45 protein-coding genes and 1 pseudogene (1 of these 46 running past the window's edge) are annotated in these 57671 nt (G+C 73.2%); 28 read left to right on the forward strand and 18 right to left on the reverse strand.

Going from position 1 to position 57671, the window contains the following annotated elements; genetic code table 11:
* The coding region (locus G6R24_RS01270; RefSeq protein WP_163547322.1) for a polyprenyl synthetase family protein at positions 1-1077 on the reverse strand (1077 nt) is incomplete at its 3' end.
* Between the two features lie 29 nt (positions 1078-1106).
* Here G6R24_RS01270 and G6R24_RS01275 point away from each other — a divergent pair.
* Positions 1107-1793, forward strand: a complete 687-nt coding sequence (locus G6R24_RS01275; protein WP_175084649.1) for a DUF4097 family beta strand repeat-containing protein — start codon at positions 1107-1109, stop codon at positions 1791-1793.
* Between the two features lie 123 nt (positions 1794-1916).
* A complete protein-coding gene (gene metF / locus G6R24_RS01280; RefSeq protein ID WP_163547324.1) occupies positions 1917-2813 on the forward strand; it encodes a methylenetetrahydrofolate reductase [NAD(P)H] in 897 nt (298 codons plus the stop codon).
* Positions 2814-2820: 7 nt separating this feature from the next.
* Here the strand turns inward: metF and G6R24_RS01285 are convergent, their stop codons facing one another.
* The gene (locus G6R24_RS01285; protein WP_175084645.1) at positions 2821-3111 is read right to left on the reverse strand and encodes a hypothetical protein; all 291 of its coding nucleotides are present in this window, start codon (positions 3109-3111) and stop codon (positions 2821-2823) included.
* A 63-nt stretch (positions 3112-3174) separates the two neighbouring features.
* Between G6R24_RS01285 and G6R24_RS01290 the strand changes: the two genes are divergently transcribed.
* Both G6R24_RS01290 and G6R24_RS01295 read left to right on the forward strand, forming a co-directional pair.
* Positions 3175-4017, forward strand: coding sequence for a CDP-alcohol phosphatidyltransferase family protein (locus G6R24_RS01290; protein ID WP_163547326.1), 843 nt, complete (start codon positions 3175-3177; stop codon positions 4015-4017).
* Positions 4018-4595: 578 nt separating this feature from the next.
* Entirely contained in the window at positions 4596-5018 is a 423-nt protein-coding gene (locus G6R24_RS01295) for a hypothetical protein (RefSeq protein ID WP_163547327.1), read from the forward strand.
* Positions 5019-5053: 35 nt separating this feature from the next.
* Here G6R24_RS01295 and G6R24_RS01300 read toward each other — a convergent pair whose 3' ends face one another.
* The 11 genes from G6R24_RS01300 to G6R24_RS01350 all read right to left on the reverse strand — a co-directional run bounded on the left by G6R24_RS01300 (position 5054) and on the right by G6R24_RS01350 (position 20967).
* Positions 5054-6556, reverse strand: coding sequence for a phytoene desaturase family protein (locus G6R24_RS01300; RefSeq protein ID WP_163547328.1), 1503 nt, complete (start codon positions 6554-6556; stop codon positions 5054-5056).
* 139 nt (positions 6557-6695) lie between these two features.
* The gene (locus tag G6R24_RS01305; RefSeq protein WP_225437976.1) at positions 6696-7340 is read right to left on the reverse strand and encodes a response regulator; all 645 of its coding nucleotides are present in this window, start codon (positions 7338-7340) and stop codon (positions 6696-6698) included.
* On the reverse strand, positions 7337-8776 hold the full coding sequence (locus G6R24_RS01310) for a sensor histidine kinase (protein ID WP_163547329.1): 1440 nt from the start codon (positions 8774-8776) through the stop codon (positions 7337-7339). The genes G6R24_RS01305 and G6R24_RS01310 overlap by 4 nt, the downstream gene beginning before the upstream one ends.
* Positions 8773-9540 (reverse strand): ABC transporter permease, encoded by a 768-nt coding sequence (locus G6R24_RS01315; protein WP_163547330.1) that lies wholly within the window; start codon positions 9538-9540, stop codon positions 8773-8775. The genes G6R24_RS01310 and G6R24_RS01315 overlap by 4 nt, the downstream gene beginning before the upstream one ends.
* Entirely contained in the window at positions 9537-10454 is a 918-nt protein-coding gene (locus tag G6R24_RS01320) for an ABC transporter ATP-binding protein (RefSeq protein ID WP_163547331.1), read from the reverse strand. Before G6R24_RS01320 ends, G6R24_RS01315 begins: the two co-directional genes overlap by 4 nt.
* An 82-nt stretch (positions 10455-10536) precedes the next feature.
* Positions 10537-11682 carry a glycosyltransferase family 2 protein gene (locus G6R24_RS01325; RefSeq protein WP_163547332.1) on the reverse strand — a complete coding sequence of 382 codons (1146 nt, stop codon included), beginning with the start codon at positions 11680-11682 and terminating at the stop codon, positions 10537-10539.
* 86 nt (positions 11683-11768) lie between these two features.
* A complete protein-coding gene (cruF, locus tag G6R24_RS01330) occupies positions 11769-12575 on the reverse strand; it encodes a bisanhydrobacterioruberin hydratase CruF (RefSeq protein WP_225437978.1) in 807 nt (268 codons plus the stop codon).
* A gap of 14 nt (positions 12576-12589) precedes the next feature.
* Positions 12590-13237, reverse strand: coding sequence for a GNAT family N-acetyltransferase (locus tag G6R24_RS01335; RefSeq protein ID WP_175084648.1), 648 nt, complete (start codon positions 13235-13237; stop codon positions 12590-12592).
* Positions 13238-13455: 218 nt separating this feature from the next.
* Positions 13456-15999, reverse strand: a complete 2544-nt coding sequence (locus tag G6R24_RS01340) for an FAD-dependent oxidoreductase (RefSeq protein WP_163547335.1) — start codon at positions 15997-15999, stop codon at positions 13456-13458.
* Positions 16000-16191: 192 nt separating this feature from the next.
* Complete coding sequence (locus G6R24_RS01345; RefSeq protein WP_163547336.1) at positions 16192-16965, reverse strand: spheroidene monooxygenase; 774 nt, start codon at positions 16963-16965, stop codon at positions 16192-16194.
* A gap of 42 nt (positions 16966-17007) precedes the next feature.
* Positions 17008-20967 carry an AfsR/SARP family transcriptional regulator gene (locus G6R24_RS01350; protein ID WP_163547337.1) on the reverse strand — a complete coding sequence of 1320 codons (3960 nt, stop codon included), beginning with the start codon at positions 20965-20967 and terminating at the stop codon, positions 17008-17010.
* A gap of 430 nt (positions 20968-21397) precedes the next feature.
* On the opposite strand from G6R24_RS01350, the gene G6R24_RS01355 reads away from it, so the two are divergent.
* The 8 genes from G6R24_RS01355 (at position 21398) to G6R24_RS01395 (ending at position 30386) form a co-directional block, all read left to right on the forward strand.
* Complete coding sequence (locus G6R24_RS01355; RefSeq protein ID WP_225437980.1) at positions 21398-22054, forward strand: hypothetical protein; 657 nt, start codon at positions 21398-21400, stop codon at positions 22052-22054.
* Between the two features lie 108 nt (positions 22055-22162).
* Entirely contained in the window at positions 22163-22696 is a 534-nt protein-coding gene (locus tag G6R24_RS01360) for an SAV_6107 family HEPN domain-containing protein (protein ID WP_225437981.1), read from the forward strand.
* Positions 22697-22702: 6 nt separating this feature from the next.
* Complete coding sequence (locus G6R24_RS01365) at positions 22703-23398, forward strand: hypothetical protein (protein WP_163547338.1); 696 nt, start codon at positions 22703-22705, stop codon at positions 23396-23398.
* Entirely contained in the window at positions 23398-25032 is a 1635-nt protein-coding gene (locus G6R24_RS01370; protein ID WP_217451618.1) for a Y-family DNA polymerase, read from the forward strand. The genes G6R24_RS01365 and G6R24_RS01370 overlap by 1 nt, the downstream gene beginning before the upstream one ends.
* Positions 25025-28669: an error-prone DNA polymerase gene (locus G6R24_RS01375; RefSeq protein ID WP_476695815.1), complete on the forward strand. Its 3645-nt coding sequence runs from the start codon at positions 25025-25027 to the stop codon at positions 28667-28669. The genes G6R24_RS01370 and G6R24_RS01375 overlap by 8 nt, the downstream gene beginning before the upstream one ends.
* On the forward strand, positions 28626-29414 hold the full coding sequence (locus G6R24_RS01385) for a methyltransferase domain-containing protein (RefSeq protein WP_163547340.1): 789 nt from the start codon (positions 28626-28628) through the stop codon (positions 29412-29414). The genes G6R24_RS01375 and G6R24_RS01385 overlap by 44 nt, the downstream gene beginning before the upstream one ends.
* Positions 29411-29827: a DinB/UmuC family translesion DNA polymerase gene (locus G6R24_RS01390; RefSeq protein ID WP_225437983.1), complete on the forward strand. Its 417-nt coding sequence runs from the start codon at positions 29411-29413 to the stop codon at positions 29825-29827. The genes G6R24_RS01385 and G6R24_RS01390 overlap by 4 nt, the downstream gene beginning before the upstream one ends.
* 148 nt (positions 29828-29975) lie before the next feature.
* On the forward strand, positions 29976-30386 hold the full coding sequence (locus G6R24_RS01395; protein WP_163547342.1) for a DUF3040 domain-containing protein: 411 nt from the start codon (positions 29976-29978) through the stop codon (positions 30384-30386).
* 173 nt (positions 30387-30559) lie between these two features.
* On the opposite strand, the gene G6R24_RS01400 is transcribed toward G6R24_RS01395, so the two are convergent.
* Genes G6R24_RS01400 through G6R24_RS01410 form a run of 3 tightly spaced genes read right to left on the reverse strand, consistent with a single transcriptional unit; the run spans position 30560 to position 35678 of the window.
* Entirely contained in the window at positions 30560-33166 is a 2607-nt protein-coding gene (locus G6R24_RS01400) for a transglutaminase TgpA family protein (protein WP_163547343.1), read from the reverse strand.
* Positions 33163-34641, reverse strand: a complete 1479-nt coding sequence (locus G6R24_RS01405) for a DUF58 domain-containing protein (RefSeq protein WP_163547344.1) — start codon at positions 34639-34641, stop codon at positions 33163-33165. Before G6R24_RS01405 ends, G6R24_RS01400 begins: the two co-directional genes overlap by 4 nt.
* A gap of 8 nt (positions 34642-34649) precedes the next feature.
* Entirely contained in the window at positions 34650-35678 is a 1029-nt protein-coding gene (locus G6R24_RS01410) for an AAA family ATPase (RefSeq protein ID WP_163547345.1), read from the reverse strand.
* 727 nt (positions 35679-36405) lie between these two features.
* Here G6R24_RS01410 and mraZ point away from each other — a divergent pair.
* From mraZ to murG, 10 genes and pseudogenes are all read left to right on the forward strand, one after another.
* Positions 36406-36837: a division/cell wall cluster transcriptional repressor MraZ gene (gene mraZ / locus G6R24_RS01415; protein WP_163547346.1), complete on the forward strand. Its 432-nt coding sequence runs from the start codon at positions 36406-36408 to the stop codon at positions 36835-36837.
* 166 nt (positions 36838-37003) lie between these two features.
* Entirely contained in the window at positions 37004-37987 is a 984-nt protein-coding gene (gene rsmH, locus G6R24_RS01420) for a 16S rRNA (cytosine(1402)-N(4))-methyltransferase RsmH (RefSeq protein WP_163547347.1), read from the forward strand.
* Entirely contained in the window at positions 37984-38973 is a 990-nt protein-coding gene (gene ftsL, locus G6R24_RS21555; RefSeq protein ID WP_192029081.1) for a cell division protein FtsL, read from the forward strand. The genes rsmH and ftsL overlap by 4 nt, the downstream gene beginning before the upstream one ends.
* A gap of 332 nt (positions 38974-39305) precedes the next feature.
* The gene (locus tag G6R24_RS01430) at positions 39306-41165 is read left to right on the forward strand and encodes a peptidoglycan D,D-transpeptidase FtsI family protein (RefSeq protein WP_225437985.1); all 1860 of its coding nucleotides are present in this window, start codon (positions 39306-39308) and stop codon (positions 41163-41165) included.
* A 131-nt stretch (positions 41166-41296) separates the two neighbouring features.
* Positions 41297-42907: a UDP-N-acetylmuramoyl-L-alanyl-D-glutamate--2,6-diaminopimelate ligase gene (locus G6R24_RS01435; RefSeq protein WP_225437986.1), complete on the forward strand. Its 1611-nt coding sequence runs from the start codon at positions 41297-41299 to the stop codon at positions 42905-42907.
* Positions 42904-44487: a UDP-N-acetylmuramoyl-tripeptide--D-alanyl-D-alanine ligase gene (locus tag G6R24_RS01440; protein WP_163547349.1), complete on the forward strand. Its 1584-nt coding sequence runs from the start codon at positions 42904-42906 to the stop codon at positions 44485-44487. Before G6R24_RS01435 ends, G6R24_RS01440 begins: the two co-directional genes overlap by 4 nt.
* 49 nt (positions 44488-44536) lie before the next feature.
* Positions 44537-45604, forward strand: coding sequence for a phospho-N-acetylmuramoyl-pentapeptide-transferase (gene mraY, locus G6R24_RS01445; RefSeq protein ID WP_163547350.1), 1068 nt, complete (start codon positions 44537-44539; stop codon positions 45602-45604).
* Positions 45605-45608: 4 nt separating this feature from the next.
* Positions 45609-47078, forward strand: coding sequence for a UDP-N-acetylmuramoyl-L-alanine--D-glutamate ligase (gene murD, locus G6R24_RS01450; RefSeq protein ID WP_163547351.1), 1470 nt, complete (start codon positions 45609-45611; stop codon positions 47076-47078).
* Positions 47079-47081: 3 nt separating this feature from the next.
* Positions 47082-48467, forward strand: a pseudogene (ftsW, locus tag G6R24_RS01455) (putative lipid II flippase FtsW); the annotation flags it as partial.
* A 531-nt stretch (positions 48468-48998) separates the two neighbouring features.
* On the forward strand, positions 48999-50138 hold the full coding sequence (gene murG, locus G6R24_RS01460; RefSeq protein ID WP_163547352.1) for an undecaprenyldiphospho-muramoylpentapeptide beta-N-acetylglucosaminyltransferase: 1140 nt from the start codon (positions 48999-49001) through the stop codon (positions 50136-50138).
* A 134-nt stretch (positions 50139-50272) separates the two neighbouring features.
* On the opposite strand, the gene G6R24_RS01465 is transcribed toward murG, so the two are convergent.
* Both G6R24_RS01465 and G6R24_RS01470 read right to left on the reverse strand, forming a co-directional pair.
* The gene (locus G6R24_RS01465) at positions 50273-50821 is read right to left on the reverse strand and encodes a nitroreductase/quinone reductase family protein (RefSeq protein WP_163547353.1); all 549 of its coding nucleotides are present in this window, start codon (positions 50819-50821) and stop codon (positions 50273-50275) included.
* A gap of 137 nt (positions 50822-50958) precedes the next feature.
* The gene (locus G6R24_RS01470) at positions 50959-52626 is read right to left on the reverse strand and encodes a UDP-N-acetylmuramate--L-alanine ligase (RefSeq protein WP_163547354.1); all 1668 of its coding nucleotides are present in this window, start codon (positions 52624-52626) and stop codon (positions 50959-50961) included.
* Positions 52627-53013: 387 nt separating this feature from the next.
* Here G6R24_RS01470 and ftsZ point away from each other — a divergent pair, with 387 nt between their 5' ends.
* The 6 genes from ftsZ to G6R24_RS01500 form a co-directional block, all read left to right on the forward strand.
* The gene (gene ftsZ, locus G6R24_RS01475) at positions 53014-54567 is read left to right on the forward strand and encodes a cell division protein FtsZ (protein WP_163547355.1); all 1554 of its coding nucleotides are present in this window, start codon (positions 53014-53016) and stop codon (positions 54565-54567) included.
* A 23-nt stretch (positions 54568-54590) separates the two neighbouring features.
* Positions 54591-55322, forward strand: a complete 732-nt coding sequence (gene pgeF, locus G6R24_RS01480) for a peptidoglycan editing factor PgeF (RefSeq protein ID WP_163547356.1) — start codon at positions 54591-54593, stop codon at positions 55320-55322.
* Entirely contained in the window at positions 55319-56215 is an 897-nt protein-coding gene (locus G6R24_RS01485) for a YggS family pyridoxal phosphate enzyme (RefSeq protein ID WP_163547357.1), read from the forward strand. The genes pgeF and G6R24_RS01485 overlap by 4 nt, the downstream gene beginning before the upstream one ends.
* A gap of 10 nt (positions 56216-56225) precedes the next feature.
* Positions 56226-56786 carry a cell division protein SepF gene (locus G6R24_RS01490; RefSeq protein ID WP_163547358.1) on the forward strand — a complete coding sequence of 187 codons (561 nt, stop codon included), beginning with the start codon at positions 56226-56228 and terminating at the stop codon, positions 56784-56786.
* 79 nt (positions 56787-56865) lie between these two features.
* The gene (locus G6R24_RS01495; RefSeq protein ID WP_163547364.1) at positions 56866-57120 is read left to right on the forward strand and encodes a YggT family protein; all 255 of its coding nucleotides are present in this window, start codon (positions 56866-56868) and stop codon (positions 57118-57120) included.
* A 93-nt stretch (positions 57121-57213) separates the two neighbouring features.
* Positions 57214-57671 carry part of the coding region annotated (locus G6R24_RS01500; protein WP_163547359.1) for a DivIVA domain-containing protein on the forward strand (this coding region is incomplete at its 3' end). 243 nt of the annotated region lie beyond the right edge of the window, so 458 of the 701 annotated nt are shown.

Below are 57671 nucleotides of genomic sequence, written 5' to 3' on the forward strand. Positions count from 1 at the left end.
CGCGGGGGAGGCCGTGGCCGCGGTCAGGGCGGCGAGGGCCTCGGCGGCGCAGGCCGCGATCCGCTGTTCGGCCAGCTCCAGCGCACCACAGCTGACGACGAACGCCCGTGCCTGGTCGAGTGCCGCGGGAAGATCGGGCCGATCCACCAGGGCCCGCAGCCCGGTCGCGTCCGGCTGACGGGCGGCGAGCGCCAGCAACGCGTTCGGCCGGCCGTTGCGCAGGTCCTCGCCGGCGGGTTTGCCGGTCACCGCCGGATCGCCGAACAGATCCAGGATGTCGTCGCGTAGCTGGAACGCCTCGCCGAGCGGCGCGCCGAAGGCGGCGTACGTCGCCAGCAACTCCGACGGCGCCCCGGCCAGCAGCGCGCCGAGCTGCAACGGGCGGATCACGGTGTACCCGGCCGTCTTGTACCGGGCGATCCGTCCGATCCGCACCGACGGTCGGCCATCCGGACCGGACGCCCCGCCGCCCTGGCGTGGGGACGGGCCATCCGGAGCCGACGACTCGTCGTCCTGGCGCGCGGGCGGGTCACCGTCGAGGTCCAGGGGATGGCCGCTGAGGTCGAGGTACTGGCCGGCGACGAGCTCGGTGCGCATCCGGGAGTAGATCGGCCAGGCGCGCAGCAGCGCCGCCGGTTCCAGGCCGCTGGCCATCAGCAGATCGTCCGCCCAGCTCAGGAACAGATCGCCGAGCAGGATGGCGGCCGACTGCCCGAACCGGTCGCTGTCCCCGGGCAGCCCGCGGGCGCGATGGCGCAGCGCCAGGTCACGGTGCGCGCTCGCCCGGCCGCGGCGCAGCTCGGAGGCGTCCATAAGGTCGTCATGCACCAGCGCGCAGGCGTGTAGCACTTCCAGGGACGCGGCGGCCATCACAATTTCGGGGCCGTCCGCCGCGCCGACGCCCCGCCACCCCCAGTAGCAGAACGCCGGACGCAGCCGCTTGCCACCGCCGAGCAGCACCTGTTCGGCCACCTCGAGGAACGGAGCGAGCTCGGGGTCGATCTCGAGCAGCGTGACCCCACGGTCGGCGAGGAACTGACGCAGTACCGCGGACACCCGGGCGCGGATGTCCGTCATCGACGGCCGGGGTACGGTGGGGTGTGCCCGTGTTCGACACGCTCGTTGTGGTGATCGCCGTGGTCCTGTTGGCCGCCGCGATCGGCGGTCTTTCCCTGCTGAAACTGCCACCTGTCGAACTCGTCCACACCGTTGACGGTATAGACGCCGTCGAACTGATGATGGCCGCGGGCCGTGTCGAGGTGGCGGATCGGGCCCGGGACAGCGTCCGGGCCGAACTCACCGTCCGCCGTCGGCCCGGCCGGGCGGCACCCACAGTGACGACCGTCGGGTCGGTGCTGCGTATCGACGGTCGTCGCAGCGAGGTACGGGTCCGGTTGCAGGTGCCCGCCGGTACCCGGGTGCGGGCCGAACTGCTCACCGGCGAGATCACTCTGTGGGGCGTCGGCGGCGAGCTGTCGCTGGTCACCCGGGACGGCACGATCGCCGGCCGCGAGCTCGGCGCCGGCCCCGTCGCCGCCCGCAGCCGGGACGGCGACGTGAACCTGCACTTCAGCAGCCCGCCGCGGGATGTCCACGCGCAGAGTGACACCGGCCTGGTGACGGTGATGCTCCCGGACGAGCGTTACGACGTCGCCGTGGAGTCCGGCGACCCGCGTGGCGTCGAACTGAACCTCACCGCGGTGCCCGGCGCCGCCCACCGTGTGGTGGCCCGCACCATCTCCGGTCGGGTGCAGGTCGGCACCACCGCACCACTGGGCCCGCTGCCCATCTGACCGGCCGTCCCGACCGCCCGTGGTCCTTCGGTGGTCGTCCTTGACCGGCCTGCTGGCCGCCGGCCGGCCGCTGCCGGCGGGGGCTGTTCCCGGGCGTGGTCTCCGGCGGGCTACGCTCGGAGGATGACGGCGGTTCGGAGTGTGAGCGCGCGACCGACAACGATGGCCGAGTTCCTCGCCGCGGGGCTACCGTCGTTCTCCTTTGAGTTCTTCCCGCCGAAGACGTCGGAGGGGGAACGGCAGCTGTGGACGGCGCTGCGCCAGATCGAGGCGCTGCGCCCGTCCTTCGTCTCGGTCACCTACGGTGCCGGCGGCTCCACACGGGACGGCACGATCCGCGTGACCGAGCGGATCGCCACCGAGACCACGCTCACCCCCATCGCGCACCTCACCGCGGTCAACCACTCCGTCGCCGAGCTGCGTCAGGTGATCGGCAACTACGCCGGTGCCGGGGTGCGCAACGTGCTGGTGCTGCGCGGCGACCCGCCGGGTGACCCACAGGGGACGTGGACCGCCCATCCGCAGGGCCTCGAGTACGCGAGCGAACTGGTCAGCCTGGTCCGCGCGGCCGGGGACTTCTGCGTCGGGGTGGCGGCCTTCCCCGACAAGCATCCCCGCTCACCGGATCTCGACACCGACGCCCGTCATCTGGTCGCCAAGTTCGACGCCGGCGCCGACTACGCCATCACCCAGTTCTTCTTCGGTGCGGACGACTACTTCCGCCTGGTCGAGCGGGTCCGGGCGCTCGGCTGCGACAAGCCGATCATCCCCGGGATCATGCCGGTGACGAACGTGTCGCAGATCGTGCGGATGGCGCAGCTGTCCGGTGCCGCCCTGCCGAGCGACCTGGTGGACCGTCTGCGGGCGGTCGCTGACGATCCGGCCGCTGTGCGCGCCGTCGGCGTCGACGTGGCGACCGAACTCTCCCGTCGCCTGCTCGACGGTGGGGCGCCCGGCCTGCACTTCATCACCCTGAACCGCTCCAGCGCCACCCGGGAGATCTTCCAGGCCGTCCGCTAGCGCGCTGTCAGGCGCGGCTGGACGTGGGTGTGGGAGGCGTCTCGGGCCGGGCGAACACCGCCGCGTAGGAGTCGAACACGCACAGCAGCCAGTCCTCGCGGAACGACTGTGTGCGGGCCAGGGAGAAGCCGGCCTGGTTGGCGGCGTCGATGACCTGGGTGATCAGCCCCAGGTCGAGGGTGCTGAACACCGAGGGGACGCGCACGGCGAGCATCACCTGATCTCGGTGGGGTGTGAACACGGCTGGCACGTCGAGATCCTCGATGCGCTCCACCACTCCGGTCGCCTGCTCGGTCACGGCACCCCCTGCCCGTGACCCTACGTCCCGGCCACCGTCCTGTCCTCGCTGTTTCATGGATGTGTGCCGAAGCCCGCCCCCGATCCCGCTCGCCACCCCGATTCGGCCGGTCCCCCCGACCCTGCCGGCCATCCCGATTCGGCCGGTCTCCCCGATCTCGACGGTTATCTCGCTCGCTGGTCGCAGCTGCACGGTGGGTACGACGTCCGCTCGGGGCTGTGGCTCGTCCGGACGTTCCTGACGTTTGTCCACCGGATCGCGCGCCCGCTGGCGGTCCGGCGGGTGGCGCCGTCCGCGGTGACCGCTGGTGGGGTTGTGCTGACCGCGCTGGTGGTGCCCGCGTCGGTCGTGGGTGGGCGGTGGCCGCTGCTCGGCCTGGTCGCGCTGATCCTCGGCGGCGTGGCGGACAGCGTGGATGGTGCGGTGGCGGTGCTGACCGGACGGTCCACCGCGTGGGGTTACGTCCTGGACTCGGTCGCCGACCGCTGTGGTGACGTGCTGTGCCTGGTCGGACTGTGGTGTCTCGGGGCACCCGGGGGGCTGCTGGTCGCCGCCGGCTGTCTGCTCGGGCTGTTGGAGTACACCCGGGCGCGGGCCGGGAACGCCGGTTTCGGTGAGATCGGTGTGGTGACGGTGGGTGAGCGCCCGACCAGAATGATCGTGACCGGTGCCGGCCTGGTGGGCGCCGGCCTCGTGCCCGGCCTCGCGGACGTCGCCGCGACCGTCGCGGCCACCGCGACGGTCGCGGTCTGCGCCATCGGCCTTCTCCAGCTCACCGTCACGCTCCGAACCGCCCTCATCGGCGCACCGCCCCCCGCCGCCCCATCGCCACCACCGCCGCCACCACCACCATCGCCGCCGCCGCCATCGCCGGCCCCACCGACGCCGGACGTGTCGCCGTCCTAGGCATCGACGTCGGACGGGGTCGCCGTACGGACGTGTCGCCTGTGCGCAGGTGGCGCCGTACAGGCTTGGTCGCCGCCGGCGTACGGACGTGTCGCCATGCGGGCGAGGCGCGCGGGGATGGCCAGCCGGTGCGTGGTCGTGGGACGAGTGTTGGTGGCTGATTGCTGGCTATCCGCGGCGATCTTGATTTGTGTACTGAGTGTCTGCGGAGGCTAACCGAGGCGGCAGATTACGGAACCGAATTCGCGGTCGATGCCTCCTTTTCCTGCCGAATTTGCGGACGTATTGCTACGATCCGGCCGTATGCTCGTTTCGCCGATCACGGTGGTCCTGACCACGGGGTTCGGCGTCGAGTCGCCCACCCCGCGATAAAGGATTCGGGAAAAGATGCTGTCGCAGATCGCCCGCAGATCGTCCCCACTTCGTCTGGTCGCCGCGGTTTTCGCGCTTGCCACCGCGGTGACCCTCAGCCTGCTGCCCAGCTGGGGCGCGCAGGCCGCCCCCCCGGCCCCCCGGCCGCCCCGGCGGTCTCGGACGCGGCCCCACTGGCGAAGGCCGTACCGTCCGCTCCCGGCCGGGTGCTGCTGCTCGGGCGGATCGCGCATCCGCTGGTGCTCAGCGTCAACGACCTTGCTACCAGGTACCCGCAGCACACCCAGACCGTCACCTTCCAGAGCGGCGCCGGCCCGCAGACCCACACCTACACCGGGCCGCTGCTCTACGACGTGCTGCAGGCGGCCAAGCCGTCCTTCCGGGCCGACGTGAAGAACGACTCGCTGCGCTACGCGGTGGTCGTCCACGCCAGCGACAACTACGAGTCGGTCGTGTCCTTCCCCGAGATCGACCCCGGCTTCGGTAACACCGCGAGCCTGCTGGCCGTGACCGAGGACGGCAAGTCGCTGGCCACCGCCGGTCCGCGGCTGACCGCGCCCAAGGACACCAAGGGCGGTCGCTACGTGAGCAACGTCGTCGCCGTCGCCCTGGTACGGGCCGGCCTGTAGCACCGCACCGGGTCTCGTCGGCCCCGCCGGATGTTCTAGGCGGGGCCGACGAGGTCGGCGACGATCGCCGCCGACAGCACCACCAGCGGCAGGCCGCCGCCGGGATGCGCCGAGCCGCCGACATGGAACAGGCCCCTGACGGCGGTCGCGTTCGGCGGGCGCAGGAACGCCGAACGCGCACCGTGCGAGGCCGTCCCGTAGATCGCCCCGCCGGGTGCCCCCGTGCGCCGCTCGAGATCGGCCGGGGTGATCGTCTCGTACCAGCGCAGGCGGTCCCGCACGTCGAACCCGCGGGCCGCCAGCAGGTCCAGCACATGGCGGGCGTAGCCGTCGGCGAGCCCCGGCCGATCCCAGTCCAGCCCGGCCTCACCCGCCGAGGGCAGGTGCGGCGCGGCGTTGACCAGGACGAACCAGGCCTCGCCGTCCGGTGGGGCGCAGGCCGGATCGTCCGGGGTGTGCAGGTAGATCGCCGGGTCGGTGGGTAGCCGTCCGGTGAACACCGCGTCGAACTCGGCGTCGTAGTCCGCCGGGAACGTCACCGTGTGGTGCGCGAGCGGGCGGGTGGAGCCGGGTGGCCGCCTGGCGAGGGCGAGCAGCAGCACGAACCCCGACATCGACCGGTTCGCCCGCCGCACCTGACGGCGCCCGGCCCGGCCGAGCCCCGTCGGCAGCATCCCGCCGTACAGCGCCGCCGCGTCGACGTTCGCGACGACGACGTCCGCGGGCAGCCGGATGCCGTCGGCGAGACGGACACCGTCGACCCGCCCACCCGGCGTGCACGTCACCGCACGCACCCGGGTGCCGGTCAGGACCCGGGCCCCGCAGCGGCGCGCCCGCGCGTCGATCGCCGCACCGAGCCGGCGCAGCCCACCCGGCACATACCAACCGCCGAACCGGCGTTCGGCGTGCAGGACCGACACCAGCGCCGCGGGTGCCCGCCGTGGGTCGGACCCGGAGTAGGTGGCGTAACGGTCCAGCATCAGACGCAGCCGCGGGTCCCGCACCATCGACTGGCCGAGCCCGCGCAGGCTGCGCCAGGGCGCGACCGCCGGGATGTCCCCGGGTGCCGCCCAGGCCAGCCGGCCAAGCCCGGCCGCCCGCACCGGACTGGCCAGGAACGGCCGTTCGGCCGCGTCGAAGACACGCGCGGCCCGCGCGGCCAGACGCCGCCAGTCCGCGCCGGCCGGTGCGCCGAGCCGGGCGTCGAGTTCGGCGAGGAACGCCTCCTCGTCGGCGTGTGCGGCCAGGACGGTGCCGTCGGCGAACCGGTAGGTGGCGATCGGATCGAGCCGACGCAACTCGAGTTCGTCCTGGCCGGGTGGGCCGCCGGTCGCGGCGAACAGATCCTCGAACACGTGCGGCATGGTCAGCAGGGACGGGCCGGTGTCGAAGCCGTAGCCGTCACGCTCGTACCACCCGAGCTTGCCGCCCACCGCCGGATTCTGCTCGCAGACGGTGACCTCATGCCCGGCCGCCGCCAGCCTGGCCGCCGCCGCCAGCCCGCCCACACCGGCACCGATCACCACCACCTGGGCCACGGAGCCGACTCTACGACCCGGCTCCGACCCGCACGGCCCGGGCTGGACGACCCGCGGATGCCGATGGTCTCCGTTGCTCTGCCGGACGCGTTGCTTTGCCTCGGGGCTGGTGCTGTCGGGCTGGTGCTGTCGGGGCTGGTCAGCCGAGGATGCCGCGCTCGTAGGCGACGGCCACGGCGGCGGCGCGATCGCGGACGCCGAGTTTGCCGTAGAGGTGGACGAGATGGGTCTTGATCGTGGCCTCGCTGACCAGCAGCGTGCGGGCGGCGGCCTGGTTGGTGGCGCCGGCGGCGACCAGCCGCAGCACCTCGAGTTCACGGGGGCTGAGCGCACCGGGCTCGCGGGTGCCGACCCGGTTCATCAGGGTGCCGGCGACGGACGGCGCGAGCACCGACCGACCCGTGTGGGCGGCGCGTACGGCGCGCAGGAGTTCGTCGCGTCGCGCGTCCTTGAGCAGGTAGCCGGTGGCGCCGGCCTCGATCGCGGGCAGTACGTCCCGATCGGAGTCGAACGTCGTCAGCACGAGCACGCGGGCCGGATGACCCTGACGGCGAAGCTCGGTGATCGCCTCGACACCGCCGGTTCCGGGCATCCGCAGATCCATGAGGATGACGTCCACCTCGAGGGCCCCGGCGACCCGGACGGCCTCGGCGCCGTCCGCGGCCTCGGCGACGACGGTGAACTCCGGATCGCCGGTGAACAGCCCGCGCAACCCGTCCCGGACGATGGGATGGTCGTCCACGATCAGCAGCCGGATCGGCTCACCCGGCACGTCCCGCGTCACGCCGGTGCCCGCTCGGGACGAGCGTCGCCCACGGCGTTCGGCGTCGTCGAGGGGGACGCCGGTGGGGACGTGGACGGAAGCGGGATCGCCGCGTTCACGATCGTGCCGTCGCCGGTGGCGGACTCGATGGTCAGGGAACCGGCCAGGGCCTGCGCGCGGCGCCGCATCCCGGTCAGACCGTACCGGCCGGACGGGGAGTCGGCGGCCGGCCGGAAGCCGGCGCCGTCGTCGGCGACGTCGAGCAGCACGGTGTCATCCACATAGCTGAGGGTGAGCTGGACCCGGGTGGCCCGGGCGTGGTTGGCCACATTGGCGAGGGCCTCCTGGGCGATCCGGTAGATGGCGGTCTCGATCTCGGTGGAGGCGCGGGTCGGCGCACCGGTGGTCACGACGTGCGCCGGGATCGCGGTGCGGCGCGTCCAGTCACCGGCCAGTGCGGTCAGGGCCTCAGCCAGGCCGGCCCGGTCGAGCTGCTCGGGCCGCAGCGCCCGCACCGAGCGGCGGGCCTCGACGAGATTCGCCCGTGCCAGCGAGTCGGCGAGCTCCAGATGACGGGAACGCTCGGCCAGTTCGCCCGCGTCCTCGGCCTGACGGGCCGCCTCGAGCTGGGTGATGATGCCGGCGAGGCCCTGCGCCAGCGTGTCGTGGATCTCCCCGGCGAGGCGTCCCCGTTCCTCGGTGACGCCGGCCTCGCGGGCCTGGGCGAGCAGCTGGCTGTGCAGACCGGCGTTCTCCCGCATCGTGACGTGCAGAAGCCGGTTGGTCTCCGCCAGCTCGGTGATCATCTGGCCGCGTTCGACGTTCTGGTCGATCACCTTGTTGATCAGGGTGGACATGCTGAGCACCGCGACGACGTTGAACCCCGCCATGATCAGAAAACTGACCGTGTGGACGGGAGAGCCGTTCGGGTAACCGGCGGTCTGGGAGGCGGCCAGGATGAGCGCGGTCACCACGAACCCGTACACCCGGCCGCGGCGGCCGAGTTCGTCGGCGAAGAAGTACCCGGTGAAGGCGAACACCCCGTACCAGGGGCTGACCCAGACGAGTACGCCGCCAAGCGTGACGTGGATGACGAACACCAGCCGGCGTATCCGCGGCGGCACCCCGTCGGTCGGGTAGCGCAGCATCCCCGCCGACCAGACAGCGGTCACGAACACCAGGACCGGACCCGCGACCATCTGATCCCGGGAGATCTCGAAGGGGGAGGCGGTGATCAGACTGAGCAGCGTCGCCACGACGAGCATCGGTAGGAGCAGCAGCCGGGCGATCCGGTCGGACCGCCGCTGCCACGCTGTCGCACCGTCGGCCCCGGCCTGCCCGCTGGCCGCCGTCGCCGTCACCGTGGTGACCAGCGCCTGGTCGGTGACCACCGCCGCTTCGCCCATACCGGAGATGGTCGCACCGGACGCGGGGGCGGTGGCCGCGGGCGGGCTCACTGCCAGCGGAACCGGCGGGCGGCCACGACACCGCACACCACGGCGTAGGCCGCGAGCACGAGCAGGGCCGCGGCGGCGGGCCAGCGTCCGTCCAGGCAGTCCTGTACGGCGCGGGCGCCGGCGCCCAGCGGGGTGACATCGCTGATGTCGCGCAGGACGTGGGGCATCCGCGAGCGTGGGATCCACATGCCGGCGAAGAACAGCAGCGGGAAGAACACCACCAGGCCGAGCGCGTTCGCGGCCTTCTCGCCGGGGGCCAGCGCGGCCAGCACCAGGCCGATGCCCAGCATGGCCGCCGCGACCAGCGCCAGCGTGAGGACGAACCCGGCGAACTGGCCGGGTAGCGGCACGCCGCATCCGACGGCGATCGCGAGCATCGTCGCGTCGAGGGCGGTCGCCAGCGCCAGATAGATCAGGGCTTGGGCGCCGAGCAACCGCGACGGTGGCACCGGTGTGGTCGACAGCCGGCGCAGGATGCCCCGTTCCCGGTAGCCGGCCAGCACCGCCGGCAGCAGGTTCGCCGCCGTCATCAGGAACTCGTACATCATCAGGACCGGCAGCCAGGTCTCCAACGGACTGCGCCCGTCGAACGAGTCGCTGGGGTGGCGGGTGGCGGGCACGGCGCCGAGGACGACCACCGCGGCCAGCGGGATCAGGGCCGTCCAGACGACGCCTGCGGCGGACCGGCCAAACAGCAGCGCCTCGACCCGCACGAGTTCCCGGAACGGATGCCGTCCCGGCGACGGCACGAGCGATGAGGTCATGACGTGCTCCTCGAGGAGGCGTGCGCGGTGAGGGCGAGGTAGGCGTCGTCGAGGCTTGGCTGTTCGACCCGCAGCCGGTGGGCCAGCACACCGCGGTGGGCGAGGTGCGTGACGAGGACGGACAGCGTCTCGCCGGCCCCGACGACGAGAATCTCCTCGCCGTGGCGACTGGCCGACTCGACGCCGGGCAGCCCGGCGAGCTCGCGCTCGTCGACGGGCTCGGACGGAACGAAGCGGATGCGCTGGCCGGCGTCCAGGCGTGCGGTGAGCGCCGCCGGCGAGTCGCAGGCCACCACCTGGCCGGCGTCGATCACGGCGACGCGGTCGCACAACCGCTCCGCCTCGGCCATGAAGTGGGTGACGAGCAGGATCGTCACCCCCCGCTCGCGCACCGCCGTGATGAGTTCCCAGGTGTCGCGCCGGGCCGCCGGGTCCAGGCCGGTGGTGAGCTCATCGAGGATCGCCACGGTCGGTCGGCCGATCAGCGCCAGCGCGATCGAGAGCCGCTGGCGCTGCCCGCCGGACAGCTTCGCGAACCGCACGTCCGCCTGTCCGGTGAGTCCGAGGAGCTCCAGCAACTCGTCCGGGTCGGCCGGGTCGGGATAGAACGACGCGTACAACCGCAGCGCCTCACGCACCCGCAGGTTCGGCTGCACCTCGCTGGCCTGCAACTGGACGCCGAGCCGCGCCGTCACCGCCGTCCGTTCGCGCCGCGGGTCGTGGCCGAACACCCGCACCCGGCCGCCGTCGGGTACCCGAAGTCCGGCGACACACTCGACCGTCGTCGTCTTTCCGGCGCCGTTGGGCCCCAGCAGGCCGAAGATCTCACTCTCCTCGACGGTGAACGACACGTCGCGCACCGCGACCCGTTTCCCGTAGGCCTTCCGCAGGCCCGCCACCTCGATCACTGTCACTGCCTCGCACCTCCCGCACTGTCGTGGACGTCGCACCGTCGTGGGCGTCCCCGACGATCTCGCGGGATCGCGGGTTCCAACATCACCCGGGCGGCTGCTCCGGGTGCTCCATCGGGTGGACCCCGCCCATCCACCGATCGGTGGACGCGGTGACCGGGCGGCCCTTCCAGGTGGCCTGGCCGCGGCGGCGACGCCACCAGGACACCGTGGTGAGGTAGCCGAGCAGGCCGATCGAGACCGGGTGGGCGAGCGGATCGGGCCAGACCCGGCCACCGGTGCGGCGGGCCGCGATCGTCCGGCTGGTGACGCCGGCGAGGTAGCCGAGGACACCGGCGGGGCGTCCGCGCAGGGCGGCGAGCGCCGGCAACACGTACAGCCAGCCCAGCAGGCCGACCTGGGCGGCGCTGGCCGCCGGGCTGCCACCGGCGGCGGCCAGCGACTTGGCGTAGCCGTCGCGCAGGGACTGCCAGTCGGTGTACATCCGGTTGTCGGCCAGCGGCGTGCCGTCGGTGACGACCCCCCGTCCGCCGGCCCGCTTGACGGCGCGCAGCAGGGCGACGTCCTCGATGATCTGGTCGCGCACGGCGGCGTGCCCGCCGGCCCGCCGGTAGGCGGCCGCGTCGACGCACAGGAACTGCCCGCCGGCCGCGGACAGCGACGGGCGCGGGCTTCGCTCGGCGATCCGCAGCGGCAGCAGCGCGAGCCACAGCCAGGACAGCAACGGCTGGACGAGCCGTTCGGCGATCCCACCGGCCGCCTGACGCGGATACGGCGAGATCAGGTCGAGTCCGGTGGCGCGCAGCAGCAGGACGGCCCGGGCCAGCCCGTCCGGCGCCAGTGTCACGTCGGCGTCCACGAAGACGAGCGCGCTGCCACGGGCGAGCGCGGCGGCCCGCGCGCAGGCATGCGGTTTGCCGAGCCAGCCGGCCGGCGGCGCGCCGCCACGCAGGGCGACGACGCGTGGGTCGCGGTCCGCCCAGGCGGCAAGCAGCCGGTCGGTGCCGTCGGTGGACTCGTCGTCGTAGACGATGATCTCCAGCCGGGGCAGGTGGGTGGCGGCGAGCAGGGCCGCGAGACAGCCGTCGAGGCGGCCGGCCTCGTCGCGGACCGGCAGGATCACCGAAACACCCTCGGGGACGGTCGTGGCCGGTGGGGCGACCCGCAGCAGCCGCGCGTTGCAGGCCGTGTGCACCGCGACGCACACCGAGGCGACCGCCGCCGACCGCACGACCGCCGACCAGGCGGCTGCCGGCCATCGAGGGGCTGCCGGCCGGGCGCCCGGTGGCGGCGGTGTCGCCGGGGAGCGCGGGCGCCTCACCGACGCGCTCGCGGACCGGCCGGGTCGCGGGCCGGGACATCGCAGCGCCAGCGGCGCAGCGCGAGCACAAGGGTCGCGCCCATGGCGACGCCGCCGATCGCCGCGACTCCCGGACGGCCGAAGAACGTGAGGTTCGCCAGCACCGAGGACAGATACGTCCAGCAGAGCATGACCATCGGAACACCCTCGGACGCGGATGTGCGCGCGGACGTGGGCTCGGGCTCAGGCGTGCGGTCGGGCAGGGCGAGCAGGGCGCCGATCATGACCGTGCCGGCCAGCAGCCAGCCGAGGAAGTTCGAGATCGGGATGCCGTTGAGGGCCGGTCCCCCCGCGGCCGCCCAGGCCCAGTGACCGGCCCCGACCATCTGCGGGTCGAGGAAGAGATCCCAGGTGGCGAGGACCAGACCGCCCAGCAGGGCGGCCCGGTCGGGGGTCCGCCGGTGGCGTCGGACCAGGACGTAGGTGGGGTAGGCCATCATCGCCCAGGCCAGCGGTATCACCGCGGCGACACCGAACACCCGCGGGCCCAGCGACGTCCCGTAGCTGTAGTGGCCGAAGGGGACGCCGGTGTGGACTCCGAGCAGCTCCACCCCCAGCCCGCCGCCGACGGCGATGACCACGTAGCCGGCGGTCCAGGCCAGCCCGCGGGTGACGGCCGCGTGGGTGGTGCTGGTGAGGAAGAAGAGCACCACCACGATGATCGTGAGGGCGTCCAGTGCGTGGTCCGGCATCAGCGGGTAGGCGATCTGCGCCAGGATCGTGGCCGCGGCCAGCAGGTGGGGCGCCCGGGGTGTCAGGGACACCGGGCGGGCGGACATCAGCGGACGGGCGCCGGTCTGCCGGTGCCCGGCGCCTGCCCGTCGCCGGCAGCGCCCCGCGCGGTCGCGCTCTGGCTGACGCTGCCCTGCGTGACGCTGCTGTGCGGGGCGGGTTCCGGGACGGGGCCGCCCAGTTCCTTGCCGAGCACGGCGTAGGGGGTGACGGTGCCGGGGAACTGGAAGTTGCTGAGCAGCGGGACGAAGCCCTCGCTGTCGTAGAGCCGGCGGGCGCGACTACCGTGCGGTTCGAGGGCGGACAGCGCCGCGGTGCGCTGCGGCGCGTCGCGCAGCAGTTCGCGCAGCAGCTGACGGCCCAGGGTGTGGCCCTGGTAGGCGGGCAGCACGTGCAGTTCGACGACCTCGAGGACGTCGTCCAACCAGTGCCGGGCCGAACCCGGGGAGATGGCGGCGAGCGCGTCGACGACGACGTCGTGCCACCACTGGCCGGGCAGGCCGGGCAACGCGTAGGTGATGCCGACGAGGGTGTCATCGGAGGTGACGGCGGCGACGGCGCGCAGGTCAGGACGGTCGAAGTGGCGGCGCGCGTGGTGGGCGCGGTCGCGGGCGGCCCGGACGGGGTCAGGTTCGTGCAGGTCGAGGAAAGCCGCCTTGTACACCCCGATGACGTCGTCGAGTCGGGCCCGCATACGACTCGACGACCACCGGACCACGCTGATGTCCACGTCGGTCACCGGCGTCGCCTCCTGTCCGCCCCCTGCGGCCTGCTCACACCGCCCGGCACCGAACAGGCCCGCAGGGCGGTACCGGCGGGCCAGCGGGCCAGGGCGCATCCTCACATCGCCTGACGATAACGCGGCCATCGCCGAGGGCGCCGGCCGACGGGAGTGCCTGCTACGTAACGTCGTCACTCTGCCGCGCAGGGCGCTTTCTCCCGGATGGAGGGCAGGCCGATCCGGTCGCCCGCCATGGCCAGTCCCGCGCAGCGTGCGGTGCCCTGGAGCAGGTCAGCGGCCAACATCGCGATGGCTGGTGCCTGCACGGCGCCGCCGGCGTTGGTGCCCGCGGCGATCACCACCCGACCGTCATGGCCAGGAAGGACGGTGACCAGGGGTAGCCCGTCCGGGGTAGCGGGACGCGCGCAGATCCGGATGTCGCGGACGTCGTCGCGGTGCAGACCGGGGAACAGACCGCCCACCGCCGCGAGGGTGCTCTCCTGGAGTTCGGCGAGGCCGTCGGCCGCCGCGGCGGCGTCGCGGGCGGCCAGCCCCAGGTAGCCGAAGCCGGCGCTGACGTGGATGAGCGTTCCGTCGGGGCAGAGCGTCACGTTCATCACACCGAGCGGATCACCGGCGTGGATCTTCACGGGTCGGTGCAGCCCCGGGTTCGGCAGAGTCAGCGACACCCCCAGCACCTGGCTGACGGCGCCGGCGCCCGGCCAGTCCGATCCGCACAGGCGGACCAGCTCACGGCCACCCACGGTGACGACGACGTGGCCCGCCCGCACCGGCCGGCCCGCCGCCAGCCGCAGCAGCACCGCGTTCCCGGTCGCCTCGAGGCTGTCCACCCGGCTGTCCGCCCGCACTTCGACACCAAGACCGACGAGGTGTCGGAGCAGCCGTCCGGCAAGATCATGAATGTTGACGGCGTAGCCGTCCACCTCGACCGCCCCCGCGACGGTGCGCGGCCCACCGGGCAACGGGACCGTGCGGCCCAGCCCCGGCCAGTCCCGCCGGAGCACCTCGTCGGACAGCCGCGCGACGTCGCCGCCGGCCCGTCGTTGCAGCTGCTCGCCGGTGTCGAGGTCGGCGCCGCCCAGGTAGACCCGGGTGAGCCGGCTGTCCTGGCGCAGTCCCGTCAGCCAGGTCGCCTCGACCCCGGTGAACAGATGCGACCAGCCGCGCAGACCGAGGCGGTTCAGGGCGATCACCAGGTCCTCGGTGGCGGCGTGCAGACCGGGCTGGTCGGCGCGGTCGGCGAACGCCCGCGTCCAGGCCGCCTCGACCGCGTCCAGGGTGGCGGGGTCCCGCAGCGCCCAGCCACCCGCGGCGGGGGAGCGGGTGAGCACGCCGACGCGGCCGAGGTTCGCCTGCGGCAGGGATTCGGTCGCGGACAGGTGACGGGCGTTCGCCCCACCGAACGTCGTGCCCTGCTCGGCGTGGTCGGCGCGGTCCGCGGGGGCGGCGTCCAGCAGCAGAATCCGTCGATGTCCCTGGGCGTGCAGCAGCAGGGCGGTGGTCAGGCCGACGATCCCCCCGCCGAGCACCACCACCTGCGGCCCGTCCACCGCACCGGCGCCGGCGCCGATGTCAGGGCTGGTGCCGTCGACGCTGGTGCCGTCGCGGGCGGCGGGGATGGCATCGGTGGTGGCTGGTGGTGGGAACAGCTCGGCCCCGGTGAGATCGTCCAGATCCGCTCGGCCGAGGGCGGTTAGGACGGCCTGGTCCAGATCGGCCTCGCAGGCCGGGGCGCGCATCGCCGCGGAGCACAGGGTGAACCCGGGACGTGTCACCCCGCCGTCCGCCTGGATCCGGCTCGCGAGCAGGGTGCGCACGCCGACGAGCAGGCGGGGGGCGTTGTCCAGCACGACGGTGAGATCGCGCCGGTCGTAGGCATCGAGCAGGGCCTGCGCCGTCCAGATCTCGGGTTCGCTGACGCAGACCAGCCGGTCGCCGCCGAACGTCCGCAGGCGGGCCGCGTCCAGCAGGTCGACGCTCGCCCACCGGCCGGAACTGGTCAGTGGCACCGCGACACTGACGGCGTTCGCGGCCTCGAGCACCTCCTCGGCGCGGGCCGCCACCCGGATTCGGTCGAGGGGCAACCGGTGCCGGCCGGCCCAGACGGCGGCGGCCGACCGGTCCGCCACCAGCGACGGCGCGCACACCACCAGCCGGTGGCCCCGGGCGACGGCCGCTCTGGCCACCCGTCCGTTGATGTTGCCGGCGCCGACGAGCCCCAGCACCGGACGCGCACCGTCCGCCGCCGCACCGTCCGCCTCGGTCGTCCCGGATGCCCCGGTGGGGGCGTGGGCGGTGGGGGGCGCCGGGAACAGCCGGTCGATGACGAACTGGGCGACGTGACGGGCGTTCACCTCGGGGGTGTTGCGCACGGTGATACCGAGTTGGGTGGCGACGCCGAGATCGATGGCGGCCAGCGAGGTGCCGCGGCGCACCAGCAGCAGCGACCGGCGGTCGTGGGCGCGCCGGACGGCCATGGCCCAGCGGGTCAGCGCGGTGGCATCGACCGCGTTCGCGCCGACCACGAGGGTGTGTGGGCGCAGCGTGACCAGGGCCTCGACGAGCCCCGCCGGGCTGCCGGCGAGGTCGGGGCGCAACGTCACGGCCGCGGTGTCGGCAAGCCGGCCGGCCGCCCGGGGGCCGAGCGCCGTGGAGATCAGGGTCCGTCGGCGGTCGGATGCGGCTGGGGGTGCCTGATCGCGAGACGTCAACATGCGATGTACTTCATCCCGGTTCGTCGGGGGCGCGTGCGTCGGCTCCGCGGGGGTGCCGCGTCGGCACGGGGGGCGCAGACCCGGTGGCCCGTCGGATGCGTCCACCGTGCCGAACCGGCGTCAACGAGATGTCAACGACGCCCGCCGACCGGCCGGTCCACCGCCGCCGCGGCGCCGATCTTCAACGGAGCGTCAACCCGGGGCCGGCGCCAGGTGCAGCAGCGGATCACGTCCGCCGAGGGTGCCGCGGGAGGCGAGCACGGCGAAACGGGCGAACATCTGCTCGCTGTACCAGCCGACCTCCGGGGTGCGCCGCACCACCTCGGCGTGCGCCGGCCGGCCGTAGGCGAACCGCCGCAACGAGGCGGTGTCGTGCCACAGGCTGAACGTCCCGGTCAGACCGACCGGTGCCTCCCCGATCCCGGCGGAGAACAGCAGCCCCTCGGCCTGGGCGAGGTCGGCGACCACCGCCGGCACGGCCCGGCGGAAGGTCAGGGTGTGCCGGGCGGTGAGCCGGGCCCGGGTGATCACCGCGATCCGGGCGTCCTCGGCCGCGGTGGGCCAGTGCGCGGTGCTCGGGTCACCGAACGGTTCCCGCCGCGACCACTGGCCCCGCGCGGACAGAGGATGCAGATCGATACGCCAGCGTTCCTCGGCCAGGGCCGCCCAGGCCCGGATCGGCGCCGAGCGTTCGAACGACCGCGCCGCCGACGGGGTCTCCCAGACCGACAGCATCGCCCACTGCCGCGGGTCGGCCCCACGCATGCCGAGGCTGTTCGCCGAGCCCGTCCCCAGCAGTTTGGCGAACCGTAGCCCGCTGATGTGGCGCAGCGCCGCCCGGTCGGTGGCCACCCGGGCCACGGCATGCCCGACCCGGCGGCGGGGGACCCGCCAGAAGTCGACGGTCACCAGCGGTGCGCCGGCTCCCGTGGGACCCGACGGATTCGACGAGCTCGTCCCAGTCATCCGCGCATCTCCTCTGATCCGCGTACCGACACACAGTGATGTTCACCTGCGCATCGAGGTCAGGCACAGCAGGGCTTCGTGGGGGGTGCCGTACTTGCGGGTGAAGGCGGCGCCCACCGTGTCGGCACCGTCGTTGTCCCGCAGGGGCACCACCCGCCAGTGCCCCTCGGCGCCCAGCGGATGGGTGCCGACCGTGGGCAGCGTGGCCACCAGATCGTCGGGGCCGCCGCCGTGCAGCAGCGCGTGCAGCTCGGGACAGTGCAGGTAGACGGCGTCGTCCACGCGGACGTAGGCGCAGCGCACCTCGAGCGGGTCGGCGTCGGTCGAGGACACCCGCAGCGTCACCCGCAGGTAGTCGTCCAACGGGACGCTGCCCGTCGGGCCCCACATCCGGTCGAAGTACTGCTCGACGAACTGGACGAGGGTGGAGGAGATCGTCGCCTCGTGCTGGGTCGCCGCGGACGAGGAGACCCCGACCGGGAAGCTCGACACCAGCGCGCCGGTGTCCCACCGGTGGTAGCTCGCCAGCGGCTGCTCGGCGTAGAGCCGAACGCCCAGGCGGGCCTGCCCGACCGGGTCGAGCCGGGCCCGCAGCTCGGCCAGCGCCAGCAGGTTCGCCCGGATCAGTGCCGAGACGTCGACGCGGTGCCCGAGGTCGGCGGCGCGGGCGTTGGCGGCCGGAGAGTCGGGGTCGAGCAGCAGGATCTGCACGATCGCGCCGGCCGCGACGGCGGTCCGCAGGGCGCCGGTGAAGATCTCCCGGTGCGGTGCGATGACCAGGTCCGTCCAGGTGTTCAGCAGTCGGACGCTGCGCCGGGAGCCCGCCACCCGGGCGGTGAAACCGGCCGGGTCGAAGGTATCGAGCAGCCGTCCGCCGGTGAACTGGGCGGGTTCGGTGGCCATCGGCGCGGACAGTCGACGTTCGGCCGCGGCCAGCTCGGTGGATCCGCGTTCGCGCAGCAGGGTGACGGCCTGCTGCCAGGACCGGCGGGCCGCGGGCTGATCGCCGAGTTCGGCCAGGATGTCGCCGCGGCGCACCAGCACCCGCGGTTCCCAGACCGGGTCGGGTAGCTCCGCGAGCATCGGCAGGCACTCGTTGTAGGCGGTCAGCGCCTGCTCGGGCCGGTGCTGGTAGCGGTAGAGATCACCGAGTCGGCGCTGGGCCTGGGCCTGGAGCGGACGGTTGCCCAGGTCCCGCGCGATCGTCAGGCTCATCGTCAGGCAGGTGATGGCGTCGGTGAGGTCGCCCCGATCGCCGTACGTCATGGCCAGGCTGACCAGGGTCTCCGCCTCGGCGCGGCGGGCACGGGTGCGCCGCATCGTGTCAAGCGCCGCCTCGAAGTGCTCGAACGCGCTGGTCTGCTCGCCCCGGCCGCGACAGGTGCTACCCAGACCGCGTACCGCCCGTGCCTCCCCGAGGTCCGCTCCGAGCCCAGCCAGGTTCTCCCGGGCCCGGGAGAACCGTGCGGTGGCCAACGCCAGATGGTCGGCCGCCCGCCGGTCGACGGCCACCGCCGGCTGTCCACCCGGGTCGCGTCCGGCGGCGTCCAGCCGCCAGAACGCCTCCTCGAAGGCCAGTGTCATCTCCCGCTCACCGAGGTTGGTCAGCAGCTCCGCCTCGGCCTGCCGGTCGCCGCCGCGGCGCGCCGCGGCCAGACCCAGCTCGTGCGAACGGTCCCAGTCCGACCAGTGCGCCCCGAACAGGTAGAAGTCGGCGGCCTCGGCGGCGAGCAGCCAGGTCGGCTGGTCCAGACCGGCCGTGGCGGCCTGTTCCAGCAGCGCGAGCAGGTTCGACCGCTCGGCGGCGAACCAGACCAGCGGACGGTGCGTCAGCTCGAGGAGCGCGGGGCCGCCGACCTTTTCCGGGGCGCGGTCGGCGATCCGGGTCGGGATCGCCGCGGTCGGCCGCAACGCCGGCATCCCGCCGGGGCTGAAGGTGGCGACCGCCGTACGCAGCATCACCAGATAGGCGTACAGCAAGCGCTCGAGTGTCGCGGCGTGTTCGGCTGGCAAAGGTACCGGTATCGCGGTCAGGGGACCCGCGACCACGCCCCCGGTGGGGGCGGCGTCGACGGCGAGTCGCCGGTCGACCCCACCTTCGGGCTGGTGCGGGCGCCGTCCGTCCGCCTCGGGAGGGTCCGTCTCGGGATCGTCCGTCTCGGGATCGTCCGCCGACCGCGCGCCGGCCGCGTGCTCGGCCAGCAGCTCGCGGGCGAACACCCGCAGCAGGTCGTGGAAGCCGTACCGTTCGATGCCGCTGGGGTCCGGACCACGCCGTTCCAGCAGCTGTGCGTCCGCGAGCTGGTCCACGAGGTCCTCGGTCTTGTTCACCTCGCGGGCGAGGACCGCGGCCGCGGCCCAGGCGGTGAAGTCGCTGACTCCCGGCAGGGAGAGCAGCCGGAAGGCACGCTGTTCGTCCGCCGGTCGGCCGTCGTAGCTGAGCTGGAAGCTCGCCCGGATCTCCAGGTCACCGAGCTCCAACCAGGTCAGCCGATCGCGTTCCGTCGACAGGCGGGTGACGATCCGCGACAGTCGCCAGTGGGGATGCCCTTCGAGCTTGCGGCCGGCGATCTTGATCGCCAGTGGCAGATAGCCGCACAGCCCGACGATGTCACGGGCGGCCTTCTCCTCCATGGCCACCCGCTCGGCCCCGACGACTCGCTCCAGCAGCAGCACCGCGTCGTCCGGGATCAGCACGTCGAGCACCCGACACGGCATGGTCAGCCCGGACAGCCGTGGTCGGCTGGTGACGATCACCGCGCATCCCGGGCCGGACGGGATCAGCTGCCGCAGCTGCGCCTCGTTCGCCGCGTTGTCCAGCAGGATCAGCGCCTGGCGGGTGGACAGCAGCTGCAGGTACATCTCGACCAGATCGTCGGGGTCGGTCGGCACCGCCGCCCGGCTGACCCCGAGTGCCTGGACGAACCTGGTCAGCACCAGCACGGGTTCCAGCGGCCGGCTGGTGCCGCGCAGGTCCACGTACAGCACGTCGGTGAAGTGCGCGCGGATCTGATGCGCGATGTGGACGGCCAGGGCGGTCTTGCCGGTCCCGGCCTTGCCGGCGTAGGCGATGGCCACCGTGCCCTGGGTGAGCGCCGCGGGCTCCGTGAGCAGCGCCAGCGCGTCGGCCTGGAGGGTGTCACGCCCGGTGTACTCCTCGACGTCCGGCGGCAGTGAACTGCCACCGCGGGCGGGTGCCGTGACGACGACGGGGCGGTTCAGCGACCGCGGTGGTGTCCAGGCCAGCGACGGTGCTCCGCGTAGCACGTCCTCCTGCATCCGGCGCAGCAACGGGGATTCCAGCCCCAGCTCGTGCCGGGCGGCGAGTCCCGCCTGGCAGGCCCGGGCGGCGTCGTCGACCCGGCCGTCGCGGTAGAGGGCCAGCGCCAGCTCCCGGCGTAGCCCGTCGTCGGTGGGATGCAGGTCGACCTGCAGTTTCAGCTCGCCGAGCAGCTCCCGGTGGCGGCCCAGCGCCAGGTCCGCGTCGATCCTGGTCTTGGTCACGTCCAGCTGCAGTTCGGTGAGCGCGTTGACATAACTGTGCGCGAACGGATGGTCGGCCACATCCGCGAGTGACGGCCCGCGCCACAGCGACTGGGCCTCCTGCAACGGGGCGATCGCGCTGACCGGGTCGCCGTCCTCCACCGCCCGCCGACCCTGCGCCAGCAGCCGGCGGGCCCGGTTCGCATCGATCTGCTCCGGGCGGACGTCGAGCATGTACCCCTCGCCTCGACGCTGCAGGACCTGGGGACCGGGGCCGGCCTCGATACGCCGCCGCAGCTCGCTGACATGGGTGCGCAGCGTGCCCTGCGCCCGCTCCGGCGCGGCTTCCCGCCAGATCGCGTCCAGCAGCCGGTGCGTCGGCACGACCCGGCCGACCTCGAGCAGCAGCACGGTCAACAGCACCTTGCGCTGGGTGCCGCCGATCGCCAGCGGAACGCCGGCCACGGTGAGCTCCAGCGGACCAAGGATCGCGAACCGCAGACTGTCGCGTTCGGGCATCGGGTCCTCTCGTCCAGTCCGCACCTGGCGCCGACTGGAGATCATCTGCGACGCCGTGCGATGAGTATCCACCGCAGCGTGCGCCGTGAGGGGGCGAGCCGGCAACCACCGATTCGACCTGACCGGTGTCACCTGCGCGTCACCGCCGTCGCGTGAGCATGCCCCGGGTGGTCACGAGTGTGCGATCGAGGAGCGTGCGCGGTGCTCTGACCACGGATTATCCGGTCCGCGCCGGCGGGTTCGCGAGCATCCGCCGGTCGCTGCACCGCTGTCGTCGCCGTCTTCGATCAACAGAGTGTCAACCCTTGTGGTTGAGGTGGGGGGAACGGTCTGTTGATCCCCCGGAGGTGCACTGAGTCGGACGACATCGACGAACGACGGGCGACGGGCGACCGGGAGGCCGGTCCTGCCGCGGAGGTGAGACGCACAGATGGCCACGACAAGGAGCACGACGCCGAGGGCGACGACGGGAGCCCCGGAGCATGATCCGGTGGGCGTGCTGCCCCGGCGGGCCGGCGGCCTGCCGCACGAGCTGGTGCTGCGCAACGCCCCAGGCGGGAACCGGGCGGTCCGGCAGGTGTGGTTCGAGGTGGACGAGGCCGGCGTGCTCGCCGACTGGGACGAGCGCGACCGGGTCGAACTGATGGCCGCGGGACGTCCCTTCGTACTCGAGCGTGACCTGGACGGACGGGGGGTGCGGTTGGTCGAGCCGATGGGGCGTGACCCGGTGGCCGCCTTCACCCGGGCGCGGGTCGGCGGACGGGTGCTGCTGGCCGACGGGACGACGCTGCGCTGGCTCCAGCCGACCCGCGGCGTCTTCGAGAGCGGCCTGGTGGGCTACCGGGACGCCAGCATCGTCCGGTTCGCCATGGACGGCACGGCGTTCGTCTTCGCCGCGCTCGAGCTGGCCGGGCCGGCGCGGGTGGGTTCGGGGGATACCGGTCGGGGGGATCTCCCGAACCCACGGCGGGGCTGGCTGCCCGACCTGGTCGCGCTGCTGGTGCTCAGCTGGTTCGTGCGGTTGCTGGAAGTGCGGCCTACCCCGTCCGTCGACATTCGCTCAGGCGTTCGCCACCTGGGTGTTTGACGGGCCGGCCGGCGGAGGCTACCTTTTCTCGTATTCGAACTTGTGTTCGACTTCGGGGAGGGCGTCATGCCGACACCACACGGCGATCCACGTGGAAATCCGGGCGGGGTGTCAGGTCGGTCCTTCGGGGCCGGCCCCGGCGGCGAGGGCGTCCGGGCGCAGGCTGTGCGCGCCGCGGCGTCCCCGGCCGGCGGGGCGCCCGAGCGTGCCCTGCTGCCTGCCGCCGGGCTTCCGCACCGCTCTCGGGACGAGCTGCTCGCCGCGGCCCGCCACGGTCTCGACGAGGCCGAGTACGCCACCTGTATCCCGCAGCGGTACGCCCAGGCCCATCTGGCCGCCCTGCGGGCGGCCGCGGCGGTGCTGGCCGATCGGGCGCGGCCCCGGCCGGGGCGGCGTGGCCGGCCGCTGAGCGCCTGGTGCCTGCTCGTGCGGGTGGCTCCCGAGCTGGCCGAATGGGCTGACTTCTTCGCGGCGGGCGCCAGGCGCCGGGCCGCGGCCGAGGCCGGGTTGAACGTGGTGGGTCGCCGGGAGGCCGACGACCTGATCCGTCAGGTCCACCTGTTCCTCGGCGCGGTGGAGCAGGCGCTGGGGCTGCCCTCCCAACCGGTGCTGGCCGGTAGCGGGCCGGCGGCGCGGGCCTAGCCGGCCGTGGTTGCTCCGGCGGCACGGGCCGCCCCGCAGAATCTCACCGCCCTGCGGGAGATCACCCGGATTCCGGCGCGACGGGCCGGGCCGGCCGGTGAGCGGCTGGTGCCGACGGTGCCCGCCCTGGCCGCCCTGCTCCCCGAGGAGGGGTTGCGTCGAGGGACGACGGTCACGGTCACCGGCTCCGCGTCTCTGGTGCTGACGCTGCTGCGCGGCCCCTCCCAGGCGGGTGGGTGGTGCGCGGTGGTGGGCTTCGCCGAACTCGGTCTGCTCGCAGCGGCCGAGTCGGGGATCGCGCTGGAGCGGCTCGCCCTCGTACCGGCGCCAGGGCCGCGTTGGCCGGTGGTCGTGGCCGCGCTGCTCGACGCGATGGATGTCGTGGTGGTCCGCCCGCCGGCCGCGCCCGGGGCGGCCGGCGGGCGGTTGATGGCCCGGGCCCGCGAACGTGGGGCGATCCTGGTCGCTGTCGGGGCCTGGGAAGGAGCTGACCTGGGCCTGGTCGCGATCGAGCGACGGTGGGAGGGCGTCGGCGCCGGGCACGGCCACCTGCGGATGGGCCACCTGCTGGTGGAGGTATCCGGGCGCGGCGCGGCCCGTCGGCCCCGCCGCGGCTGGCTGGCGGGCACCGGCCTGGCCGAGGCCGGGCCCCCCGGTGTGGAGGCCGCGGCGGTGCCGCTGCGCCCGGCGGGGGTGGCCTGATGCCGGTGCGGATGCTGGCCGTGCACTACCCGCACTGGCCGGTCGTGGCCGCTGGATTCGCGGCGGGGGTGCCCGCCGCGGTGCTGGCCAGCGGGCGGATCGTGGCGGTGACGCCGGCCGCCCGGCGGCTGGGCGTCCGCCCGGGGCAGCGGCGCCGGGAGGCCCAGGCCCGCTGCCCGGAGATCACCCTCGTGGCGCAGGACCCGGGTCGCGCCGCCCGTGTCTTCGAACCCGTGGTGGGCGCCGTCGAAACGGTGATCCCCGGTGTGGAGGTGCGTGCGGCCGGTACCTGTGTCGTCCCGGCTCGTGGCGCCGCCCGGTACTTCGGGGGAGACCGGGCCGCGGTCGAGCAGGTCCGCCGGGCCCTGGCCGCGGCCTGGCCTGCCGTCGTCAGCCAGGCCGCCGGGCCCGGGCCGGGCACACCGACGGAGGCCGGGGCCGAGATCGGTGCCGGTGTCGGAGCCGAGGTCGAGGTCGGGATCGGCGTGGCCGACGGGCCGTTCGCGGCGGAGATCGCCGCGCGTACCGATGCCATCGTCGCGCCCGGTGGCACCCCGGCCCTGCTCGCCCCGCTACCCGTGGAGCTGCTGGGTGACGCCGATCTGGTCGATCTTCTGCGCCGGCTTGGTCTGGAGACGCTGGGCAGCTTCGCGGCGCTGCCCGCCGCCGACGTCGCTGAGCGGTTCGGTCCGGCCGGCTCGTGGGCGCACACCCTCGCCCGCGGCGCCGACCCCCGGGCCGTCACACCCCGGGAGCAGCCCGTCGACCTCGGGGTCGCCATCGCCTTCGACCCTCCGGCCGGCCAGGTCGAGCAGGCCGCCTTCGCCACCCGCCGCCTCGCCGAGGAGGTCCACGAACTACTGCGCGCCGCCGGGCTCGCCTGCACCGGCATCCAGATCGAGGCGGAGACCGACCGCGGCCAACGGCACACGCGGATCTGGCGCCACGACGGCCCGCTGTCCGCCGCGGCCACCACCGACCGGGTCCGCTGGCAGCTCGACGGCTGGCTGACCAGCACGGCCCTGTCCGCGCCACCTGGATCGGCGTCCGAGGGTCAGGTGGCGATCCAGGCGGGGCTGGTGCGGCTGCGGATCGAACCGGTGGGGCTGGTGCCAGCCGAGGGTCGCCAACTCGGCCTGTGGGGGGAGCCGGGCGCGGCCGCGGCCCGCGTCGCGCGCGCCCTCACCCGGGTGCAGGGGCTGCTCGGCCCGCAGGCGGTGCTCACCGCGGTCGTCGAGGGCGGGCGTGACCCCGCCGACCGGATTCGGCTGGTCCCCTGGGGGGAGCCCCGGGCGGCCGCTGGCCTGGATCGGCCGTGGCCCGGGACGCTGCCGGCGCCCGCCCCGACCCTGGTGCACCGCCCGGCGCTCGCGGCCGACGTGCTGGACGAGGCCGGCGAGCGGGTGCGGGTCAGCGGCCGCTGCACGGTGACGGCACCTCCCGCGCGACTGATGATCGGCGCGGAACAACCCCGGGCGGTCACCGGCTGGGCCGGGCCCTGGCCGGTCGACGAACGGTGGTGGGAGTCGGGGGCGCGACGCCGGGCCCGCTTCCAGCTGCGGGTGGCGGACGGCGGTGGGTACCTGCTCGCCCTGGTGGGCGGCCGATGGTGGGTGGAGGCCTCCTATGACTGATCCCGGTGGCCCGCCGGCGACAGGCTCTCGGCTGGTCGAGCCGGACGGCGGGGACGCCCCGGCCTGGTCGCGTCGACGCACGCCCTATCAGCCGCCGAGCACGGCACTGCCCGGCCCGGCCGGTCCCCAGGTGGCCTACGCGGAGCTGCACTGTCACTCCGCGTTCAGCTTCCTCGACGGGGCGAGTCAGCCCGAGGATCTGGTGGAGGAGGCGGTGCGGCTCGGGCTCACCGCGTTGGCGCTGACCGACCACGACGGGCTCTACGGGGTCGTCCGGTTCGCCGAGGCGGCTCGGGCGGTGGGGCTGCCCACCGTGTTCGGCGCGGAGATCTCCCTCGACGCGAGTGCCGCCCGTGCCGGGGAGGCCGACCCGGGCGGGGATCATCTGCTCGTCCTCGCACGTGATCCCGAGGGTTACCGGCGGCTGTCCGGTCTGCTCTCCGACGCCCACCTGGCCGGCGGGGAGAAAGGCCGGCTGGTGGCCCGGCCCGAGCGGTGCGCGCAGGCGGCCGGTGGCCACTGGCAGGTGCTCACCGGCTGCCGCAAGGGCACGGTCGCCCGGGCGCTCACCCGCGGCGGGCCACCGGCGGCCGGCATCGCCCTGGCCGAACTGGTGGCCCTGTTCGGCCGGGAGAACGTGGCTGTGGAGATCACCGACCACGGCCATCCACACGAGTCGGATCGCAACGACGCCCTCGCCGAACTCGCCCAGGCCGCGGGGTTGCCTCTGGTGGCCACCGGCAACGTCCACTACGCGGTGCCCGGCGCGGCCCGGCTCGCCGCGACGATGGCCGCGGTGCGGGCCCGGCGCGGTCTCGAGGAGATGGACGGCTGGCTGCCGGCGGCCGGCACCGCGCATCTGCGTTCGGGCGCGGAGATGGCAGCCCGGTTCGCCCGGTACCCCGGCGCGGTGGAACAGGCTGCGCGCCTCGGTGCGGCCTGCGCCTTCGACCTGCACTTGGTCGCACCGAAACTGCCCGACTTCCCCGTCCCGCCAGGGCACACCGAGGCCAGCTGGCTACGGCTGCTGACCATGCAGGGCGCGGCGCGCCGTTACGGTCCACCCGGTCGGGAACGGGTCGCCGGCGCCTACGAGCAGCTCGCCCACGAACTGACCCTGATCGAGCAGCTCGGTTTCCCCGGCTACTTCCTGATCGTCCACGACATCGTGGAGTTCTGCCGACGGCACCGCATCCTCTGCCAGGGGCGGGGGTCGGCGGCCAACTCGGCGGTCTGCTTCGCGCTCGGTGTCACCGGGGTCGACGCGGTCTCCTACGGTCTGCTCTTCGAGCGGTTCCTCGCGCCGGAACGGGACGGTCCGCCCGACATCGACCTGGACATCGAGTCCGGGCGGCGGGAGGAGGTGATCCAGTACGTCTACCGGCGCTACGGGCGTTCCCGGGCCGCGCAGGTCGCCAACGTGATCACCTATCGGCCGCGGTCGGCGGTCCGGGATGTGGCCCGGGCCCTGGGGTTCTCCGCCGGCCAGCAGGACGCCTGGTCCCGTCAGCTGGACCGGTGGTCCCTGCCCACCCAGGGCGGCGCCGAGCGGGAACACGACATCCCCTCCGCCGTGGCCGGGCTGTCCGAGCAGCTCCAGGGGTTCCCCCGACATCTGGGCATCCACTCCGGCGGCATGGTGATCTGTGACCGGCCGGTCGGCGAGGTGGTGCCGGTCGAGTGGGCCCGGATGCCCGGGCGCACCGTCATCCAGTGGGACAAGGACGACTGCGCGGCCGCCGGCCTGGTCAAGTTCGACCTGCTCGGGCTCGGCATGCTCGCGATGCTGCACAGGGCGTTCGACCTCATCCGCGACCATCACGGGCGGGACCTGGACCTGTCGTCCATTCCACCGGAGGACCCCGCCGTCTACGACATGCTCTGCGCGGCCGACTCCCTCGGGGTGTTCCAGGTGGAGAGCCGCGCGCAGATGGCGACGCTGCCGCGGCTGCGGCCCCGCCGGTTCTACGACCTGGTGATCGAGGTCGCGCTGATCCGCCCCGGCCCGATCCAGGGCGGCTCGGTGCACCCCTACCTTCGCCGGCGAGACGGCACCGAGGAGGTGGCCTACCCGCATCCGCTGCTGCGGCGAAGCCTGGCCAAGACCCTCGGCGTCCCGCTGTTCCAGGAACAGCTCATGCAGATGGCGATCGACATCGCCGGGTTCTCCCCGGCCGAGGCGGACGAGCTGCGGCGGGCGATGAGTGCCAGACGGTCCACGCGGCGCATCGAAGGGCTACGGGGTCGGCTCTACGCCGGAATGGCGGCCAGCGGCATCACCGGTGAACTCGCGGACGATCTTTACGCCAAGCTGTCCGCCTTCGCGAACTTCGGGTTTCCCGAGAGTCACTCGGTGAGTTTCGCGCTGCTCGTGTACGCCAGCTCCTGGGTGAAGCTCTACTACCCGGCGGTGTTCTGCGCCGCGCTGCTCAACGCGCAACCGATGGGTTTCTACTCGCCGCAGAGCCTCGTCGCCGACGCCCGCCGGCACGGGGTCGAGGTGCTGCGACCCGACCTCAACGCCTCGGCGGCGCAGGCGAGCCTGGCCGGGGAGCCACCGCGGATCCGGCTGGGGCTCGCCGGGGTCCGGCGGGTGGGGGAGGCGCTCGCACAACGCATCGTCGAACGTCGCGTGGTCGACGGTCCCTACGCGGACATGGCCGATCTGGTCCGTCGGGTCGGGGTGTCCGTCGACCAGCTGGAGGCGCTGGCCACCGCCGACGCGTTCGGCTGCTTCGGGCTGACCCGGCGCGAGGCGCTGTGGGCGGCGGGCGCGGTGGCACAGGCCCGGCCGGACCGGCTCGACGGCATGGTCTTCGGCGCCGATATCGGCGCGGTCGCGCCCTATCTGCCGGGGATGACCGAGGTCGAGGAGTCGGTGGCCGACCTGTGGGCGACCGGGATCACCACCGACGGCTACCCGACCCGGTTCCTGCGGGAACGCCTCGCCGCCCGGGGAGTGACCACCGCCGTCGACCTGCGGGCCGTGCTCGCCGGCCCGGCGGGTGCTCGTCGCCGGCGTCGTCACCCACCGGCAGCGTCCCGCGACCGCCGCCGGGACCACCTTCGTCAACCTGGAGGACGAGACCGGCCTGGTGAACGTGATCTGCTCGCCGGGCCTGTGGACCCGCCACCGCACGGTGGCACGGACCGCGACCGCCCTTGTCGTGCGGGGACGCGTCGAACGGGCGCAGGACGTGGTCAACGTGATCGCCGAGCGGATGTGGCCGCTGTCGGTCTCCGTTCCCCGCCAGTCCCGGGACTTCCGATGATCCAGATGTCGGCGGCCAGCGCGCTGTGTCACTATCGCTCACTATCAGTCAGCCATCTGGGTGCTGTCGGTGACGAGGCGGGAGTGCGTCGATGCGGGATGTACGGGTGCTGCGCGAGGTACGCATCCTCCGGGACACGCGGATCTCCCAGAACGCACGGGTGCTGCGGCACGCCTGGGGGCTCTCGGTCCTGGGCCTGTCGATCGGCGGGCTCGCGGTGGGCGTCGCGATCGGCCTCACCGTCGGCCGCTGACCCTGCCGTCTGCGCAAGCCTGCCGTCCCGCGCAAGCCCGTCGCCGTACCGCGAGCAGGAGTCGACACATGATCGAGGAGCTCGTGGCGGCATCCGATGTCAGCCTCGGTGACAGCGGAGCCGACCTGCGACAGGCGGCGATCTGGCCGGGAGTCTGGGCCCTGCTGTCCACCTGCGGGGTGCCGAGGCCACTGATCGTGGACGCCGGCGGCGGCAGCGGCGGGTTCGCCGTACCGATCGCGGCGGCCGGATATCCGGTGATCGTTGTCGACCCGTCCCCGGACGCGCTCGCCGCGCTGCGGCTGCGAGCGGCCGAACGCGGCCTCGGCCACCAGATCACCGCGGTGCAGGGCGACCTCGGTGACCTGGGCGACCTCGTCGGGGTGGGGCGGGCTGACGTGCTGCTGTGCCACTCGGTTCTCGACGTCGTGGACGATCCGGCGGCCGCGCTCGCCCAGGCGCTGCGGGTGCTGCGGCCAGGTGGGACGCTCAGCCTGCTGGTCGCGGGGCAGGGCGCCGCGGTGCTGCACCGGGTGCTCGCCGGGCGGATCGACGAGGCGTTCGCGGTGTTCACCGGGGAGCTGGGACGGGCTCCCCGGCCATCCCGGCGTTTCAGCGTGGCCGACGCCGTCGCACTGGTGCGCAGGGCCGGTGGGGAGGTGACGGATGTGCACGGAGCGCGGATCTTCACCGATCTGGTGCCCGGGGAGCGACTGAGCGACCCGCGGGTGGTCGAGAGCCTGCGCCGCCTGGAACTCGCCGCCGCCCGGCACGAGTCGTACCGGGATCTCGCCGCCCACCTGCACGTCCTCGCCCGCCGCCCGGCTCGACAGCCCCACATCGATGATCATGAATGAGGGGTGCGTGGGGGCGGGTGGCGCCGCGCGGGAGAGCACCATTGCGGACCGTGACCCACTCCCGGACCCTGCACGGGCCCACCGACGTCACCCGAACGGTGCACGCCACCGCCGTCGCCCTCGACCAGAGGCCGTCTGGTGACGGATATCGCACCGGGGTGGTGCTCCCGGCGGTGCGGTTACTCGGTGTGCACGCCGGCAATCTCGTGGCGGCCGGGACGTCCGGGAGCCAGTTCCGCCTCGGTGAGCGTTCCGCCAGCTGGGCGGAGCTGGACCAGGTCACCGACCGGGCCCGGTCGCGCTTCGGTGCGGCCGTCCTCGGACCCGTTTCGCCGCTCAACAGGCCAGGGCTGGCTGGCGGGCCCGCGGCGCCGCGCCGGTCGGGCGCGTCCGGCCGGCGCGAGCAAGCATGAACGGCGCGGCTGCGGGCACCGCAGGAAGGGAAGGGAATCGCGCGGTTCCGGCCGGCATGACGGGTTGCCTACCGCCGCCGCCCCGGCATGCCTATTCTTGGTTGTGCGGACCCGTCACTGCGGGTCTGAGGTCGTGGGAGGAGCGTCGATGCCGCTCTCGGAGAACGAGCAGCGCCTGCTGGAGCAGATCGAGCGCGCTCTCGTCGAGGATGATCCGAAGTTCGCCAGCGCAGTCAGGTCGACGGAGCCCCGCATCTACCTGTTGCGCCGGGTGCGCCGCAGTGCGTTCGTCTTCCTGCTCGGGCTTGTGGTTCTGGTCGTCGGCGTGGTGCTCAACCAGGTGCCGCTCACGGTGATTCTGGGCATCCTCGGGTTCGCGATGATGCTGCTCGCCGCCCTGCGCGGAGCCGCCGATCTACGGCGGATCAGCGGTCGGGAGACCGGCGGGCGTCGTCCAGCGGCCCGTGGGCGCGGCGGGAAGTCGCGGCCACGCACCAGGGCGCCGTTCATGGAGCGCGTCGAGGAGCGGTGGCGCCGCCGCTGGGAGGACCGCCCCTGAGCATCCGCTCCGTGGCATGTCGGACATCGGCGGTACAGCCGCCGGCGTCCGGGTGGTTCGGCGATGGCCGGGGCGTGGTCATTGGCCGCTCGGGTGCGTGGGTGCGTGGGTGCGCGCACGGGTCGTCGTGGCGGGTTCGGGTCCGCGCTGGCCCCGGTGGCGACCCGCGTCGGTCAGCGGCGGGAGCTGATGGCCGGTTCTGGGCGGCCGGTGTCCGACTCGTCCGGATGGTGTGGGTCGATCGGCGCGGGAGGCTCCTCGGTCGGGATAGCAGCGTCCGGGGTGGGCGAGGCGGCGGGTCGCGGCGCGCGGTACAGCACGGACGCTGGTGCCAGGCGGGCCATGATGCGGCGTCCGCGGGGGGGGGCGATCGACCACAGCGTGTCCGATGCGATCAGCACGTCCCTGGTGATCTCGGCCGGCGGGGGCGGGCTGGCGAGTTCCGGCGGAGCGTAGCGGGCACGTTCCTCGGCGGCCGCGAGTCGTCCGAGTGCCTCGCGGGCTTGGGCGTATCGGAGAGACGGTGCGGCGTCCGGGGTCAGGTCGTCGTCCGGGCCGGGCTCGTCCGGGGCGGGGAAACCGCTGATGGCGGGGGAGTCGTTGGCGCGCACGGGTCCGCCGCCGGGGGTGGGTTCGGCGTCGAGGTAGCTGCTCAGGCGGGCGACGCCGGTTCGGGGGGAGTCGCTCGGGCGGATCGTCACGCCCAGATCCGCGGCGACGTCGAGCAGTTCCGACCAGGCGTCATGTACCTGGTCGACCGAACCATGCGCACCGGCGCCGGAAGCGGCGCCGGCACCGCCGGCGGCATGGCGGCCGGGACGCAGCCGGGTGCGGCGGCGGCGTAGCCGGATCAACCCGGGCACCGCCAGCGCGAGCAGCACCGGGCCGGCGGCGACGAGCAGCACGATCGCCCACCAGGGGAAGCCGCCGCCGGTCGCGCCGTGGGGAGCGTCGGCGGCGGTGTCGGACGCGCCGTCGGTGGCGGTGGCGCTGGGAGCCGCGCTCGGGTCCTGCCCGCTACCGGTGCTGGGATCCGGTTCGGGGGCGACCTCGGTCTGCGGGCCGGGCGCCAGCGCCGCGTCCGGGTCCTCGACGCCGGCGGGGGCGTAGGAGGGGGCGGTGGTCGCACCGTCAGCGCGGCGGGTCGGTTCGAAACCGAGCCAGCCCACCGACGGGAACCAGACCTCGGGCCAGGCGTGCGCCTGCCGGTTGGTGACCAGGTAGGTGCCGTCCGGCTGCTGTTCACCTGGTACGAAGCCGATCGCGACCCGCGCGGGTATCCCCAGCATCCGCACGAGCACCGTCATCGCCGAGGCGAACTGTTCGCAGTAGCCGCGGTGGGTGTCGAACAGGAACGCGGCGAGTGCGCCGTCCTGGGTGGTGGGTGCGCCCTGCAGGTCGTAGGTGAACGTGGGGCCACGCAGGTACTCCTGGATGGCGTAGACCTTCTCGTAGGTGGTGGTGGCACCCTGCGTGAGGGTGGTGAGCAGGGTGCGCAGCCGGCCGTCGAGGTTCGCCGGCAGCAGCGTGTCGACGGCCAGGTCCGCGGGCACGCGGCCGTTGGAGCTCAGCAGCTGCGCCCGGGTCGGATCCGGACTGACCGCCTCGACCTGGTAGCGCACACCGGCCGTCGAGGTGCGGGTCGAGAAGATGGTGCCGGTCGGATCGACGAGCCGCCAGTCGCCGACCAGGCCCTTGATCTTCGTCGGAATGCCGGGAACCGGCAGGTACAGCTCGTTGAACCGGTCGCTGATCGTGACCTCGGCGCTGGCGGTGCTGGTCGTCCCACCAAGCTGTGGTTTCGGGAGGCCCCCGCTCACCCGGTCGTCGCGGGTGGCGTTGAGCGCCCGCAGGGTGAACAGCTGGCCGTCGAAGTTCTCCAGCGCGGTCAGCCGCAGGTAGCGGGGAGTCTCGGTGCGCACGCGCAGCAGCGGGATGGTGGCGTCGGCGTGCAGCTGCTGGCTGACCGAGACGATCGGCTGGACGACACTGGCCGAACTCGGCCCGTCACCAGCGCCGTAGCCGCTGCGCCGTGAGACCAGCCCGGCACCGTCCAGCGACGGCAGTGCCAGCGGCAGCGTGACCGCGACGACCAGCGCGGCCAGCGAAACCCCGAGGGCCGTCACGGCCACCCTGGGGCGTGGCGGTTCACCGGCCGACCCGTAGGCGCCGGCCTCGGTGGACGTGGCCACGGGACGGCCCCACCGGCCGACGGCGAGCCGTCCATCCAGCAGGAGCAGGGCGACGAAGCTCACCGCGCCGAGGCCGAACGCCAGCGCGCCGACCCCGCCCGGCAGGATCGCCGCCGACACCGCGTACAACGCCAGCAGCGGCAGCCCGCCGAGGGTCGGCCGTTCCAGGGTCACCACGATCAGCTCGACGAGCATGGTGGTCAGGTAGACGCCGAGAACGATGAGCACGACCAGACCCGGCCGGTGCGGGACGGGTGTGGCCAGCCGCGAGATGTCCGAGCTGCCGTCGGCGATGAGATCGCGCAGGGTGCTTACGGTCAGCGGGGTCGGGATCAGCCCGAGCAGCGCCGTGCCACGGGCGCAGAGCAGGGTGACCGTCACGGCCAGGCCGGCGAGGCTGATCACCAACCCGGCCACGGTGGGCAGCCGCAGCAGCCGGCTCACCGTCGCGGTCACCACGGCGACGAGCACCGCGATCACCACCGGGACCAGCCACCAGCGGGTGCCGTCGAACAGCCGGGACAGCGCACTGGACGACAGCAGACAGGCCACCGTGGTGACCGCGGTGGGCGCGAAGCGACGGTTCACCTGCCCACCGCCGCGCCGCGCGGCCCCGGAACCGCCGGGGCACCCCGCCCGGGCGACACACTCGGCCCGACCGCACCGTCATGACCGGCCGTACCGTCACGACCGGCCGCGACACCCCGGCCGGGGAGATCACCCGGGCGGCCAGGCCCATCCGCGCCGCCCGCGCCGGTAGCCGTGCCACCGAGGCGACCGCTCGCCGTCGCCGGACCGCGGGCAGCGCCACCGGCGCCCGGCCACAGGGCGGCCAGCCGCGCCCCACGTGGGGCGACGAGCACCGCCCAGCCGGCCCGCGACAGAACCCCGCGCACCGCGACCAGGTCGCCGGCCGCCGATTCGGGTGCGGCGCCGGGATCCCAGCTGGTCACGTCGACGAGGACGGCGATGGCCGGGGCGCCGGTCGGACGCAGCCCGCACAGCGCCGTGGCCAGCGTGGGATCGGCGTGCCCCAGCACCGCCACGATCATGCCGCCCTGGCCGGCGCCGGGACGCCGCGCCGCGGCCAACGCCGGACGCAGGGACGCCGTCTGCGCCGGGGACAGCGTGGACAACTCGTCGAGCAAGCCGGACACGGCCGTGCCGGCGATCGTCGTGACCGGGCCACGATCGGTGATCAGCCGGACGCGATGCCCGCCGCGGGCCAGGTGCATCCCGATGCCGCCGACGGCACCGATCGCCCATTCGAACGCGTCCGACCCGGGGGTGCCGGTGAAGCCGGGGGAGCCGGGCCACGCCCGGGCCCGGGAATCCAACAGCAGGGTGGCGGCGCTGGTGTGCGGATGCTCCTCCCGGCGGACCATCATCTCGCCGGAGCGGGCGGTCGTCTTCCAGTGCACCCGGCGCAGGTCATCGCCCGGCCGGTAGGGACGGGTGGTGGTCTCGTCCTCCCCGACGAGGCCGCTGACGCGACGCTGGTCGGCCCGCTGGCTCGCCGACCCGCGAGGCAGCGCGCGGGGCAGCCGCTCCAGCGCCGGGGCGACGACCAGCTCGTCCAGGCTGCGGAAGCTGCGGGTCAGTTCGCACAGGCCGAACGGGTCGCCCAGGCGGATCGCCATCGGGCCGATCTGGTAGCGCCCGCGGGTCGTCGCCCGCAGCGCGTAGGTCAGGTCACGGCGGCCACCCGGTTCGATCCGGTCGAGGACGAACCGCGCCCCGCCGCCGAGCCCGGAACCGGCGGTGTCCTCCACGAACAGCACCGAGGACGCCGAGCGGCTGACGTTCTCCAACTGGATGCGCACGGCCACCCGGTCACCGGCGGTGACCCGACGTGGTTCGAGGCGCCGGGTGCACGACAACCGGTACCGGGTGCGGCACACCACGGCCGCCGCGAGGATCGGCAGGCAGGCCAGCAGAATCCCGATGCGCAGCAGATCCTGCTCGCCGAGCAGGACGGCGGACACCACGCAGGCGGCTCCGGCCGCCAGAAACGAGCGGCCCCGGATCGTCAGGCCGCGTAGTGCCGCGACAAAATCCCGCACACGCAGCTCTAACGACCGTGGCGCAGCGGGCGTGCCCCGCCGGGCCGGACAACGGGCACCCGATCCAGAATGTCGGCCAGAATACGGCCGCATACCTCGGTGGCCGGCTCACCGGAAAGCAGGATCTCCGGATGGGCCAGCAGCCGGTGGGCCAGCACCGGAATCGCCATCTCCTGGACGTCGTCGGGTAGGACGAAGGCCCGCTGGTCGAGGGCGGCCCGCGCCCGGGCGGTGCGGATGAGGTGCAGCGCCGCCCGTGGGGAGGCGCCGAGCGACACATCGGGATGCGCGCGGGTGGCGCCGACCAGATCGACGATGTACTGGCGTACCTCGGGGGAGACGTGCACCGTGCGAACCAGGGCGACGAGCCGGATGATCTCGGCGGCGTCGGTGACCGGGGTGACGCCGGTCAGCGGATTGTTGCTGCCGTGCGAGTCGAGCATCGCCATCTCGGCGGCGGGTGACGGGTAGCCCATCGAGATACGGGCGGTGAAACGGTCGCGCTGGGCCTCGGGAAGCGCCCGGGTGCCTTCCATCTCCACCGGGTTCTGGGTGGCGATCACCATGAACGGCGGTTCGAGCCGGTAGGTGACGCCGTCGACGGTGACCTGGTGCTCCTCCATGCATTCGAGCAGGGCCGACTGCGCCTTGGGCTCGGCCCGGTTGATCTCGTCGCCGACGACGATGTTCGCGAACACCGGGCCCGGCCGGAACTCGAAGTCGCGGGTGCCCTGGTTGTAGACGCTCACGCCGGTGACGTCACCGGGCAGCAGATCCGGCGTGAACTGGATGCGGCGCACCCGGGCGTCGATGGAACGGGCCAGGGCCTTGGCCAGCATCGTCTTGCCGACGCCGGGCACGTCCTCGATAAGCAGGTGGCCTTCGGAGAGCAGCACCACGAGCGCGGTGGTGATCGCCTCGCCCTTGCCGTCGATGACGGTCTCGACCGAGGCGCGCACGCGCCCGGCCACCTCGGCGAGATGACCGATGTCGGTCACCGGGTCACGCCAGTGACGCAGACCAGGATCGGTCACCACCAGTGTCCCCCTCCGGGAGTCGGTCGTTCGGGTGTCGATGCGTTCGGGCGCGCGTTCGGGTGCCGAGACCGCGAGGGGCTCGGCACCGGGCGGCACCGCCCGCGAGCGTCTCGTCACCGGTCGGTGCGCGGCTTGTTCAGGCAGTGCCCGTTTCTTTTGAGTGTGACATCCGCTCTTTTGAGTGTGACATCCGCAGGTCCGCCGCAGGAGACAGTGGTCGCGGAATCTCACGTCCTCGCGCTTGTGTACGGACAGCCGCCGGACGGACTCGACCGACGCCCACAGATCGGTGCTGGGTTGGTACGGGGTTGGTACGGGGTTGGTCGGGGCCCCCGAGCGGGGGTCACCCACCCGTGCCGGAGGCGTTCCACCGACGTGCGATCTGGTCGACCGAGGCGTTGCAGGTAGAGCCTGTTTCTGTCTGGTTTTCGCGGTTTATACCATCCCGTAACAGGGCATAGCAGGCGCCCGCTGATGGAGTGTTCCTGGTGGGTTGGTGCGGGGTGTCGAGGGGGTGTTGGATGGGGGGTAGTGGAGTAGAGTGGCGCGCAGTGGGGGGCATCAGCGTGCAGATGGGCCTGCGGATGGGTTCTGTAGGTGAGCCCAGCGGATGGGCCTGGCGGATGGGCCCGGCGAACGGGTCCTGCGGATGGGTCCTGCGGCCGGTTCTGGGCTATCGGTCGCTGTCCTCCCGGTAAGTGGTCGTGGCAGGGAGGTCGAGGGCGCCGTGTTCCTCGGCAGTCACACGCCGCGGCTGGATGACAAAGGGCGGTTGACACTGCCCGCGAAGTTCCGGGACGAGTTGGAAGGGGTGCTGGTGATCACCAAGGGTCAGGAACGCTGCCTGTACGTCTTTCCGATGGCGGAGTTCACCCGGATCAGCGACTCCCTGCGCACAGCTCCGGTAACCGCCAAGGCGTTGCGTGACTACAGCCGGATCTTCTTCTCGTCCGCCGCTGACGACGTACCCGATCGGCAGGGGCGAATTACCATTCCCGGCCCGCTGCGCGCCTATGCGGGTTTGGTCCGCGAGTGCGTCGTCAACGGTGCGAACACCAGGGTCGAGGTGTGGGACGCCACGCGTTGGCAGACCTACCTGGACAGCCAGGAGGAATCGTTCGCCGAGCTGTCCGAGGAGGTCCTGCCCGGAGTGATCTGAGTCGTCCTGGGCCGCGCGTGTCGCGGTCCGCCCGGCCCGCCTCCCGTTCACCTTCACCGGCCGCCTCTTCCCCGGCGACCGGCGCCAGGTGGGCGTGGAAGCCCTCACGCACAGCTGAAGAAGACGAGGTTCACGAGCGGTCGAGGGAGGCTCAGCACTGAACGCGATGCACACGCCTGTGCTGACCGACCGGGTACTCGATCTGCTCGCCCCGGCCCTGACCACGCCGGGTTCCGTGGTGGTGGACGCGACCGTGGGTCTTGGTGGGCACACCGCCGCGCTGCTCGAACGGTTCTCCGAGCTCCAGGTGATCGGGCTCGACCGCGACCCGGAGGCGCTCGCGCGCAGCCAGGCCCGCCTGGATGTCGTCGCCGGCGGCCGGTTCCGGCTGGTCCAGGCCGTCTACGACGAGATCGGCGAGGTGCTGGCGCGCCTGGGTCGGGCCTCCGTGCGCGGGGTTCTGTTCGACCTCGGGGTGTCGTCCCTGCAACTCGACACCGACGAACGCGGTTTCGCCTACTCCCGGGACGCCCCGCTGGACATGCGGATGGACGGCGGCGACAGCGGCGGGCAGACCGCGGCCGACATCCTCAACCATTACGACGCCGCGGCCCTCGCCCGCGTTCTGCGGGTCTACGGCGAGGAGCGGTTCGCCCGACGCATCGCCGAGGCGGTCGTGCGAGCCCGCGCCGACGCGCCGTTCACCACCTCGGCCCGCCTGGTCGACCTGGTCCGCGACGCGATTCCGGCGCCGGCCCGGCGCACCGGCGGCAACCCGGCCAAACGCACCTTCCAGGCACTGCGCATCGAGGTCAACACCGAGCTGGACGTCCTGGCCCGGGCGCTGCCCGCGGCCTTCGACGCCCTCGACGTCGGCGGGCGTGTGGTGGTCCTGTCCTACCACTCGCTGGAGGACCGGATCGTCAAGCACCAGCTGGCGCCGTACGCGCAGACGCTGGTCCCGCCGGACATGCCGGTGATCCCGGCGGGTGCCGCGCCCCGGCTGCGCTGGCTGACCCGGGGTGCCGAACCCGCGAGCGAAGCAGAGAAGTCCGACAACCCGCGGGCGGCCTCCGTCCGACTGCGGGCCGCCGAACGTACGGCCCCGAACCCGGGTCAGGCCCGGCCCACCATCGGAGGTGCATCGTGACCGCCACCGCGCAGCCGCTTTCCCGCGACGATCGCGCTGCCCGTCCGGCCTCCTCCGGTCGCGCCGCCACCTCGGGCCGGTCCGGTTCGACTGGTCGTACCGGTTCGTCGGGCCGGGCGGGTTCGGCCGGTCGCGCCCGGTCCGCGGCGACCCGGTCGGCCCAGGAACCGCCGGCGGGCCCACCGATCCCGCCGGGTCGCGCCGCGTCGATGCGGGCGGCGGCACCGGCCCGCTCGGCCGCCGCGACCGCTCCCGTCCTCGAGCCGGCACCGCGACGCGCACCCGTGCGGGTGCGGCTCACGGTCGTGCGGCCGGCGCCGCCGGGAGCCCGCAAGGGTCCCTTCGTCTTCCTGCTGCTCATACTGCTCGGCGCCGGGCTGCTCGGGCTGCTGCTGCTCAACCTGGCGCTGATGGAAGGCTCCTTCCAGGAGTCCAAGCTGCGCACCCGGGCGGCGTCGCTCGCGGACGCCCAGCAGGCCCTCACGCTCCAGGCCGACCAGCTCTCCGACCCGGCGGCGCTGGCCGCCGCGGCCGCCCGCGACGGCATGGTGCCCGGTGGCGTCCCGCAGTATGTCGCCCCCGGCTCGCCGCTGCCCGCCGGTGCCCGGGTGCTGTCCCGGTCGCCAGAAGGCGGTGCCATCCTCGTGATCGTGCCCGCGCCGGCCGACCAGCAGGCCGCGACACAACAGCCGGCCGCGTCCGATCCGCGGACCACGGCGTCCGAGCCGCAGACCACAGCCGGTCAGCAGACCACAGCCGGTCAGCAGACCACAGCCGGTCAGCAGACCACAGCCGGTCAGCAGACCACAGCCGGTCAGCAGACCACAGCCGGTCAGCAGACCACAGCCGGTCAGCCGGCGGCGGTCGATCCGCGGGACACGACGGCAGCGACCACCGGGACGAGCGCGACCACCGCGGATGCCGCCGCGGCCGGTGGTGACGCCGCGACCGGCGGGCAGGCCGGGCCGGGTGACACCGGACGGTGAGCCCGAGCGAGCGCGGCCCGTCAGGCTCCGACGCCCGCCGCCCATCGGAGGGCAGGACCTCCGGGTCTCGCACGTCAGCCGCGCGCCCGTCGGAATCGGGCAGATCCGCGGCCGGCCGGACGTCGGGCACCCGGGCGTCGACCTCCCGTAGCTCCCAGACCCGAAGCTCGCAGACCCGTAGCTCGGTGACCCGAGGTGCTGGGGCACGAGGTGCTGGGACGCGCGGGTCCGCAACGCGCGGCGCTGGCACCGGGACCACCGGAAGTCGTGGCGTCGGCGCCCGGGCGTCCATGCGGGGGGAGTCGTCCCCGCGGGGGTCGGCGACCCGGGGGGTGGTGACGCGCGCGTCGAGGACGCGGGGCTCGGCGGGTCGGCTGGCCGAGGGTCTGCGTGGCGGGGGGCGTCCGGGTGGCGGCCGGCGACCGCCACGGCCGGTGGTGCCGCGGACCTACCGCCTGGGCAGCCCGCGTCGGCGGGTCCGGGTGACGGTCGTGCTCATGGTGGGACTGCTCGGCATTCTCGCGCTGCGACTGACCCAGCTGCAGGGGATCTCCGCGTCGAGGTACGCGGCCCAGGCCGAGGCGCAGCGGCTGCGGGTCATCCCGCTGCCCGCGGCCCGCGGCGCTATCACCGACCGGACCGGGCACACCCTCGCCCAGCACGTCGAGCTGCGTGCCGTCTACGCCAACCCGTCGAACATCAAGAACGTGCCGCTCACCGCGGCCAGGCTCGCCCCGCTGCTCGGCGAGAGCGTCGCGACGCTGACGAAGCGGATGACCACCGACCCGGACGCGGGCGTCAAGTTCGTCTACCTGGCCCGGCGACTCACCCCGCAGGTCGGCGACAAGGTCACCAGACTGGGACTGGCCGGTATCGGGATCACCGAGGAACGCGGGCGCACCTACCCGGGTGGGTCGCTGGCGGCGAACGTCGTCGGGTTCATGCGCAGCGGCAAGGGCGACTCCCTTGTCGGCGGTGGCGGCATGGAACTCGAATACGACCAGCAGCTGCGCGGCGCCGACGGCAAACGCCAGCTGATGGCCAACCCGGAGGGCATCGAGATCCCCTCCGGACGTACCTCCCAGACCGATCCGGTGCCGGGTTCGGCGTTGCGGCTCACCCTTGACCGGGACATCCAGTGGAGCGCCCAGAACGCCATCGCCGAGGCCGTTCAGTCGTCCCAGGCGGACGGTGGCACCGTCGTCGTGATGGACCCGCGCACCGGCGACATCCTGGCGATGGCCGACGCGCCCACGTTCGACCCGAACCACATCACCGCCAAGGACACCGCCGCGCTGGGTAACCGGGCCACCCGGGACGCCTACGAGCCCGGCAGCGTCAACAAGGTGATCACGATGGCGGCGGCGCTGGACCAGGGGCTGATCACCGACCAGACACCGGTGACCATCCCACCGTCCATCGTGCGCGGCGGGGTGAGCATCGAGGACTCCGAGAAGCACGGTGTGGAGCACCTGACGACGGCCGGTGTGCTGGCCCGCTCGAGCAACATCGGCACCGTGGAGATCGCCGACCAGGTCGGGCGGGCAGGACTCGAACGGGCGCTGCGGGCCTTCGGTCTCGGCGCCCGGACCGGGCTGCACTTCCCCGGTGAGGGCAGCGGCCTGCTGCCACCCTCGAAGGACTGGTCGGGCAGCCAGGCGGCCACCATCTCCTACGGCCAGGGCATGTCGGCGACCGCCCTGCAGATGGCCTCGGTGTACGCCACGGTCGCCAACGGCGGCGTGCGGGTCACCCCGCGCCTCGTCGACGCCGTCACCGGCCCGGATGGTGTCGTCACCACCGCCGCACATCCGCCCGGCCAGCGGGTCATCAGCGCGCAGACCGCCTCGACGCTGACCGCGATGCTCGAGACGGTCGCCACCAACGAGGGCACCGCGCCGCTCGCCCAGGTTCCCGGCTACCGGGTCGCCGGCAAGACGGGCACCGCCTACCGGCCCGACCCGGTGCACGGCGGCTACCAGGGGTACACGTCGTCGTTCATCGGGTTCGCCCCGGCCGACGCCCCGCGGGTGGTGGTCGAGGTCGTCCTCGACAACCCGAAGAACGGGTACTACGGCGGGCAGGTCGCCGCGCCGGTGTTCCAGAAGGTGATGAGCTTCGCGCTGACCACCCTCGGGGTGCCGCAGCCGACGACGAAGCCCTCCCCGCTCGTCCTCGACCTTGACCAATAGCCGCGGATGCCCCGCGTGTCCAGGCTCGTTCGGCGAGTCGGGCCCGGGTCCAGGCGTGTCCGGCGCGGGACCACCCCCATGCCCGGGCGCCCGTGCGGATGCCCGTGCCGGCGCCCACTAAGGTCGTCAGCGTGACCTCTCCGGCACCCCGACCGGCCGCCACCGCGCCCTGTGCCCTGGCTGACCTGCGCACGGTCCTCGCCGACACCGGCGCGGACGCCGCTTTCGACGCCGTGGCCGTCCTCGGTGTCACCCACGACTCCCGGCAGGTTCGTCCGGGGGATCTGTACGCGGCCCTGCCCGGGGCACACGTGCATGGTGCCCGGTTCGCCGCGCAGGCGTTCGCCGCGGGTGCGGTGGCCGTGCTCACCGATCCCGCGGGCGCCCATCTGATCGCCACCGACAGCGACCGCGATGGTTCGCCGACTCCGGCCTCGGCCGCGGGGTCGGCGTCGGTACCGGTGCTGGTGAGCGCCGATCCGCGGCGTGACCTCGCCGCGGTGGCCGCCCGGGTCTACGGCGACCCGTCGGCCCGGCTGCGGCTGCTCGGCGTCACCGGCACGAACGGCAAGACGACGACCGCCTTCCTGCTGGACGCGGGTCTGCGGGCCGCCGGCCACACCACGGGGCTGATCGGCACGGTGGAGACCCGCGTCGGCGCGCAGCGGCTGGCCAGCGCCCACACCACCCCGGAGGCCAGCGATCTGCAGGCGCTGCTGGCGCTGATGGTGGAACGCGGCGTCGACGCCACCGCGATGGAGATCTCCAGCCACGCGCTGGCCCAGCACCGCGCGGACGCGCTGCACGTCGCCGGTGCGCTGTTCACCAACCTCAGCCAGGATCACCTGGACTTCCATCCGACGATGGAGGACTACTTCGAGGCCAAGGCGACCCTGTTCGCGCCCGGACGCGCCGACGTGGCCGTGATCGGCGTCGCCGACCCGTGGGGCCGCCGCCTCGCCGCCCGCCGCCCGGACGCGATCACCTTCGCCGTCGAGGGCCCGGCGGACTGGACGGTCGCGGAGCTGTCCGCCGGCCCCACCGGCTCGGACCTGGTCGCCCACGGCCCGCACGGCCTGCGGGTACCGCTGTCGGTGCCGCTGCCCGGCCGGTTCAACGTCGCGAACGCGCTCGGCGCCCTGGCGCTGCTCGTCGCGGTCGGTGTCGACGCGAACCGGGCGGCCGTGGGCATCGGCGCGCTGCCCGGCGTCCCCGGACGGATGGAACGGGTCGAGGCCGGGCAACCGTTCCTCGCCCTCGTCGACTTCGCGCACACCCCCGACGCGGTGACCACGCTGCTGGAGACCGTCCGGCCGCTGGTGAAGGGCCGCCTGATCACCGTGCTCGGCTGCGGCGGTGACCGGGACCGTGGCAAGCGTCCGCTGATGGGCGAGGCCGCCGCGACACTCGCCGACCTCGCGATCCTGACCAGTGACAACCCGCGCTCCGAGGACCCGGCGGCCATCCTGGCCGAGATGCTCGCCGGTGTACCCGCGCATCTGCGGGTGGACAGTCGCGTCCTGGTGCGGCCGGACCGGTCCGCTGCCATCGCCGCCGCGGTGGCCGCCGCCGGCCCGCAGGACGCCGTCGTCGTCGCGGGCAAGGGCCATGAATCCGGCCAGGAACAGGCCGGTGTGATCACCCCGTTCGACGACCGGATCGTGCTGCGGGCCGCGCTGGACGCCCTGGACGCGGGCCATCGGGCCGAATCCGAGGGTCCGACGGGTCGGGTGCGTGGATGATCCCGCTCACCCTCGCCGAGGTCGCCGCGGCCACCGGTGGCCGCCTCGAGGCCGGTGCGGACCCGGCTGCCCTGGTGCGTGCCGTGACGGTCGACTCGCGGCTGGTCGCCCCCGGCACCCTGTTCGTCGCGATCGTCGGCGAACGGGTGGACGGGCACGACCACGCCGCCGAGGCGATCGCCGCGGGCGCCCCCGCGGTGCTGGCCACCCGTGCGGTGGCGGTGCCCTCGGTACGGGTCGACGACCCGCTGGCGGCGCTGGCGGCGCTGGCGGCCCTGGTGCGTGACCGGTCGCCGGCGGCCGTCGTCGCGGTCACCGGCTCCGCCGGCAAGACCACCACCAAGGATCTGCTGGCGGATCTGCTCGGCGAGATCGGTCCGACGATCTGGCCGCCGGGTTCGTTCAACAACGAGATCGGCCTGCCCCTGACCCTGCTGCGCACCGAACCCGACACCGCGTTCGTCGTGCTCGAGATGGGCGCGCGCGGGCTCGGTCACATCGCGGCCCTGTGCGCGATCGCCCGTCCCAGCGTCGGCGTGGTGCTGAACGTGGGTAGCGCCCACGTCGGCGAGTACGCCGACGGCCGGGCCGGGATCGCGAAGGCCAAGGGCGAACTCGCCGAGAGCGCCACCGACACCGTCATCCTCAACGCCGACGACCCCCTCGTCGCCGCCATGGCCACCCGTGTCCGTCGCACCGCCCAGGTGATCACCTTCACCCAGGCCGCCGACGTCGGCGGGCAGCCACCGGCCTCGCCACCGGCGGCGCTGGTGACCGAGGTGGGGGCGCGGCAGGTGCGGGTGGACGCGGCCGGGCGGGCGTCCTTCGTGCTGGTCGCCGGGGGAGAGCGGCATCCGGTGACGCTCGGGTTGGTCGGCGCGCACCAGGTCGCCAACGCGCTGGCGGCGGCGGCGGTCGCACTGCGGCTGGGGCTGCCGGCGGCGCGGGTGGCGGCGACCCTCACGGCCGCCCGGCCACGCAGCCGCTGGCGGATGGAGGTCAGCCGGACCGGGGCCGGGGTCACGATCGTCAACGACGCGTACAACGCGAACCCGGAGTCGATGCGTGCCGCGCTGCACACCCTGATCGGTCTGCGCGGGTCGGGCCGGGCCTTCGCCGTACTGGGTGGAATGGGTGAACTCGGTACGGCGGCCGACGAGGCACACGACGACCTTGGCCGGCTCACCGTCGACCTCGGCGTCGACCGGCTCGTCGCCGTCGGCGCGGCGGCCCGCCGCGTCCACGCCGCCGCCGAGACCGCGCTGGCCACCAGCGGTGTCAGCGGTGGTGGCGGTGTCAGCGGTGGTGATGGTGCTGTCGACGGTGGCGGCAGGTCGTCGACGTGGGTCGCGGATGCCGACGCGGCGGTCGCGGCGGTGGTGGCGCGGGCGCGGGCGGGTGACGTCGTCCTGGTGAAGGCGAGCCGGTCGTACGGGCTGGAACGGGTCGCGCAGGGCCTGACCGCGGCGTTCGGCCCAGCGCAGGACAGTGCGGCCGGCAGTGACAGGGGAACTGGTCAGAACAGCGGGGTCGGCCGGGGAGTCGGCACGCGGGTCGGTGCGGAGATCGAGGGGATATGAGGACGGACGGCTGTCGGCATCGACGTGATCCTGCGGGTGGGGCGTCCGGGTGAGGGGCGTACTGATAGCGGCGCTGGTCGCGCTGGTGGTGTCGTTGCTGGGCACGCCCTGGGTGATCCGGCTGTTCCGCCGGCAGGGTTACGGGCAGGAGATCCGCGAGGACGGGCCGTCCAGCCACCTGACCAAGCGCGGTACCCCCACGATGGGCGGCACCGTGATCATCCTGGCCACGTTGGTGGGCTACTTCCTGGCCCATCTGGTGACCGGGATCGGCTTCACCGCGTCCGGACTTCTCGTGTTGCTGGTGATGACCGGGCTTGGGCTGGTCGGGTTCCTGGACGACTGGATCAAGATCCGTAAGCAGCGGAGCCTGGGCCTGACCGCGCGGATGAAGTTCGCCGGCCAGGCCGCGGTGGCGCTGGCGTTCGGCCTGCTCGCGGTGCGGTTCAAGAACCACGACGGGCTGCTGCCGGGCTCGACGTACATCTCGATCGTGCGGGACACGTCGATCTCGGTGGGAATCATCGCGTTCCCGTTGCTGGCCTGGATCATCATCGCGGCGACGTCGAACGCGGTGAACCTCACCGACGGTCTGGACGGGCTCGCCGCCGGAACCTCGGCGATGGTCTTCGGCGCGTACGTCGTCATCTCTTTCTGGCAGTTCGGTAACCAGTGCGGGTCGGCTGCCGACCAGTCGGGCTGCTACCTGGTGCGTGACCCGTTGGACGTGGCACTGGTCGCGGCGGCGGCGATGGGCGCCTGTTTCGGTTTCCTGTGGTGGAACGCGAGTCCCGCGAAGATCTTCATGGGGGACACCGGGTCGCTGGCGCTCGGCGGTGCGTTCGCCAGCATCGCCATCGTCAGCCGGACCGAACTGCTGCTGGTGGTCCTCGGCGGGCTGTTCGTGATCGAGACCCTGTCCGTCCTGATCCAGGTGGCCTTCTTCAAGGCGACGAAGAAGCGTGTGTTCAACATGGCGCCGATCCACCATCACTTCGAACTCGCCGAATGGCCCGAGACAACAGTGATCATCCGCTTCTGGATCGTCTCCGGCCTCGCGGTGGCGTTCGGTCTCGGCCTGTTCTACGCCGAGTTCCTGAATCAGGGCGGAGGGTAGCAGCATGTCGGGCGGCGCCTCGAACGACCCCATCCGACCGGCACCAGCCGACCCTGAGACGTCCACGGGCCGGCTCGAGTCCGCCAGCCGGCCCGAGTCCGCTGGTCAGGCCGAATCCGCTGGCCAGACGGAGTGGGCGGGACGGTCGGTGCTGGTCGTGGGGATCGGGGTGTCCGGGGCGGCGGCGGCGCGGACGCTGCTGACCCGCGGGGCCCGGGTGCGTGTCGTCGACGCCGGGGATGGCGAACGGCAGCGGGCCGCGGCCTCCCGGCTGCGTGAACTCGGAGCCACGGTCGAGCTTGGCGGACTCCCGGCCGGCCCGGGCGGTGTGTCGCTGGTCGTCACCTCGCCCGGTGTGCCCCCCACCGCGCCGTTGATCACCGCTTCGGCCGCGACGGGGGTACCCGTCTGGGGGGAGGTGGAGCTCGCCTGGCGGCTGCGAGGTTCGGCCGACTGGTTGGCCATCACGGGCACCAACGGCAAGACGACGACGACCGAGATGCTCGGCGCGATCCTGGTCGCCGGTGGGCTGCGCGCGACCACCGCCGGCAACATCGGCACCCCGATCGTCGAGGCCGTCGACGCCGATCCGCCCTATGAGGCGCTGGCTGTCGAGCTGTCCAGCTTCCAGCTGCACTACACCGAGCGCCTCGTCCCGTTCGCGGCGACGGTACTCAACATCGCACCCGACCACCTCGACTGGCATGGCGGTGCCGAGGCGTACGCCGCGGCGAAGGGACGGATCTTCGCGGCCGAGCAGACCATCGCCATTGGTAACGCCGACGACCCCGCGAGCCTGCGTCTGCTGGCCAAGGCCCACGGCCGCCACGTCCTGTTCGGACGCGAACTTCCTGGTGAGGGCGTTACCGTCACTGACGGTCACATCGCGGATCATGCTTTTGGTGGCGGCCGAATCGTTGCTGTCCGTGACCTTCGGGTGGTGGGGGATCACATGATCTCCAACGCGCTGGCCGCCACGGCGCTCGCGCGTGCCCGGGGAATCGCGCCCGACGCGATCGGTGCGGCGCTCACGGGATTTCGTGCCGGGGCCCATCGCAACGCACAGGTGGCCGTCGTGAACGGCGTCCGCTGGGTGGATGACAGCAAGGCGACGAACCCGCACGCGGCCGCCGCGTCGCTGGCCGGCTACTCCTCGGTGGTGTGGATCGCCGGCGGGCTGAACAAGGGCCTGGACTTCGATGACCTTGTCCGGACAGCCGGTGGGGTGCTGCGCGCGGCCGTCCTGATCGGTACCTGTGCGGATGAGATCGCTGCCGCCCTCGCCCGACACGCCCCCGATGTCCCGCTGGAACGGGCTGCCGGCATGGACGATGCGGTGAGGGTTGCGGCATCGTTCGCCCGGGCGGGCGACACGGTGCTCCTCGCGCCGGCCGCCGCATCCATGGACATGTTTCGCGACTACGCGGCCCGCGGTGACCAGTTCGCGGAGGCGGTACACGCGCGAGAGGGGTGAGGCGTGGCGGGGTCGGGGCCGGAACGCGGTTCTGGGTCACAACGCGGTTCCGGGTCACAACGGGGTTCCGGGTCGCCGCGGGGTGGCGGGCTGCCACGTGACGAGGTTCCGGTGCGGCCGCGGGCGGTCGCGGTGGCGGGCGAGGCGGGCGAGGCAGGCGGGGTAGGCGGGGAAGGCGAGCAGGACCGGGAGGCGGCGTCGCGGATGCCGCTGCTGGACCGGCCGCTGGCGTCCTACTACCTGCTGCTGTCCTCGGTCGGTCTGCTGCTGTTGCTCGGCCTGGTCATGGTGCTCTCGGCGTCCAGCGTACGGTCGTACGCGGACTCCGGCTCGTCCTACACGTTGTTCATCCGGCAGGCGATCTGGGTGGGCATCGGTGTGCCGATCGCCGTGCTGGCCAGCCGCCTGCCGGTGCGGGTCTTCCGGGGGGTGGCCTACCCGCTGCTCGGCCTCACGATCTTCCTGTTGCTGGTGGTGCTCGTCCCGGGGATCGGCAGTGTCCGCGGCGGTGCCCGGCAGTGGATCGTGGTCGGTCCGATCACGGTGCAGCCCAGCGAGCTGGTGAAGATCGCGCTGGTGCTGTGGTGCGCCGATCTGCTGGTGCGCAAGCGCCGCCGGCTCACGGAGGCCAAGCACCTGCTGGTGCCCCTGGTGCCGATGTTCCTGTTCATCGACCTGCTGATTCTGCTCGAGCCGGATCTCGGCGGTGCGATCTGCGTGACCGTCGTGCCGCTGACCATCCTGTGGGTGGTCGGCACCCCGAAGCGCTTCTACGCCGCGATGCTCGTGGCGATCATCGTCGCCGCGACGATGCTGGCGGTGCTGGAGCCCTATCGGATGCGCCGCCTGCTGTCGTTCACCGATCCCTTCGCGGACGCCAACGGGGACGGCTTCCAGGCCGTCCAGGGCATCTACGCGCTCTCGACAGGTGGCTGGTGGGGTGAGGGGCTCGGCGCGTCCGTGGAGAAGTGGCCCGACCTTCTGCCGGCGGTGCACACCGACTTCATCCTGGCGATCATCGGGGAGGAGCTGGGGCTGGTCGGCAGCCTGGTGGTGGTGGGCCTGTTCGGGGTGCTCGGCTACGCGGGGCTGCGCATCGCGCACCGCAGCGACGACCTGTTCGTCCGGCTCGCCGCCGCCGGCGTCACCGCGTGGATCATCGTACAGGCGGTGGTGAACATGGGCGCCGTCGTCGGCCTGCTGCCGATCACCGGAGTGACCCTGCCCCTGGTGTCGTTCGGCGGTTCGTCGTTGCTGCCCACCCTGCTGGCACTGGGCATGCTGCTCGCCTTCGCCCGGTCCGAACCGGCTGCCGCCGAGTACCTGCGGCGACGCGCCGAGGAACGGCGGGCGGCCCGGGCCATCCCGATCTGGGTGCGGACCAAGCGGCTGCTCCCCGGTCGGCGTCCGCGCCGTCCGGTGCTCGGCCTGGTGACCATCGAGGGCAACCGCATCGACCCGTCCGAGGCCGGCCGCTCGGGTGGCCGCGGCCGGCCCCGTGGGCGCGGGTCGCGCCAGCCACACGTACCCAGCCAGCCGCGCGCACCGCGTGAGCCGGCGGAGCCGCGTGGACGCCGCGAGCCGCGTGCGTCGACAGAGCCGCGTGGACGGCGTGAACCGCGTGGAGGGGGCCAGCGTGGGTCCGGCGGGCGGCGGGAGGCGGGTGAGACGCGGGACACGCGCTCGGCGGGTGGCTCGCGGGGCAACGGGCGGCCCGACGGTGACGACCCGGTGGGTCCGGAGGGTCATCCGCCAGGTCGCCGCAGGTCACGGGGGGTGGACAGCCGGGACATCGGTGGACGGGTGCCGACCGGGCCGCGCCGTCCGGGACGTGGGATGGGCGCGCCGTCCGGGCCCGCCGGGCGCGTCGGCGGGCCCGGGGTGACATCGGTGCGCCGTGATGTGTCATCGTCTTGACCGATGTTGCGAAGCGTGGTGCTCGCCGGCGGCGGGACAGCCGGCCATGTCGAACCCGCCCTTGCCGTGGCGGATGCCCTGCGGGACGTTGACCCGCGGCTACGGCTGACCCTGCTGGGCACGGCGGTCGGTGTCGAGGCACGGCTGGTGCCGGCGCGCGGCCATGAGCTGGCGACGGTGCCGAAGGTGCCGATGCCGCGCCGTCCCGGCCCTGATCTGCTGCGCCTGCCCGGGCGGCTGCGCGCCGCGATCCGCCAGGCCGGCTCCGTCCTGGACGAGACCCGGGCCGACGTCGTCGTCGGCTTCGGCGGGTACGTCTCGGTGCCGGCCTACCTGGCCGCCCGCCGCCGCGGCATCCCGATCGTCGTGCACGAGGCCAACCCCCTGCCGGGTCTGGCCAACCGTCTCGGTGCCCGCTTCACCCCGTACGTCGCCACGTCCTACCCGGGGACGCCCCTGCGTGGCGCGACCCTCACCGGCATCCCGCTGCGCGCGGAGATCCTCACCCTGGATCGTTCCCCCGCCGCCGTGCGCGCCGCCCGCGGCCGCTACCACCTCGACCCGCACCGTCCCACCCTGCTCGTCTTCGGCGGATCACAGGGTGCGCGCAGCCTGAACCAGGTGATGACCGCGGTGGCGCGTCCGCTGGCCACCGCCGGCGTCCAGGTGCTGCACGCCGCGGGTCCCAAGAACTACGACGAGGTCGCCGCGGCGTTGCCCCGCGGCCTGCCGGCTCCCTACGAGCTGCGGCCGTACCTGGACCACATCCCGTCCGCCTACGCCGCCGCCGACCTGACCCTGTGCCGCTCCGGGGCGATGACCTGCGCGGAACTCGCCGCGGTGGGCCTCCCCGCCGCGTACGTACCGCTGCCGATCGGCAACGGTGAGCAGCGTCGCAACGCCCTGCCGACCGTGGAGGCCGGTGGTGGCCTGCTCGTCGAGGACAGCGCGCTGTCCCCCGACTGGCTGCTCGAGAACGTCCTGCCGGTCCTCACCTCGGCGGAACGTCTGGCCAAGATGTCGGCGGCCTGCGCCGGCACCGGCCATCCTCGTGCCGCCGCCGCGATCGTCGAGCTGATCCACACCGCCGCCGCCACTCGCCGGCGCACCCGTCGCTCCCGCCCCCGCCACGCGGCCTCCTGAGCACGGCCGTCGTCGCGGCTGCCGGCCGCTGTCCGGTGCTGCCGCGGCTGCCCCTCGAGCTCGTCCGCGAGCGGTGGACGTCAGGGGCCTGGGGCCGCACCACCCGGACGGGACCGGGGTGGGCGGCGGGGTGATCAGCGCAGCAGGGCGAGCACGACCACCGGGATCTCGCGGTCGACCTGGTCCTGGTGGCCGCGGATACCAGGCATGGTCTCCACCAGCGCGGCGTACAGGCGGACCCGCTCGTCGGCGGTGGCGGTCGTCGCCTCGGCGTCGACGCGCTCGTGGCCGAGTTCCACGACGACCTTGGGGTTCGCGGTCAGGTTGAGATACCAGTCCGGATGGCGCGACGACGCCATGTTCGAGGCGAACACGACGAGACGGTCGGATCGCCGCGCATCGACGCCGGACCCGCCCGCGGCGGCCGGCTGGTCGCCCTCGCCCGTGCTGCTGCTGCCCTCGCCCGCGGTGCTGCCGTCGGGGGTGGGGGCCTCGGCGACGTAGCCGAGCGGGGTGACGTGCTCCTTGCCGGAGTGCCGTCCGATCGTCGTCAGGAGTACGAGACGGGAGCCGGGCAGGGTCTTCTCCAGGACGCCACCGGTCGCCCGGTACTCGGCGATCACGGTCTGGTTGACGGCCTTGAGGTCGAAGCCGGGTGTGCGGGGAACCTGCGTGTCAGCCATCGTCTCAATCCATTCTCACCGGTCGCCGCCGGCCGGAGCCGGCGGTGGGCGTGTTGCGGCAGTCAACCATCCGTCCCGCGTGAGGGCACGCAGGATCGGTCGGCCTCGCCGCGTCGGACTGGTGGGCCGCGGCGCGATCAGGCGGGCAGGGGGATGCCCAGCGAGGCGAGCAGGCGGGGGCCGACGGTCGTGATCGTCCCGGCGCCGAGCGTCAGCAGCAGCACACCCCGGGTCGCTCCCCGCCCCGAGGATTCAGGGGAGGCGGGGCTGTCGTCGACGGGGCCGCTGGACGGTGGGACACGGGGCGCGGGGGGGACGGACGCGGGGTCGTCGAGTGCGCTGTGGACATCGGCGGTGAGGCGGTCGATCAGGGTCGACCACGGTACGTAGTGGGCGGGTGGCGCGGTGATGCGGCTCACCAGGTCGCTGGGATGCAGACCGAGGTCGTCGGTCTCGCGGGCGGCGTAGACGTCGGTCACGTAGACGCGGTCGGCGTCGGTGAAGGCGGCGGCGAAACCGTCCAGCATGGCCGCGAAGCGGCTGTAGGTGTGGGGCTGCAGGACCGCCCACACGTCGCGGTCACCGGCGCGGGAACGAGCCGCGGCGAGGGTCAGCCGGATCTCGGTGGGATGGTGCGCGTAGTCGTCGATGATCTCGAGGCTGTGGACACCGTCCGGGTCGGCCGCGGCGGAGGTGACGGGCAGGGGTGTGCCGTCCACGGCGGTGGCGGTCAGGGGCGCGGCGGCGGGGGAGACGCCCGCGGGCAGGATCTCCGCCGGCGGACGGACGGACGGCTGCCAGTAGCCGACGAACTCGAACCGGCGCGCGGCCCCAGTATAGGTCGCCAGGGTGCCCAGAGCCTGGGCGGGTTCGACGCCGAGCTCGGTGGCGACGGCGAGCGCGGCGAGCGCGTTGAGCACCGAGTGGTGACCGGGCACGGCCAGGACCAGGCTGCCGACCTCCTCGCCCGCCCGCAGCACCCGGGCCCGGGTCGTGTCGTCGTCGGCGGCGGGGACGACGTCCACGGCCCGCCAGTGGCGACCAGCGCCGAAACCGTAGTCGGTCACGGTCACACCGGCGGACCAGGCGGGGTCGGCGCGCAGGGCGGCCAGGACCGCGCTCACGCCGGGATCGTCCCCACAGGCGACGAGGTGACCACCGGGGCGGACGCGCCCGGCGAAGGCGGTGAAGGCGGCGCGCACGGCGGCCTCGTCCGGGAAGATGTCCGGATGCTCCCACTCGACGTTGGTGATGATCGCCAGGGTGGGGGTGAGGCCGGCGAAGGCCCCGCCGTACTCGTCGGACTCGAGCACGAAGACGTCGCCCGCCCCGGTGAGCGCGTTGCCACCGAGCTGGGAGACCTCCGCCCCGATGACGGCGGTCGGGTCGAGCCCCGCGGCGCGCAGCACCAGGGCGAGCATCGCGGACGTCGTCGACTTGCCGTGTGAGCCGGCGACCGCGACCAGCCGGTAGTCGGCGGTGAGTTCGGGCAGCCACTCGGACCGGCGGCGCACCGGCAGGCCCAGCTCACGGGCGGCGACGATCTCGGGGTGGTCGTCGGCCAGGGCGCTGGAGGCCACCACCACGTCCACCCCGGCCAGTTCGGTGGCGAGGGCCCCCGGCCCGGTGGCGGGGCCGACGCGCACGGGGACGCCACGGGCGCGCAGCGTCGCCACCCGGGGGGAGTCCTCCGCGTCGCTTCCGCTGACGGTACCGCCGCCAGCCAGGTGGATCTGGGCGAGGGGCGACAGCCCGGCACCGCCGATGCCGAGGAAGTGGACGTGCTGGGTCCGCTGACGGGTCACGGGGGGCAGTACATCATCCTCGGTACCTGACCTGATGCGTCCGGGTAGGGCCGTCCGGGTGAGTCCGCACGTGTCATCCGGGTGCGCACGGTGGTGCGAGGGACACAGCGGTGTCAGCGGTGCGGAGCGGGCTGTGTCAGGATTCTGGGGAGAGCTGGGACACGAAGCGGGATGACGCGCCGGCAGCTTCCTTGACCAGTGCCTAAGCCGTGCCTACTGTCCGATCCACAGCCGGAAGTTGACATAACTGTAACCGTCTAGCTGACGGTGAAGGTTGAGACTCTGACTGTTTCCCCCGCTCGCCGCGCGGCAATGCCGTCCCGCGGTGCCGCAGGGGCGGGGTTAATCCCCGTCCGACCACCGACGCCGCTGGAGGACCGACACCGCATGGCTGCCCCCCAGAACTATCTCGCGGTCATCAAGGTCGTCGGGATCGGTGGTGGTGGTGTCAACGCCGTAAACCGGATGATCGAAGTCGGTCTCAAGGGCGTCGAGTTCATCGCCATCAACACCGACGCCCAGGCCCTGCTGATGAGCGACGCCGACGTCAAACTGGACGTCGGCCGTGAGCTGACCCGGGGCCTTGGCGCCGGGGCCGATCCCGAAGTGGGCCGACAGGCCGCCGAGGACCATCGCGAGGAGATCGAGGAGGTCCTCAAGGGGGCCGACATGGTCTTCGTGACCGCCGGCGAGGGTGGTGGCACCGGAACCGGTGGCGCCCCCGTGGTGGCGAACGTGGCCCGCTCGCTGGGCGCGCTCACCATCGGTGTCGTCACCCGGCCGTTCACCTTCGAGGGCCGGCGCCGGGCCACCCAGGCCGACACGGGTATCGACACCCTGCGCAACGAGGTTGACACCCTCATCGTCATCCCGAACGACCGACTGCTCGCGATGACAGACCGCGACATCAGCGTTCTGGACGCCTTCCGCAGCGCCGACCAGGTGCTGCTCTCCGGTGTCCAGGGCATCACCGACCTGATCACCACCCCGGGTCTGATCAACCTCGACTTCGCCGACGTCAAGACGGTCATGTCGCATGCCGGCAGCGCCCTGATGGGTATCGGCCGAGCCAGAGGTGACGACCGTGCCACCGTGGCCGCCGAACAGGCCATCGCCTCCCCCCTGCTGGAGGCGAGCATGGACGGTGCCCAGGGCGTCCTGCTGAACATCTCCGGTGGCTCCGACCTCGGCCTGTTCGAGATCAACGCCGCCGCCGAACTGGTCGCGGACGCCGCCCATCCCGAGGCGAACATCATCTTCGGTGCCGTGATCGACGACGCGCTCGGGGACGAGGTGCGGGTGACGGTCATCGCCGCCGGCTTCGACACGGTGCAGGACCGCCGTACCCGCACGCTCAACGCGACCCAGCGCCGCCCGAGTGCTCCCGGTGCCACCGGTCCCGGCGCGACCGGTCCCGGTGCGGCGGGCGGGGGTGCGGCCCTGCCACCCGGCGCCACCGGCGCCGCGTCGACGACGATCCTCCCGCCGCTGCCCACGATCCCGGGCACACCACGTACCGTCACCGCGGCGCCGTCCTCGCCGCCCCCGGCGACTCCACCAGCGGCCCCCGCGGCTCCCGCGCCGGCCCCGGCCCGCGCGCAGGCCGCCCCGCCCACGCCCAGCTACCTCCAGGCGCCTCCCTCGCCGATCAGCTCGTCCAACGTCGGGCACTACCACCCCGACCCGTTGCCCGACCCGCCGGCGACCCGCCCGAGCGCCAACCCCGGCGACTCCACGGTGATCTCCACGGTCGAGTCCCGGGTCGCGCCGCCGGCGCGGGAGACGAACATCGAACCGTCCACGGGCGATCACGGCTATGGCGCCCAGCACCGGTCCGAGCCGCCGCGCGCCAGCGGCCCCCGGCCGACCTACCCGCCGCGTCGTCCCGTCCGCCCGGTCGCCGACGACGACGAACTGGACGTGCCGGACTTCCTCAAGTAGCCGACCCAGGGGAGACTCCGGCCATGCCGGTTCTCGTGACGACCCGGGCAGGCGGGGTCAGCGCACCACCCTTCGGCGGGCCTGACGCCGCCACCGGGTTCGACGCGGCAGGCCGGCCCGACGTGGTCGGTGGGCTCAACCTCGGCGACCATGTCGGGGATGACGCGGACGCGGTGGCGGCCAACCGGGCTCGGCTGGCCGCCCGGCTGGGCGTGCCGGTCCGGTACATGCGCCAGGTCCATGGTCGCCAGGTCGCGCTGGTGCGCGAGCCCGGGCCGCCGCCCGAGGCGGACGCGCTGGTCACCGATGTGCCCGGGCTCGCACTCGCGGTGATGGTCGCCGACTGCGCACCGGTGCTGTTCGAGGCGCCGACCGCGGTCGGGGTCGCCCACGCCGGCCGGGTGGGCATGGCCGAGGGCGTCATCAGCGCGACGGTCGAGGCGCTGACCGCTCTGGGGGCCCGTCCCGACCAGCTCGAGGTCACCGTCGGGCCATGCGTGTGCGCGGGCTGCTACGAGGTTCCGGCGCCGCTGCGCGCCGAGGTCGAACGTCTCGTGCCGGGCAGCGCGGCCCACACCCGGCAGGGCGGCGCGGCCATCGATCTGCGAGCCGGCATCCTCGGCCAGCTCACCAGGATGGGTGTGACCCGCGTCGCGGTGTCCGCTCGGTGTCCGGCCGAGGACTTCTCGCTCTACTCCTACCGCCGCGACGGACGAACCGGCCGCTTCGCCGGCCTCGCCTGGCTGCCGTCATGACGGACGCCGCCAGACCAGCGCCCCACGCCGACGAACCGCGCCACGCCGACGAACGGCGCCGGGCCGATCTTGCCAGCCGGCTGGCCGTGGTGCGGGAACGGATCGCCACCGCGGCCGTCGCCGCCGGACGAGACCCCGCCGAGCTCACTCTTGTCGCGGTCAGCAAGACCTATCCGGCCGAGGACGCCGTGATCCTGCACACTCTTGGCCTGCGCGACTTCGCGGAGAACCGGGAGCAGGAGGCCAGACCCAAGGTGAACCTCGTCACACACCAGCTCCTTGGGGGCGATGCGCCACGAGCGGGGGGACCCGACGCGGGGGCGCGGGCGGCGGCGGACCCGGCGAAGGCGGCGTCGACGCCGGGCGCCGGGCTGGCGGTGCCCGACCGGCCGGTGTGGCACTTCGTGGGACAACTCCAGCGCAACAAGGCCAGATCCGTGCTCCGTTGGGCGGACTGGGTGCAGTCTGTGGACCGTGCGGCCCTGGTGGACGGTCTGTCACGGGCCGCGGTCGAGCGTGGCCGGCCACTGTCGGTCTGCCTGCAGATCTCGTTGGACCCCCCGAGGGCCTCCAGTGGGGCGGATTCGAGTGGGGTTGCCGTTTCGGGCCGGGGCGGCATCGATCCGGGCGCCGTCAGCGAGCTCGCCGATCTCGTCGCGCGGGCACCCGGGCTGACACTGCGCGGGGTGATGGCGGTTGCGCCACGTGGTGAGTCACCACGTGGCGCATTTGCCCGTCTGCGGAACGTCGCGGAACGCCTGGTCAGAGACCACCCTGGAGCCACGGTGATCAGTGCCGGCATGTCAGGAGATCTCGAGTCGGCCATCGCCGAGGGCGCGACACACCTACGGATCGGGACCGCTTTGTTCGGTGAACGGCCTGGTGTCCCTTAGAGTCGCGCCCATGGGGCTCGGGCGCAGGGCGATGGTCTACCTCGGTCTGGCCGAGGAGGACGACGACTATCTCGATGACGACTACGACGACGACGGTCGTGCGGTAGACCATGACGATCGGCGTCTTGACGATCGCCGAATGGTGCATGATCCGGTTCCGATGGACCGCTCGGTCCGCCGGATCGACGCACGGGAGGAGTCGGTCGCCATGCCTCGTCGTCCACCGGTCGAGCCGCTTCGCCCCGCCGGACCCGTGCCGGTGCGCCGGGTGGCCCCCATCGAGGAGCCACACCCCTACCGGATCACGACGCTCCAGCCACGTAGCTACAATGAGGCTCGCCAGATCGGTGAGGAGTTCAGGGACGGCACGCCCGTTATCATGAACCTCACCGACATGGACGATGTCGACGCCAAGCGGCTGGTCGACTTCGCCGCCGGGCTGATCTTCGGGTTGCGTGGTGACATCGAGAAGGTGACCAACAAGGTCTTCCTCCTCTCGCCGCACAACGTCGAGGTCACCGAGACGGACAAGCGACGCATCCGTGAGGGTGGGTTCTACAACCAGTCATGACGGGGTTCGCGAGCTGGTCGCGTCCCCCTGGTTCACAGGAGAGGGTGCCATCAGCACGCTAGGACAGCTGCTCTCGTGGCTGCTGCTGGTCTACCTTCTGTTCCTGATCGCCCGTTGGATCACGGACCTGGTACTCGTCCTCGGCCGCTCGTTTCGCCCCACCGGGCCGCTGTTGGTGATCTTCGAAGCTGTGTACACGGTGACTGACCCCCCGTTACGGTTCATCCGGCGCATCCTGCCTCCGTTGATGGTGGGTAGTGTCCAACTTGACCTCGGCTTTCTGGTGCTGTTTCTAGTGATCGTCGTGTTGCGAAGCTACGCCCAGAAGCTGTAACGGGGTTGTGTGCACACCGCGAACGCGGGCGCGGGAGACTGCCCGCAGACCGCCCTCTCTTCGGGGAGCGGCGATGCCGCACGAGGAGGCGACGTGGCTCTGACACCACAGGACGTACAGAACAAGGTCTTCAGTCCGACGCGGTTTCGCACCGGCTACAACGAGGATGAGGTCGACACCTTCCTTGACGAGGTCGAAGCGGAACTGACCCGGCTGCTCGACGAGAACAGCGACCTGCGTCGCCAGCTCGACGAGGCCCGCCGCTCCGGTGGCGGAGGGCCCGCGGTGCCCGCGCAGATCCTGGAGGAGAACCAGGGCCTGCGCCGCCAGGTGGACGAGTCCCGTCGCCAGATCGCGCAGTTGCAGGCCCAGGCCGCCCGTGAGCGCGCCGCCGCGCCTCCCACCGGCCCGCAGCCCCCCCAGCCCCAGCAGGGTGGCGCGCCGACCACGGTCATCCCCGCCGTCGGTCAGGGCGGCGCCCTCGCCCGCACCGGCCCCAGCCAGGCCAGCGAGGCCGAGATCGAGCAGCGCGTCGCCCGCACGCTCGTCCT

Source organism: Candidatus Frankia nodulisporulans (assembly GCF_902806475.1).
Taxonomy (GTDB): Bacteria; Actinomycetota; Actinomycetes; order Frankiales; family Frankiaceae; genus Frankia; species Frankia umida.

Excerpts from the sequence above, each read along its gene's own strand:
- metF (WP_163547324.1), top strand. The coding sequence starts at position 1,917 with ATGACGGCGGTTCGGAGTGTGAGCGCGCGACCGACAACGATGGCCGAG.
- G6R24_RS01315 (WP_163547330.1), bottom strand. The coding sequence starts at position 9,540 with ATGACCTCATCGCTCGTGCCGTCGCCGGGACGGCATCCGTTCCGGGAA.
- G6R24_RS01335 (WP_175084648.1), bottom strand. The coding sequence starts at position 13,237 with ATGCGGGCCCGACTCGACGACGTCATCGGGGTGTACAAGGCGGCTTTC.
- G6R24_RS01340 (WP_163547335.1), bottom strand. The coding sequence starts at position 15,999 with ATGTTGACGTCTCGCGATCAGGCACCCCCAGCCGCATCCGACCGCCGA.
- G6R24_RS01345 (WP_163547336.1), bottom strand. The coding sequence starts at position 16,965 with ATGACTGGGACGAGCTCGTCGAATCCGTCGGGTCCCACGGGAGCCGGC.
- G6R24_RS01350 (WP_163547337.1), bottom strand. The coding sequence starts at position 20,967 with ATGCCCGAACGCGACAGTCTGCGGTTCGCGATCCTTGGTCCGCTGGAG.
- G6R24_RS01355 (WP_225437980.1), top strand. The coding sequence starts at position 21,398 with ATGGCCACGACAAGGAGCACGACGCCGAGGGCGACGACGGGAGCCCCG.
- G6R24_RS01370 (WP_217451618.1), top strand. The coding sequence starts at position 23,398 with ATGCCGGTGCGGATGCTGGCCGTGCACTACCCGCACTGGCCGGTCGTG.
- G6R24_RS01375 (WP_476695815.1), top strand. The coding sequence starts at position 25,025 with ATGACTGATCCCGGTGGCCCGCCGGCGACAGGCTCTCGGCTGGTCGAG.
- G6R24_RS01385 (WP_163547340.1), top strand. The coding sequence starts at position 28,626 with ATGATCGAGGAGCTCGTGGCGGCATCCGATGTCAGCCTCGGTGACAGC.
- G6R24_RS01390 (WP_225437983.1), top strand. The coding sequence starts at position 29,411 with ATGAGGGGTGCGTGGGGGCGGGTGGCGCCGCGCGGGAGAGCACCATTG.
- G6R24_RS01395 (WP_163547342.1), top strand. The coding sequence starts at position 29,976 with ATGCCGCTCTCGGAGAACGAGCAGCGCCTGCTGGAGCAGATCGAGCGC.
- rsmH (WP_163547347.1), top strand. The coding sequence starts at position 37,004 with ATGCACACGCCTGTGCTGACCGACCGGGTACTCGATCTGCTCGCCCCG.
- G6R24_RS01440 (WP_163547349.1), top strand. The coding sequence starts at position 42,904 with ATGATCCCGCTCACCCTCGCCGAGGTCGCCGCGGCCACCGGTGGCCGC.
- murD (WP_163547351.1), top strand. The coding sequence starts at position 45,609 with ATGTCGGGCGGCGCCTCGAACGACCCCATCCGACCGGCACCAGCCGAC.
- murG (WP_163547352.1), top strand. The coding sequence starts at position 48,999 with ATGTTGCGAAGCGTGGTGCTCGCCGGCGGCGGGACAGCCGGCCATGTC.
- G6R24_RS01465 (WP_163547353.1), bottom strand. The coding sequence starts at position 50,821 with ATGGCTGACACGCAGGTTCCCCGCACACCCGGCTTCGACCTCAAGGCC.
- ftsZ (WP_163547355.1), top strand. The coding sequence starts at position 53,014 with ATGGCTGCCCCCCAGAACTATCTCGCGGTCATCAAGGTCGTCGGGATC.
- pgeF (WP_163547356.1), top strand. The coding sequence starts at position 54,591 with ATGCCGGTTCTCGTGACGACCCGGGCAGGCGGGGTCAGCGCACCACCC.
- G6R24_RS01485 (WP_163547357.1), top strand. The coding sequence starts at position 55,319 with ATGACGGACGCCGCCAGACCAGCGCCCCACGCCGACGAACCGCGCCAC.
- G6R24_RS01490 (WP_163547358.1), top strand. The coding sequence starts at position 56,226 with ATGGGGCTCGGGCGCAGGGCGATGGTCTACCTCGGTCTGGCCGAGGAG.